Raw genomic sequence first — 57671 nt, 5'->3', positions numbered from 1 at the left:
GGTTGCATTCGACGGTGACCTCGAGGTCCGGCGAGAGCCGGCCGGCGGCCGCGGTGATCGCCGCGAGCACCCTGCCCATCTCCTCCGGCTCCCACAGGGACGGCGTCCCGCCGCCGAAGAACACGCTCCGAAGCTCGCGCTCGCCCAGCGCATCCGTCCGCCTGCGGAGCTCGGCGAGCACAGCGTCGGCATAACCCCGGTGATCGATCGCTTCCCGCGCCTTCGCGAACGAGACGAAGTCGCAGTAGGGACACTTCTTGAGGCACCAGGGGAAGTGGACGTAGGCGGTGATCGGCTCCATGGAATTCACGAAAGCGGGCAGAAACGGACAATCAGACGCGGGCAGAGGCGGGCAGACACGAGCAGACGTCAAACGCCAAACAGACGCGAACGGACCCGACCCGATGCACGCGAATGCGACCAGACGCAAGCGGGCGCGAACGGGCGCGAACGGGCGCGAACAGACGCGAGAACGGAGCCGGCGGAGCGCGCTCCCTGCACCGGGCACGCGCATGGTGACACAATTGCGGGGCCTAGATCGCGGTGTTAGCGTGCAAAAGGGAGGGGGCGCATTGCGCCCGCCGAACTCTTCATGCTGACGTTGACGGAGCTTGTCGATCGCGTTCGGACCTATCAGCCGGCTGCAGACGTCGATCTCATTGCCCGGGCCTACGCCTATAGCTCTGACGCTCACCGAGGGCAGACTCGCAAGAGCGGCGACCCGTACTTTTCTCACCCGGCGAGCGTCGCCGCGATCATCACCGAGCTCAGGCTGGACACGGCGAGCGTCTGCGCCGGGCTCCTGCACGACGTCGTCGAGGACACCCTCGCGACGACCACGGACATCGAGAACAGCTTCGGGCAGGAGGTGGCGTTCCTCGTCGACGGCGTGACGAAGCTCTCGAAGATCAACTTCGCCTCCAAGGAAGATCGGCAGGCCGAGAACTTCCGCAAGATGCTGGTGGCGATGGCGCGCGACATCCGCGTGCTCCTCGTGAAGCTGTGCGATCGCCTCGACAACATGCGGACGCTCGAGTTCATGAAGCCCGACTCGCAGGACCGGATCGCGCGGGAGACGATGGAGATCTACGCCCCGCTCGCGAACCGCCTCGGCATCGCGCGCTTCAAGAGCGAGCTCGAGGATCTGTCGTTCAGGTACATCGAGCCGGAGGCCTGGTCGGATCTCTCGCAGAAGGTCAAGACGACCGCGAAGGAGCGCGACAAGTACATCCACGAGGTCTCGAAGGTGCTCTCGGCCAAGCTCGCGGAGCAGGGCTTCGCGGTCGACGTCACCGGCCGCGCGAAGCACCTCTACTCGATCTGGCGCAAGATGCAGGCGCAGCAGTGCGACTTCGATCAGGTCTACGACGTCATCGCGTTCCGCGTGCTCGTCGAGTCGGTCGCCGACTGCTACGCGACGCTCGGCGTCATCCACTCGCAGTGGACCCCGGTCCCGGGCCGCTTCAAGGACTACGTCGCGCTGCCCAAGCCCAACATGTACCAGTCGCTGCACACGACGGTGATCGGGCCCGGGCGTGAGCGGATCGAGATCCAGATCCGCACCCACGAGATGCACCGCGTGGCGGAGCAGGGCATCGCGGCGCACTGGAAGTACAAGGAGCGCAACTCCGGCGGTATCGACCCGAAGGACGCGGCGCGGTTCGGCTGGCTCCGCCAGCTCATGGAGTTCCAGAAGGAGCTCAAGGACCCGGCCGAGTTCCTCGAGAGCGTCAAGGTCGACCTGTTCCAGGACGAGGTGTACGTCTTCACGCCGAAGGGGGACGTGCGCGTCTTCCCCCGTGGTTCGACGCCGATCGACTTCGCGTACGCGATCCACACGAAGGTCGGCGAGCACTGCTCGGGAGCGCGGGTCAACGGCGCCATCGTCCCGCTCCGCTCGAAGCTCCGGAACGGCGATGTGGTCGAGGTGATGACCAACCCGAGCCAGCAACCAACGAAGGACTGGCTCGATCACGTCACGACCAGCCGCGCGCGCGCGAAGATCCGCAACTTCCTGCGCACGGAGCAGCGGGAGAAGTCGCTCAAGCTCGGCCGCGAGCTCCTCGAAAAGGAGATGCACCAGCGGAGCATGAGCCTGAGCCGCCTCACGAAGAACGAGGCCGAGCTGCGCAAGGTGATGGATCGGTTCGGCGTCGCCTCGGCCGACGAGCTGTTCATCGCGGTCGGTTACGGCAAGGTGAGCGTCCGCGCCGTGTGCGAGTTCCTCGCGCCCACGCCCAAGGAGAACGAGACGGGCACGCCGTCGCTGCCGCCCGAGTCGATCAAGGAAGGGCGCATCGAGTCGCTCGTCCGTAAGGTCACGGGGCGCGACAGCCACGGCATCCGGCTGAACGGCATCGACGACGTCCTCGTTCGCTACACGAAGTGCTGTAACCCGCTTCCCGGCGACGAGATCGTCGGGTTCATCACGCGCGGCCGCGGCATCACGGTCCACCGCCGCAACTGCGCCAAGGCGTTCGACACGGACCCCGAGCGCCGCGTGGAGATCTCGTGGGACTCGCGCGCGAAGATCAACCGCCCCGTGCAGATCAAGGTGATGACCGCGAACCGTCCGGGCATCCTCGCGACGGTGGGCCACACGTTTCATGAGCAGGGCATCAACATCAGCGAGGCCACCTGTCGTGCGGGCGACGACGGCCGGGCGATGAACACGTTCACGTTCCTCTGCTCCGATCTCGCGCAGCTCAAGAGCGTCATCCGTCGCTTGCAGCGGATCCCCGGCGTGATGGCCGTCGAGCGGACCTGAGCTGGCCCTGCGCTCGCGGCGAGCTCAGCGCCTGCGGCGAGCTCAGCGCCCCCGGCGAGCGCGCGCCCTGGACGGCCCTCCCGCGGCGCCGGGATTGGCCTCCGCCAGCGCGCGGGTGAGGGGACGGCCGAGGTCGCCGCCCGATTCGTGACGCGTCGCGACTTCCTGCACCTTGCGGACGAGCCGGGTCACGTCGTGGTGGCGCACCGGGGATCCGGCGGAGGCGCGATCGCAGAAGAAGGTGCGGCACCCGAGCGGCCTCGCCGCGTAGATCGCGCAGCGGCCGGCGTCGGTCAGCATCGGGCACCGCCGCTCCGCGGCTTGCGGCAGCGCGCGCCGTCGGCTCGGGTCTTCGCCAGACGCCGGCGGCTCGGGCGCTCCCGTCCCGCCGGCTCGCACGATCCCCTGGAGCGCGCGAGGGCCCCCTCGGGACGCGATCGCGCGCCGTACGGCGGCGAGCTCGATGGACGTCACATACGGCTCCCGACCCGTGATTCCGAACCGACAGCACTCGGTCGAGGCCTGGCAAGTCCAGCCATGGAAGAGCTCCTCCGCCTCGCGGTACACGGCCGAGAGTTCGGCGAGCAGGTCGGCTTCACGGACGGGCGGGTCAGGGGTAGCGGTTCGGCGCATTCGTCGGGAGTCTCTCGTGCTGCCCACGGGAAGCGTGGCCGGCGCGAAGCGGCCGTGGGGCGGGGTAGGTGCGGAGCCTCGAGGGAGGGACGGTCGTCCCGCGCGCATCCGCCGCGAAGCGGCAATCCGAGATGCCGCAGCGGCATGACGCGCAGCACCGGCCGCGTCCGTTCAGGAGCGAGCTGCCCCTGGGACGCCCCTACGATGACAGAGGGAGCCTTCGCTGTCGCGGGGTCGCGCGAGGCCGCAAGGTGGGCGTCGAGCGCGTACGCGCTATCCTCGCGATGGATGTCGGTTCTGCGCCCGAAGCTTCGAGCTCTGGAGGTCGTCGTCATCCACGATGAGCGCCTCGGCCGCGCGCTGATGCTGCGCGACACCGAGGGCATCGCGCCGTCGGCCGTGGTCGTGCCCGCCGCGAGCTCCGCGGTGCTCGCGCGCTTCGACGGGCGGCGGTCGATCGACGAGATCGCGCGAGAGATCTCCCGGTCGACGGGCCAGCGCGTGGACGCCGCCGACGTGTCGCGGCTGGCGGACGAGCTGGAGCGCGCATGGATGCTCGACAGCCCGCGATTCCACGCGCGCCGCCGGACGGTCGTGCAGTCGTTCGACGCGGCGCCGATCCGGATGGCTGCCCACGCGGGCGGCGCATACCACGGCGATCGACTGAGGCTCGCCGACTTCATCGAGCGCCAGTGCCTCCGCGTCGCGCGGCCGCAGGGCGGGGCGCCTTCCGGCGCCGCGCCGCAAGACGCGCCGAAGCGCATGGTTGGCCTCTGTGCGCCGCACATGGACCTCTGGCGCGCCGCGGTCGGCTACGGGCACGCCTACGCCGCGCTGGAGCAGGCGCTGACCGGCCCGGGGCTGGAGAAGGTCGACACGTTCGTTCTGCTCGGGACGTCGCACGCCCCGATGCGCCGCCCGTACGCGGTCTGCGAGAAGACGTTCGCGACGCCGCTCGGCCCGCTCGATCCGGATCGCGAGATGATCGCGGAGCTCGCGGCGGCGAGCCGGTTCGACGTTCACGAGGATCAGTACCTGCACAAGAACGAGCACTCGATCGAGTTCCAGGCTGTGTTCGTGCGGCACCTCCTCGGCGATCGCGCGGCGACGATCGTGCCGATTCTCTGCGGTCTCTCGGATTGCCAGGCGCGGCGACGCGACCCCGCGCAGGACGACGGCGCCGAGTCGTTCCTGAAGGCGCTCGGCGACGCCCTCGCGAAGCGCCGCGATCGCGTCCTCGTGATCGCAGGCGCAGATCTCGCCCACGTCGGCCCGCGCTTCGGGGATCCCGCGCCGCTCGACGAGCGCCAGCGGAGGGCGCTGCGCGATCGCGACCTCGCCTCGATCGAGCGCGCCACGTCGATCGATCCGCCGGGCTTCTTCGCCGATGTCGCCCAGGACCTCGGCACGCGTCGCGTCTGCGGCCTAGGCCCCATCTATACGCTGCTCCGCGCGCTCCCGCCGTCGTCTCGCGGAGAGATGCTGCATTACGAGCAGTGCATCGACCCCGACGAGGGATCGATCGTCAGCCACACGTCTCTCGGATTCTACGGCTGAAGATCTGCGTCCACCGCCGGGCGCGCGATGACACGCCGCCACGAGGGGCGCTTCATCGCGAGGCTCGCGGCATCGCGATGCGCGCCTCGCTGTGGAGGCGCGCCGGGAGCTCCTCGACGCTGGCGCGCCGCGAGGCTCCCGGGAGAACGAGGAACGTTCGGCTCAGCCGCGCGGGACCCGGCGGCGCGCGATGTCGAGGCCGAGCCGGTCGGCCTCGCGGTAGATCGCCTGCCGCGACATGCCGAGGGCGCGCGCCGCCGAGGCGACGGAGCCGTTGGCCCGGGCGAGGGCGTCCTCGAGGCGAGCGCGCGCGAGCGACGGATCCGTCGCCGGCGGGAGGTTCGGCTTCACGCGCGGTCCGCGCGAGAGCGACCCAGCGATCGGCGAGACGGAGAGCGGCCCCTCCGGCGACGCCTGGGCTGCGGTCACGATGGCGGACTCGAGCTGCGGAACGCCGCCCGGCCAGCCAGCGCGGACGAGCGCCTCCAGGAGCTGCGGGGTGAAGCGATCGAGGCCGATCGCGTTGCGCTCCGCGATGTCGCGCACGATGAGCGGCACGTCCTCGCGCCGCATCTCGAGCGTCGGGATGGTGACCCGCTTGCCGGAGAAGAGCGACGCGAACCACGGCGCCACACGCCCATCGCCGGCGGCCCGATCGAGCGGCTGCCCGGTCGTGGCGATGATGCTGACGCCGCTCGAGCGGCCGACCGAGTGCGCGATCTCGAGCTGCTGCGGGCGCGGGAGGCGATCGGCCTCGAGGACGAGCCACGTCATCGGCCGCGCGCCGGGCGGGATGACCGGCTTGGTCTCCGCGCTTCCGTCGACGACCAGCGTCTCGCCCAGGCCCTCGCGCACCGCGGCGGCGAGGCGGGCCAGCGTGCGCTTGCCGACCCCGGGCGCGCCCTCGATGCAGACGCTGGAGCCCGACTGCACGAGCTTCATCACCGGGTCGATCCAGTCCTTGCGCTGCTTCGACCCGAAGACGAGCGGCCCGAGCCGCGACGGCGCGCCGTCGTACAGCGCGAGGTGCCGCTCGACGAAGACCGCGAGCTGCTGGCCGAGGCGGACCACGTCGCCGTGCATCACGCCGATGCGCCGGGCGCGGACGCCGTTCACCCACGTGCCGTCGTGGGTATCCATGTCCTCGATGTAACAACCGTCCGAGCGGACGCTGATCTTGGCGTGCTCCGGCGCGACCCCGTGCCCCTCGATGCGCCCGTCGCGCGCGGCGCTGCCGATCACAGCGCCGTCCATGAGGCTCACGATCCGCGGCGGAGCGTCGAGGCCGATCAGGACGAGCCCCCAGCCGCCATCGTCATCCTGTCGCTTGGCGTGGACTCCGGACCGGTACTCCTTCTGGAGGACCGGCGCCGCCGTCTCTGCAACGTCCACTCGCAAAGCAGTCTGTTCGTTCATGCTCCCCCCAAGTCCAAAGGACCTGCCTGGTCGACCCAGGCCAACCAAGAGCGCGCCGATCGGCGGGCACCCTTATGATGTAAGAGCCCGCCTCACGGTGCCGCTGTCACGAACGCGAAGGCTTTTCTGAGCGGCACCGAGCGCGGTGCTGCTTGGCGAGCCCCCTCGCTCGCAATGGCCACACAATACTCGACCAGAGCGGCTGCGCAACCTGCCGGCGACGGAAGATCCTCGGTTTTGTTTCTGAGTGCTTGACTCTGACGACGCCGATTGGTACTCCTCCGCCACGCATCGACGGAGGCGACCTCCAGCGATGACCTGGCGCGAATCGGGAATTCTCTGACAAGCGCCTTGAGACAGAGTTTTCGATTGATTCCCGATTCAGGTGACTGACGTCTGCGGGAGTAACTCAGTGGTAGAGTGCAACCTTGCCAAGGTTGACGTCGCGGGTTCAAATCCCGTCTCCCGCTCCACGACATAGGCTCTGCAACAGCGAGCAACCCTGAGAGGCCGGTGTGACCCACCGGCCTCTCGTGTTTTGTTCTACCGCCCGGCGCGCGGGCGCCGGGGAGCGCGCCGGGCGCCGCGGTCGCCGCCCCGGCGATCGTGACGGCGATCGATGCGCCGGATGGCGGGCCTGTGATACGAGCATTCGCCTCATGTCGGCTCCGCTCCACGAGCGCCTGCGCCTGCTTGCCCACAGCCTAGAGCGGCAGTTCCTGGGCAAGGACGAGATCATCCGCCTGCTCATGATCGCGGTCGTCGCGGGCGAGCACTGCGTGCTCCTCGGCCCGCCCGGGACCGCGAAGAGCGCGCTCATCCGCACGCTCGCGGAGCTGATGCAGGCCCAGTACTTCGAGTACCTGCTCACGCGCTTCACCGAGCCGAACGAGATCTTCGGCCCGGTCGACATCGGCGCCTTTCGCGAGGGCGTCTACCGCCGGAACACCGCGGGGATGCTGCCCGAAGCGGAGATCGTCTTCCTCGACGAGGTCTTCAAGTCGAACAGCGCCATCCTGAACGCGCTGCTCACGCTGCTGAACGAGCGCAAATTCTCGAGCGGGGGCCAGGTGATCCGCTGCCCGCTGATCAGCGTCTTCGCGGCCTCGAACGAGGTGCCGGGCGACGAGACGCTGACGGCGATCTTCGATCGCTTCCTCCTGCGGGTGCAGTCCGACAACCTCGACGCCTACCACTTCAGCGAGCTGCTCCAGCGCGGCATCCAGCAGGAGATCCGGCACATGGCCGGCGAGCCGCTCCGCCCGCTGGTCGCGGCGCGCGAGCTGGCCGAGCTCGGCCGGGGGTTCGGCGCACGGATGAACTTCGGTGACGCGTTCCTGTCGGCCTACAAGGGGCTGGTGTTCCAGATCCGCGCCGAGGGCATCTCGCTCTCGGACCGCCGGGTCGTGAAGATGCTCAAGCTCTTCGCCGCGAGCGCGTACCTGGACGGCCGTCAGGTGACGGACGCGAGCGACTTCTTCGTGCTCAAGCACATCTGGAACAACCAGGATCAGGCCGCGATCCTCGAGGGCATCGTGCAGCCGGTGCTCGAGGCGTTCTTCCGCGAGCACCCGGATCGCCGTCGCGTCGGCGCGCTCGGCGTGGGCGTGGAGGCGCTCGCCGCGGAGATCGATCGCATCCGCCAGATCCTCACGGGCGGCGCTGCCCTCGGCGACGTCCAGCTCTTCAGTCAGCTCAAGGCGCTCGGCGAGATCAAGCAGGCGCTCGCCGGCATCAATGACGCCCGGGCCCGCGAGCTCGAGGCCCGCGTGTCTCAGCTCCTCGAGGCTTCGTTTCGGAGCGGGCGTTTCGCGCAGATCTAGCCGGCCCGGGGCCGGGCGCGCCCGGGGGGGCGACGTTCGCCCTGGAGCGCGCCCGCGGCTGAGCCGTGGACGAGCCTGGCGCGCTCGGCGGGGCGATGTTCGCCCTGGAGCGCGCCCGCGGCTGAGCCGGTCCCGGACCGGGTGCGGTCGGCGGGGCGATGTTCGCCCTGGAGCGCGCCCGCGGCTGAGCCGGTCCCGGGCCGGGTGCGCCCGGGGCGTCGGCGCCCGTCCTGGCGCGGGCCCTCGACGGCGCGGGCGTCCGGCTGCGCGCGGCCGGACCGGCGGCCTCCGGCGCGGGTCGGTGCGGCGCCTTCGCGCTCGATCGGGCGGCTCCGGCGACCCGCCGATGATCGACAGGCCCGGAGGACGCGCCCATCATCGCGCCGCGGATCCGCTTGGGAACGCCGAACGCCTCGCGGATGTGGAGGAGCTCATCCACCGTCAGCGCGCGCCACTCCCCGGGCCGGAGCCCCTCCGAGGTGACGCCGGCGAACGTCGTGCGGGCCAGGCGCATGACGGGCCAGCCGGTCGCCTCGCCCATGCGCCGGATCTGCTGGTTGCGGCCCTCGCGGAGGGTGACCTCCAGCCACGTCTTGTCTCCCTCGTGGCGCAGGATCCGCGCTTCGGCCGGCAGGGTCACCCCATCCTCCAGGCGAATGCCCTCGCGCCACGGCGTGAGGTCGTCGTCGCTCATGACCCCCTGCACCTTCAGCACGTACGTCTTCGGCACGCCGCCGCGCGGATGCAGCAGCGCGTTGGCGAAGTCGCCGTCGTTCGTCATGAGCAGGATCCCGCTCGTCGCGAAGTCGAGCCGACCCACGGGGTAGAGCCGCGCGCCCGTGCCGCGCACGTGGTCGGCGACCGTCGGGCGCCCCTCGGGATCGCGCAAGGTCGAGACGACGTTCCGCGGCTTGTGCAGGGCCACGTAGACCGGCACCTCGGAGACCAGGCGCTTGCCGTCCACCTCGATCCGGTCCTTCTGCCGGTCCGCCTTCAAGCCGAGCTCGGTCACGACGCGGCCGTTCACGCGCACCCTCCCGGCCAGGATGAGCTCCTCGGAGGCCCGGCGTGAGGCGACCCCGGCGCGCGCGATGATCTTTTGCAGACGTTCTTCCATGATGTTTTCAGGACCTGTGCCGACGCTGCCGGCGGACGGCTCTGATAAGCACGCCCCCCGCGCGGCGTCGACCGACCTCGAGCGCGCGCTTCCCAGAGGCGAGGCCGAGCCCTGCGCCAGCGCGCCTGCCCCTTGCTCTGGCGAGCGCCTGTTGCGGTGGGATCACCAGGGCGCGCGCCGCGGGACGGGCAGACGAGACGGACCTCCAGACCGACGGGAGAAGGCGCGCGCTACTTCTTGTTCCCGGAGGGCTCCGCGCTCCCGCTGCCGTCCACGGCCTCGTCCGCCTTGTCCGCGGCGCTCCGGTCTTCCGCGGCCTTCTTCGCGGCCGCCTCCTCTTCCTTCCTGCGCTCGTCGTCCTCGAGGCGGCGCCGCAGCTCGTTGTCGTGGTCCCACCGATCGACCCGCTCGTCGGCGTCGATGTCCACGCCCATGCGCTCGAGCCGGCCCATCCGGTAGATCTCCCAGACGTCCGGCTTGCCGTCGCGGTTCGTGTCCCGCTTGATGCGCGCGAGCTTGCCGCCGCTGTAGTACTTCCACTCGTCGGGGTTGCCGTCGCGATCGGAGTCGATCCTCACCTCGGCCAGCCTTCCGCTGGCGAACGTGAGCCAGGTGTCGATCCGGCCGTCGTAGTTCGCGTCGGACTCCTCGTGCAGGCTCTCGCCCTTGTCGTTGTACCGGCGGACGACGTCCTTCACCCCGTCGAAGTTGGTGTCGATCTCGCGGCAGACGAGCGCCCGATGACGGTCCTCGCCGGTGCCCACGATCTGCCAGACGCGCCGCACGTTGGGCTGGATCGCGCCCGGCCCGGCGGTCTCGCTCGCCTCGCGATCGGCTCTGCCCTTCCACTCGCACATCGAGCGATCGTCGATGCTGCCGTCGGCGTTGCGAGCCGCCTCGACCTTAGGCGCCTTCGCGCCTTCGAACCCTGGATCCGAGCTGCACGCCGCGCCGAGCAGGCCGAGCGCGGTCAGCGCGATGGGCGCCTGTCTTCTCATGTCATGGTCCCTTCGTGACGGCCGGCTGGCTCGCAGCGTTGGCGGGTGTAGAGCCGGCGGGCGCGGGCGCGGCGCTCGCGGCCGGGGTCGATGCGGGCGCGGCGCTCGCGGGCGCTGCGCCTGGGGCCGCGGGCTGCCCGGCGGCGCTCGCCCCGGCCGCGGGGGGCGCCGCGCTGCTCGGCGGGGGCGCGAACGGCTTCGGCGCGCCGTACGACTCGGCGCACAGATCCACCACGCCGGCGGGATCGGGCTTGCCGTCGGCGTTCTTATCGGTCGCCACGACCGCGCACTTCTCGTCGTTCGGGTTGTTGAATTGCCACCACTGGTCGACGATCTGGTCGCCGTCAGAGTCGCGCTCGCGGCGCACGAGGCGTGTCCCCTCGTAGTAGTCCCAGGTGTCGAGCTTGTCGTCGAAGTTGGTCTCGCGCTCCTTCAGCACGACGGCGCCGCGCTCGTAATGCGCGATCTCGTCGGCGCGCCCGTCGCGGTCGAAGTCCGACTCGCGGCGGCGCTCGGCGCCCCTCGCGTCATAGTAGATGAAGGCGTCGATCGCGCCGTCCAGGTTCAGGTCGACGACCCGGCAGACCTCGCGGCCGTCCTTCTTCACGTGGATGATGTCGGGCGTCCCGTCGCCGTTCACGTCGACCTTCTCCGCCGAGGCGGAGTCCTTCTCGCAGGGCTCGTGGACGATCGCCGTGTCCCGCTCGCCGGTGGCGCTCTTCGCGCCGGAGGGCGCCGGCGTCGACGAGGCGCAGGAGGCGACAAACACGGTCATCAGGGCCACGAGCGAGCACCTGGACGACGGCCAGGTGAGCGGGAATCGCGTCATCAAGAGATGCCTCCGGCGGGCCCTGGACTTTCGGGACAGAAGCTCGACGCGCCGGGCGAGCCGTCCCGACGCGGACCAGCTTCGGCCGCAGTCTAGACCGCGGCGCGTTCGCACATCAAGAAGCCCACAGGAGGCGCCAAGGCGGCGGCGCGGTGGCGCAGTGGCGCAGTGGCAACCGACGCGCACTGGAGGCGCGTGGACCGCGACAGCGCCATTCCGATTGACAACACACGTACCGGCATCTAGGGTAACGTCTTGTCAGTCGTACCTTTCGAGACTGGCGGGTTACCCTCCCGGGCGTGACATGTCGCGGAAGAAAGTCTCGACGACCATCTACATCACGCCCGAGCAGGCCGAGCGGCTGAAGATCCTGCACGAACGCACCAAGGTCCCGATCGCCGTGTACATCCGCGAGGGGATAGACTTGGTCCTCAAGCACTACGAGCACGTGCTGCCAGGGCAGATGTCGCTGGAAAGCACGCCGGCCCCTCCGCCGCCGACCCCGAAGAAATGAGCCCTGGCCGGCGCCCGAGCCGGCGCCCACGCCGCCCGTCCCGACGGAGACCCGGCGGGCTCCCGGGCCCGAGCCCGGCGGGAGGCACGGGCGCCTGGACGCCGCGCGCTGTCCGGGCGGATAGCTTCGCGGCGCGGGTCGCGCTAGGAGCAAGCGCGCCGCGGTCCCACCACGTCCCCGCGGCGCTCGCAGGGCCGCGCGCCGCGGCTCGTTCCCCAGAGGGGGCGCGGACGTGTGGTCCGCTCCTTCGCATCTCGGTCGAGGCCGCGCGCTGCGGCCGCTAACGCTGGTCAGGGTCGCGCCCCGAAGCTCGCTATGCCTGTCGATTCCAAGCTCATCCGCAACTTCTCCATCATCGCTCACATCGATCACGGCAAGTCCACGCTCGCCGACCGCATCCTCGACGCGACCGGGGCGCTCACCGCCCGCGAGCAGAAGGAGCAGTTCCTCGACAAGATGGATATCGAGCGCGAGCGCGGGATCACCATCAAGGCCCAGACCGTGCGGCTCGACTACGCCGCGAAGGACGGGCAGACGTACCGGCTGCACCTCATCGATACGCCCGGGCACGTCGACTTCAACTACGAGGTCTCGCGCAGCCTCCAGGCGTGCGAGGGCGCGCTGCTCGTCGTCGACGCCACCCAGGGCGTCGAGGCGCAGACCCTCGCGAACGTCTTCCTCGCGCTCGACAACAACCTCGCGATCATCCCCGTCCTCAACAAGATCGACCTCCCCTCGGCCGATACCGAGCGGACCACGCGCGAGATCGAGGACGTCATCGGCCTCGACTGCTCCGGCGCCATCCCCGCCAGCGCCAAGACGGGGATCGGCATCGCGGAGATCCTCGAGGCGGTTGTCTCTCGGGTCCCGGCGCCCAAGGGCGACCTGGACGCGGCGCCGCGCGCGCTCATCTTCGATAGCTGGTACGACAGCTACCGCGGCGCGGTCGTGATGGTGCGCGTCGTCGACGGCGTCCTCCGGAAGGGGCAGAAGGTCCGCTTCATGGCGACCGGCCGCGACTACGAGGTCACGGAGATGGGCGTGTTCACGCCCCACGCGACCGCCATCACCGAGCTCGGGCCGGGGGAGGTCGGCTTCCTCGTCGGCAACATCAAGAGCGTGGTCGACACGAAGATCGGCGACACGGTGACGGACGCCGTCCACCCGGCCACCACGCCGCTGCCCGGCTTCAAGGAGGTCAAGCCGATGGTCTTCGCCGGGATCTTCCCGACGGACTCGGCCCAGTACGAGGACCTGCGCGACGCGCTGTCCAAGCTCCACATGAACGACGCCGCGTTCGTCTTCGAGCCCGACACGTCCGAGGCGCTCGGGTTCGGCTTCCGGTGCGGCTTCCTCGGCCTGCTCCACATGGAGATCATCCAGGAGCGGCTCGAGCGCGAGTACAACCTCGACCTCATCACGACCGCGCCGAGCGTCGTCTATCACTGCTTCCTGAACGACGGCTCGATGAAGTCGATCGAGAACCCGGCGAAGCTCCCGCCGCCGAACCTCATCGATCGCATCGAGGAGCCGATCTTCCGGATGACCGTCCACGTGCCGTCGACGTACGTCGGCGCGGTCCTCGCCCTGTGCCAGGAGCGGCGCGGGGAGCAGAAGTCCATCCAGTACGCCTCGTCCGACCGCGTGATCATCACGTACGACATGCCCCTCAGCGAGGTGCTCTTCGACTTCCACGACAAGCTGAAGAGCGTGTCGCGCGGCTACGCGTCGATGGATTACGAGCTCGTCGGGTACCGGGCCGATGACCTCATCAAGCTGGACATGCTGGTGAACGGCGATCCGCTCGACGCGCTGAGCATCATCGTGCACCGGGACAAGGCGTACGCCCGGGGCCGGGACCTCGCCGTGAAGCTCAAGGACATCGTGCCGCGCCAGCAGTACGAGGTCGCCATCCAGGCGGCGATCGGGTCGAAGGTCATCGCGCGGACGACCGTGAAGGCGATGCGCAAGGACGTGACCGCCAAGTGCTACGGCGGCGACATCAGCCGCAAGCGCAAGCTCCTCGAGAAGCAGAAAGAGGGCAAGAAGCGGATGAAGATGGTCGGGAGCGTCGAGATCCCGCAGGAGGCGTTCCTCGCCATCCTGAAGATCGACTGAGGCGCGGGGACCCGGTCCCGGGCGGGGACCCGCGGGCGCGGGGGCGCGGCCACGCGAGCGTGGCGGCGCGCGTTCACCGCTCGTATAAGCCGCCCATGCAGCCCGCCCCCGTCCGCCCGCGCGCCCTCCGCGCGGCGCCCCCTGTCCTTGCCCTCGGCCTCGCCGTCCTCGCGTGCGACGACCCGCGCGCCCCGGCGCCGGGGGCGTCCACTTCTTCTACTTCTACCGCTTCCGCCGCGCCCGCCGCGCCATCGGCGAGCGCCGCGGCGACCCCCACCGCGACGGGGGCCCCCAGGCGCGAGATGCCGCCGCGACCCGTGCCGATCGGGTCGAGCGGGCCGATCCAGCCGAGCGCCCCGCCGGAGCAGCAGATGATGGCGATCCAGTACACGCTCGCCATGGTGTCACCGCAGCCGACGGATCCGCTCGTCGACAAGGCCTACCTCGACGCCATCGTGCCCAAGCTCGCCGTCGCGGTGCGCACCGCGGACAAGGGCAAGACCCCTCCGAACCCGGTGAAGGCCACGAAGGGGAACAGGAAGATCGAGATCGACATGGGCAAGGGATGCACCGAGCGCACCCCGTCGAACCTGGTCGCGCAGCGGGCAGGCTCGTCCCTCCGGGAGGCGTACGACGCGGGCATCCTCGTCGTCTCCTGCCACGACGTCCTCTGGGAGTGCCACCAGTCGACACGGGATCCGAGCGATGTCCTGTGTCACGCAGCGCCGCGGCGCTGAGCGTGGTATGGGCAGCGTCTGCCATGCAGGAGACGCTTGCCTACTCGCTCCCCGGCGCCGCCGACGCGCTCCCCCGAACGGATCCGCTCGCCGCGCTGGTCGCCGACCTGAACCGCGATCGCCCGCCGCTCGCCCGGCTGCGCCATGACGCCACCGTCGCGTTCGGCCCCGCCATGCGCGTCGAGCGCTTCGTCCTCGGCAACGGGCTCAAGGTGCTCGTGCTCGTCGACCCCTCGGCGCCCGTGGTCTGCCTGCAGACCTGGTTCGGCGTCGGCTCGCGCCACGAGCGCATCGGGAAGACCGGCATCGCCCACCTCTTCGAGCACCTCATGTTCGGCGAGACGGAGAGCGTCGCCCACGGCGCGTTCGACCGGATGCTCGAGGAGGCCGGCGCCGAGACCAACGCGGCGACGTTCCTCGACTGGACCTACTACCACACGAACCTGCCGAAGGACGCGCTCGAGCTGACCCTGCGCCTCGAGGCCGAGCGCATGGCGCGGCTCGTCCTCCGCGACCCCCAGGTGTCGAGCGAGAAGGAGGTCGTCGCCAACGAGCGGCGGCAGCGCGTCGATGACGACGTCGACGGGGCGGTGAGCGAGCTGCTCTACAAGGAGGCGTTCAGGAAGCACGCCTACGGGTGGCCGACCATCGGCTGGATGGAGGACATCAAGGGCTTCACGACCGAGGACTGCGTCGAGTTCTACCGGACGTACTACGCACCCAACAACGCGGCGCTCGTCCTCGTGGGCGACGTCGCGCTCGATCAGGCGCTGCGCGGCGTGCAGGACCACTACGGCTCCCAGGAGCCGTCGAGGATCCCGGTCGAGGACGTGTCCCCGGAGCCGCCGCAGACCGAGGAGCGCCGCGCCGAGGTGACGAAGCCGACCGCCACGCACAAGGTCGCGATCGGCTACCACTCGCCGGCGCTCGGGGATTTCGACCACGCGCCGCTCGTGCTGCTGAACGAGATCCTCTTCGCCGGCCGGTCGTCGCGCGTGCACCGCGCGCTCGTGCAGGAGCAGGAGATCGCGAGCGAGGTCCGCGGCTGGGTCGGCTCGTTCCGCGACCCCGCGCTGTACGACATCTACCTCTCGGCCCGCGGCGATCACACAGGCGACGCGCTGCTCGCGGCCCTCGAGCCGCTCCTGGAGGCGGTGCGCCGCGCCCCCGTCACCGAGGCGGAGCTCGACCGGGCCAAGGCGCGCGTCGAGCTCTCCGTGCTGCAAGGGCTCGAGACCGTCGCCGGCAAGGCCGAGCAGATCGGCTTCTACGAGACGGTGCTCGGCGACCCCGCGGCCCTGTTCGAGCGGCTCGCCGCCTACCGGCGGGCGACCGTGGGGGACCTGCTGCGCGTGGCGCGGCGTTACCTGGTGAGCTCGGCGCGGACCGTGATCCACGTGATCCCGGACGGATCGAGCGACGACGACGACGGGGACGAGGCGGGCGAGGAGAGCGAGGAGGCATCGTGAGCCAGAGCGTGAAGAGCGGCCTCGCCTGGGGCGCCGAGGGGCAGGGCAGGGGAGCGCCGGGCGGGCGCGTGGCGCCGCGGGACGGCGCGGTGCTCGTGGAGACGAGCCACGCGCTGCCCATCGTCAGCATCGTGGTCGCGTTCCGCTCCGGGTCGGCGTACGACCCGGTCGGGCGCGAGGGGCTCGCCCGGATCACGGCGCGCATGCTCCGCCGCGGCGCCGAGGGCTACAGCGCGAACGAGATCGAGGAGACGATCGACGCGCTCGGCGGGGAGTTCGGCGCCGACGTGGCGACGAGCGCGACGACGGTGCACTTCGAGGTGATCAAGCGATCGCTCGACCGGTTCATCGAGCTCGGGGCGACGCTCCTCGCGCGCCCGACGTTCTCGCCGCCCGAGCTCGCGCGGCTCCTGCGCGAGGCCGAGGCCGAGCTCATCGAGGCGCGCGACAGCGACCGCGCGCTGTGCAGCCGCGCCTTCCGGCGGTGCCTGTTCGCGGGGCACCCCTACGGCCGCCGCATCGCCGGCACCATCCCGACGCTGCGGGAGATCACGCGCGACGACGTCGCGGCCTTCTACGCGCGGCACTACACCCGGCGCAACGCGATCGTGGCCATCTCGGGCGACGTCGAGCCCGCCGAGGCGCACGCGGTCGCGGAGCGCCTCCTGTCCGGTCTGCCCGAGGGCGAGCTGGTCCCCGACCCGGTGAACGAGCCCGAGGGCCGGCGGGGGCGGTGCCTCGTGTTCGTCGACAAGCCCGAGCGGACCCAGACGCAGATGGTCATCGGCGGTCTCGGCACCGACGCCCACGATCCCGACCACATGGCGCTCCTCGTCGCGAACACCGCGTTCGGGGGCACGTTCTCGTCGCGGCTGATGCAGGAGGTGCGGGCGAAGCGCGGCTGGTCGTACGGCGCCTCGTCGCGGGCGGGCTTCGATCGGCATCGCGACGCCTTCACGATGTGGACGGCGCCCGCGGCGCAGGACGCCGCCGCTTGCCTCTCGCTGCAGCTCGGGCTGCTCGAGGCGCTGCGGCGCGAAGGGGTCACGGAGGACGAGCTCACGTTCGTGAAGCGCTACCTCGTCCGCTCCCACGCGTTCGAGATCGACACCGCCAGGAAGCGCGTCCACCAGCGGCTCGAGGAGATCCTGTACGACCTGCCCGAGGGCTATCACGACACCTACGTGCAGCGGGTCGAGGCGGTCACGCTCGAGGAGGCGAACGCCGCCGTGCGGCGCCGGATCCCGGAGGACGATCTCGTGATCGGCGTCGTCGGGACCCACGAGGAGATCGGCGAGACCGTCGCCGCGTCGATCCCGAAGCTCGCCGAGGTGAAGGTCGAGCCGTACGATCTCGAGTAGGCAGGGCGCCGCGCGCTCTCGCGTCGCAGCAGCGCGAGAGCGTCCGTGACGCCGGGGAGCGCTCGCCGTCGTCGACGGTCTCGCGGCGCGGCCGTGCTGCCGCGGCGCTGCCCGCCAGGTCGAGCGGCCTGATCGACCGGGCGGCGGGAAGATCGCGGGCGCGACCGCAACCGGCGTCGAGGCGCGGCATCCAAGGCCGCTGCTTCTTCGCGAGAGCGGGGCAGGGCCCGCGCTGCGCTTCCTGACTTCCGGCGCGATCGGCGGCGATCGCTCCGCAGGCGACGTGCGGCTTCCGTCCCGGCGATCCCGGGCGCCGGCTCGCGAGGGCGAACGACGGGAGCTTGCGATGAAGGCACGAACGATCAACGCGCCGGTCCTTGCCGTGGTGACCGCGCTGGCCGGGCCCGCCGCCGCGGCCGTCCCAAGCACGATCACGCACCAGGGGCGCCTGTTCGACGCGGCAGGCCAGCCCATCGACGACACGCTCGACGTGGTGTTCGCGCTGTACGACGCGGTCGACGCGCCCGTGCCGATCTGGAGCGAGGTCCACACGATCACGTTCGACCACGGGTATTTCTCGGTGGACCTCGGCGAGCTCACGCCCGTCGACAAGCCCGTCCTCAAGGGCACGGCGCGCTACCTGGGGATCACCGTCGGGAACGATCCAGAGATGGTCCCGCGCGCCAGGGTCGCGAGCGTTCCGTACGCGCTCCAGGCCAGCAATGTGTCCGGCGACATCACGCCGAACTCGATCTCGATCGGCGGTCAGCTCGTCATCGACAGCAGCGGCCTCTGGGTCGGCGAGCCGGCCGGCCTGCAGGGCGCGCCGGGGCCGTCGGGTCCGCCCGGACCGGCCGGTCCGGTGGGCCCCGCCGGCCCGCCCGGCGAGGCGGGGCCGCCCGGGGCGCAGGGGGCGGCCGGTCCCCCTGGGCCGCCCGGTGTGGTCTCGAGCACCTCCGTCTCCGGCGCGGGCCTCGATCCACGGTCGTCGCTTCAGTTCCTCGCGGCGCCGGCGACGGTGAGCGTGACCGCTCCGGGGCAGCGCATCGTGGTCGTGTCCAACAAGGCGCTCGGCACCGACGAGACCCCCGCGGACCACCTCCTCCTCTGGATCTGCTCGCAGCAGATCGCCCCGCTGAAGGAGATCACCCCCGAGGGGACCGGCGTCTATTCGCTGCGGCTCCCGGCGAACACCAGCATCAGCATGGGGTTGAGCGCCGTGCTCTTGCTGCCACCCGGTCAGTACAACGTGGGTCTCTGCGGGAAGACCGACAGCCTCTACTGGACCAACAACGACTATTCCTACACCTCCGCTGTCGTCACCATGGAGTAAGGTCGGGCCGGGCGGGTGACCTCGCGCGCGGCGATCTGCGCGGCGTGTGCCCCGGCGATCCCACCATGCAGAAGGAGCTGATGACCCCCGCGGCGATCCTGCTCGGCAGCGTCTTCATCGCGGCGGGTCTCTACTTCGGGCTTCAGCGAGAGGCGCCTCCCGCCGCTTTCAATCCGGCAAGCGCGCAAGCCGCGGTTGCCTCCGCGAAGATGCCAGCGTCGGCCGCGCCATCGCCGGCCGAGGCGCCCGCTCCGTCGCAGCCGGCGCCGCGCGCCGCGGATGTCACCGCCGCCTCGCCGGGCGAGCTCTACAAGCGCGTCGAGGCGGACGCCGTCAAGGCTCTCGAGGCGCGGCGGTCGCTCTTCGTGAAGCAGTGCTGGGAGCCCTCGTTCAAGAAGAGCCCCACGCCCGCGCGCGCCAAGTACCTCTTCAACATGACCTTCGACGCGTCCGGAAAGGAGATCGCCCGCGGCATCAGCGAGGTGCGAGGGATGGACCGCCCGGACGCAGCGCAATGCCTCCGGATGATCCCGCTGGGGATCGGCGTGCCGCCGCCCGGAGCCCGCATCGCCGTCGAGGTCGAGATGATCCTGCCGTGAGCGCGCGATCGCTGCGGCGCCGCGGTACGGCCGCATCCGTCGCGCCGCCGTTTGGTGCGCGATGGGCGCTGGGCTAAGGTCACGCCGTGCCTTGGCTTGCTGAGCTCGCCCTGCACCTGTTCCGCGCGCTGCACCTCCTCGTGCTCGCGGTCTCACCCACGTGGCTCTCGCCGGAGCCGATGCCGCCGCGCGCGCTCGCCCTCGCGGGAGCGCTCTCGGCAGCCGCGCTCGCGGCGGCGCTCGGCCTGTCGGCCTGGTTCGCCGCGCGGCTGGAGACGCGGCTCGCCAGGAACGGGGCCGCGCTGCTGTGGCTCGCGATTGCCACGGCGCTCGCGGCGACGCTCTACTTCCGCGGGCCGCGCGCGCCGCTCGCGCAGGGGGTCTTCGTCGTCGCCGCGCCGCTCTGGGCGGCGCTCGCGACGCTCGCCGCGGCCGCCGCGGAGCACTGGCTCGGATCGAGCTTCAAGCACCGGCGGATGGGCGCCGCGATCGCCCTGATCGGCCTCGGCGCCGTCCAGGTGCTCGGGGCGTCGTCGCTGCTCGGATCGCCCGAGCGGATGTGGTGGGCGGCGCTGCGCCGCGACGGCGCGCACCTGCGCGCCGTCGACGAGCTCACGAGGCCGCTCCTCGAGAAGCGCAAGCTCGACGATCTCGAGGGCATCGCCGGGCGCTGCCTGAAGATGCACCCCGCCTCCGCGGCGAGCGCCGCGCCGGCGACGTGCGCCTGCCTCGCGTTGCGCGCCGAGGCGAGGCTCCACGCCCGCAACGCCGGCGCCGCCCTCCGCGATGCGGAGGCCGCGCGCGAACGATGCCCGGAGCAGCGGGGCGCGCGCGCCGTCCTGGCCGAGGCGCTCGCCGTCGCCGGCCGCCCCGAGCGCGCGGCCGCCGAGGCGCGGGCCGCGCTCGAGGAGGGCGGCGACCCGTCGCGGCTGCGGTACGCGCTCGCGCTCGCGCACGAGCGCTCGGGTCGCCTCGCGGAGGCGAGGGCGGAGGCGGAGCGCGCGATCGAGGCGGGCGCCGGCCGGAAGGCGCAGCTCCTCGCGGGAGCGCTCGCGATCCTGGCCGGGGATCTCGACGGAGCCACGGCGCGCCTCGCGCCGCTCGCCCAGCAGGACCCCTCCGACGCCGAGGTGCTCTACAACCTCGCGCTCATCGCCGACAAGCGCGGCGACTACAACGGCGCGCGCCAGGGCTACCTCGCCGCCCTGAAGGCCGATCCCAGGAACGCCGACGCGCGGTACAACCTCGCGCTCCTGACGTTCCGCGCCGGCATCGTCGAGGAGTCCCGCCACCACGCGCGCAAGTTCATCGAGGCGTTCCCGGAAGATCCGCGCGGCGGCCAGCTCGCGCGCACGACGGGCACGCCGCTCGGCGCCGCGGGCGACGACGGCTCCCCGCCGGCGCGGCCCGGCGCGCGCCGGCCTCCGCAAGAGCCCGCCGCGAGCTCGGGCCCTCGCTGAGCTTCGCGCGTCGGCGATCTCGCCCACCAGGGATCCCTGACGCACGCACACCCGCTCGGGCCCGGCGCCGCCGTGCCGCGCGGCAGACGCAGCAGGCGGCGCCGAGGCGCGCGCCCAGGCCGAATTGCGCTGGCAGTTCATTCATTTTTGCACGGCGCAAACGTGACCCTGGACGGCCACCTGTGGTATTCCGAAGGTCTGGGAGGCTGCGTGACACCCGCCGCGGGGACCACCGTTGCCGATCGCTTTCGCCTGGTGCGTCCGCTAAGGCAAGGCGGGATGGGCTCGGTGTGGCTCGCCCAGCACATCGGCCTCGACATCCCGTGCGCGATCAAGTTCATGCACGCGCAGGGGGTCTCGAAGGAGGTGCGGCACCGCTTCGAGCGGGAGGCCAAGGTCGCGGCGCAGATCCGCAGCCCTCACGTGGTGCAGATCCTCGACCACGGCGTGTGGAAGGGCACGCCGTACATCGCGATGGAGTACCTCGAGGGGGAGGACCTCGACACCCGCATCCAGCGCGTCGGGCGGCTCGACCCGCACGACACGATGGCGATCACGGCGCAGGTGGCGCGCGCCCTCACGAAGGCCCACGCGGCCGGCCTGGTCCATCGCGACCTCAAGCCGGCGAACATCTTCCTCGTCCGGGACGACGACCGGGAGATCGCGAAGGTGCTCGACTTCGGTATCGCGAAGGACAGCACGCCGAAGGTCACCTCCAACACGAAGACCGGTTCGCTGCTCGGGACGCCCGCGTACATGAGCCCGGAGCAGGCGCAGGGGACCAAGAGCATCGATCATCGCTCGGACCTCTGGTCGCTCGCCGTCGTCGTGTTCGAGTGCCTGACCGGAAAGCTCCCGTTCGACAGCCAGGCGTTCGGCGATCTGCTCCTCAAGATCATGGTCCGGCCGCTGCCCGTGCCGTCGCAGCTCGCCCCGGTGCCGCCCGGCTTCGACGCCTGGTGGGCCCGCGCCGCGTCGCGCGAGCCGGAGGCCCGCTTCCAGAGCGCGAGGGAGTTCTGCGACGCGCTCGCGATCGCCCTCGACATCGCGAGCGAGAGCATCGAGCCGAGGACGAGCCTCACCGGCATGTTCCGCGCGCCCGGCGATCGCGTGTCGGTGGAGGTCGGCTTCACCCCGCGGTCGCAGGAGGGCGCGACGCTCCTCGACGCGGGCCCTGACAGCGCGGTGCCGTCGCTCGGCGACGCGGCCACGCTGGTCGCGTCGTCGGAAGCCGAGGTCGATCGGCTCTCGCCGAACCCCGGCCTGACGGTGGCCTCGCCCGGTGACATCGCGGGCGCGGCCGGGATGTCGGGCCGCCACATGCGCTCGCAGACCGCCAGCGCCCTGGTCTCGGTCGTGACGCCGCCGACCCGGCGGCCCGTCGTGGTGCGCGTCATCGCCGCCGTCACGGCCGCCGCGGCCGTCCTCGTCGGCGTCGGGATCTTCGTTCTGCGCGGCGCGGGCCCTGCCGCCCCGGCGCAGCCGCTCGCGCAGCCGGAGACCACGGCGTCGGCGTCCGACGCGCCGCGGAGCCCCGAGGTCGTGGCGCCGGCCGTCGCTCCGGTGAAGGAGCCCGAGCCGCCGACCTCTGCGGGATCTGCCGCCGCGCCGGCGCCCGGGGTCTCGGCGACGGCGGCGCCGACCGGCCCGCGCCCGCCCTCGGCGCAGCCCGCTCAGGTGAAGCCGCGTTCCCCCGCGCCATCGGGTACCGTGCGCCGCAAGCCGAAGCCGACCGACTTCGGCATCTGACGTTCACCGCAGCACCTCGCTCAGACCTCGCTCGTATGGCTCGTCGACCAGGAATCGCTGCCTTGCTGCTCGCACTGACCTGCGCGCCCGCCGCCCTCGCACAGGTCTCCGATGCCGATCGCGCCACGGCGCGCTCGCTCGCCGTGGAGGGGCAGGAGTCCCTCGACCGGAAGGACCACGCCGCCGCGCTCGATCGGTTCCGCCGCGCGGACGCCATCATTCACGCGCCGACGCTGCTGCTCGGCGTCGCCCGCGCCCAGGTGGGCCTGGGCCAGTGGATCGCGGCGCAGGAGTCGTATAGCCGCATCCTCCGCGAAGGGGCGCCGGAGGGGTCGCCCGAGCCGTTCTTCGAGGCGATCGCGGCTGCTCAGCGGGAGCTCGACGCGCTCGCCCCGCGCATCCCGCAGGTGCTCCTGTCGGTGCGCGGGCCGGACGCCGCCGACGTCACGATCGACGGCGAGCCCGTGCCGCGCGCCGCGCTCGGGGTCCGGCGGCCGGTCGATCCGGGCGAGCGCACCGTCCGCGCGACGGCGGCGGGGTTCGCCCCGGTCGAGGTGAAGGTGACCCTCGCGGAGGGCGCCCGCGAGACCGTCGCGCTGGAGCTCACGCCGCTCGCGCCGCCGCCCAGCGCGTCGCCTCCGCCGCTCGCGCGGGCGCCCGGTGCGGGGCCTGTCGCCTCCGGTGGCGGCACCCGCACGACGCTGGGCATCGCGGCGCTGGGGCTCGGCGGCGTCGGCCTCGCGGCCGGGGCGGTGGGCGGGCTGCTCGCGATCGGCAAGCACAGCGACCTGTCGGAGCGCTGCCCCGGAAACCGCTGCGACCCCTCGCTGCAGGGCGACGTCGACACCTACCACGCGATGGGCACCCTCTCGACGATCGGGTTCGTGGTCGGCGCCGTGGGCGCCGGCGCGGGGGCGTTCCTGCTCCTCACTGCGCCGAGGTCACCGCAGCGCGCCGGGATATCGATCACGCCGGTGATCGGGCTCGGCTCCGCAGGAGCGAAGGGGAGTTTCTGATGCGCCAGGCGTTCAGGATCGGCGTGATGCTCGGCGTTGCCTCCGTCGCGGCGGCATGCACGAGCGTGCTCGGGGACTTCGAGGTGGGCGGGGCCGGTACGGGCTCGGCTGGCGGGTCCTCGGGTTGCGCTGCCGGCACGGCCGACTGCGACGGCAACCCCGCCGACTGCGAGGTCATCGTGAGCGACGACCCGCAGAACTGCGGCGCTTGCGGCGCGCAGTGCCTGGACGACGGGACGTGCAGCGCGAGCGTCTGCAGCGGGGTCACGGAGATCGCGCGCGGTTTCCCGACGCCGCAGTCTGCGAACGCCAAGTTCCTCGTCATCCACGGCGACGCGGTCTACTGGACGGCCGGCGAGGGCGAGGGCGGCAGCGTGCAGAAGGTGTCGGTCCTCGGCGGGCCGGTCACGCCCATCGCCGGCGGGCAGAACGCTCCGTACGGGATCGCTGTGAACCAGGAGGGTGTCTTCTGGTCGAACCTCAACGACACGAACCTCCTGTGGGTGGACCACAACGGAGCGGGCACGCCGAAGGTGGTCTTCGACTCGGACTACGCGACCCTCGGCGTGGCGGCGGACGAGAACGACGTGTTCTGGGCGCAGCGCGCCGGCGGCATCGGCGCGCCCGGCAACGGGAGCCTCATCGGTCGGATCCCGATGGCCGACGGCCTGGCCGACGACGAGTTCCACGAGGACAACAACACGTCGCCGCACCTCATCGCGCTCGACAGGGAGCACGTGTACTGGGTCGACCGCAGCGAGCGCGGCTCGGTGAACAGGACGCCGCGGGGCCCCGGCGAGACGGCCAGGCTGACCGAGGATGCGCAGGCGTACCCGTACGCGATCGCCGTGGACCGGGACCACGTCTACTGGACCAACAGCCCGCGCGAGCGGGACAACGACGATCGGGGTGCCGTGATGAGGGCGCCAAAGCGGGGCGCGCGGAATGCGACCGTCCTGTGGACGTCCGACGAAGACGACGACGTGGCGAACCCGACCCCCGACTGCATCGCCGTCGATGACAACGACGATTACGTCTACTGGACCGATCAGGGATCGAGCCGCGTCCTGCGCAAGCGCAAGGACGGCAGCGGTCGCCAGCAGGTGCTGTACGAGGGCGGCACGCCGCGCGGCATCGCGCTCGACGCCGATTACGTGTACTGGGCGGACGAGAAAAACGGGGCCGTGCGCAAGATCCACCGCTGATCGGGGGCGCGGCGAGCGCGCGGCGTGAACGCGCGCCCGCTCGTCGCGGTCGAGCGCGCGCTCAGCCCGCCGCGTCGCGCAGCCGGTCGACGTCGACGCCCAGCCGGCCCGACGTGTCGTCGGCGGCCGAGACCACGCGCGCCCCCTGGATGATGTCGCGCGCCATGAGCTGCGTGGAGAGGATCGCGCAGAACGCCATGTCGTCGGTGTTGCTCATCGATTTGCCGCCCGTCCTGCGGCACTTCGCGACGAGCGACGCGACGGGCTGCGCCTGCCAGATGCCCGCCTCCTTGATGGCGTCCGGCGACAGGCACGCCTCCACGTAGTCCGGCGTCTCGCTCCCGAAGAACGGCTGCACCACGGGGGCGCGGTACGGCTGCTTCTTCCGCTCGAGGACGCCCGGCGGCAGGAGGTCGCCCAAGGCGCGCTTCAGCACGTGCTTCTCGTCGAGCGTGCGCAGCTTCAGCGCGTCCGGCAGCGCGTCCGCCACGTCCATCACGTCGGGGTCGAGGAACGGGAAGCGCCCCTCGACCGAATTCGCCATCATCATGCGCTCGCCCTGCGACGAGAGCAGGTATCCGGAGAGCAGCGTCGTGATCTCCAGGTACTGCGCGCGCGCGAGCGGCGTCCAGCGCATGAAGTCGCCGGGGAGCTGCTCCTTCAGGCGATCGGCCGCCGCGGTCTCGCCGACGCCCTCGCGCATCGCGGGATCGAGCATCAGCTTGATGCGGCTGGTCGCGTCCCACCGCGGGCGGTGGGAGTAGAACGGGTCGTCCGTCTGCGCGAGGTTCCGCCCGAAGAAGGCCTTGGCCATCTCGACCTGCGCGACCGGCGACCGCTGGAGGTAAGGGTAGAGCCGGAGCAGGAGCTGGGGCCGGAGCTTGCTGTCCGGGTGGCGCGCCCAGAAGCGGCGGACCCGGTCCTCGCGGAAGATGTCGTAGCCGGCGAAGAACTCGTCGGCGCCCTCGCCGGTCAGCACCACGCGGTAGCCGCTCTGCCGCACGAGGCGCGCCAGGATGTAGAGCGGCGCCGGGGCGGTGCGCAGGAGCGGGGCCTCGGCGTGGTAGACGACATCGGGGAAGACGCGCGCGATGTCGGCGTCGCCGCACTGGATCGAGGCGTGGGAGGTGCCGAGGTGCGCGACGGCGGCGCGCTGGTACTCGGCCTCGTCGAACTCGCGCTCGGCGAACTCGACCGAGAACGTGCGCAGCGGCACGTCGCGGTTCGAGGCGATCAGCGCCGCGACGATGGTGGAGTCGAGCCCGCCGCTCAGGTAGCTGCCGACGGGGACGTCGGCGCGCAGGCGGATCGTCGAGCCGCCGCGGACCGCCTCGCGCACGCCGGAGACGAGCGGCGCCTCGTCCGCGACCGGCGCGCGTCCCACGGGGAACTCGGGGCGGAAGCGCACCGAGACGCGCGGCGCCACGTCGCGGTCGAGATCGAGCGTCGCCACCGCGCCCGGCGGGATCTGCTGGACGGCCTCGTACGGCGTGAGCGGGGCGACCGGCGCCCAGAAGGTCAGCGCCTCGTCGAGCCCGTCGCGCGAGATCGCGCGGGGAATGGTGGGGTCCTGGAAGAGCGACTTCACCTCGCTGGCGAACCGGAGGACGCCGCGGTGGACCGTCCAGAAGAGCGGGTTGATGCCGACGCGGTCGCGCGAGAAGAACGCGCGCCGCCGCTTGACGTCCCAGAGGACGAACGCCCACTGGCCGTTCAGGCGGTCGACCATGGCCTCGCCGTACTCGGCGTAGGCGTGGATGAGCGCCTCGGTGTCGCTCTTCGTCCGGAAGTGGTGGCCCTTCGCCGTGAGCTCCTCGCGCAGCTCGATGTAGTTGAAGATCTCGCCGTTGAAGCAGACCCAGAGCGTCTCCTTGGCGTTGGCCATCGGCTGCCAGCCGCCGTCGAGGTCGATGATCGACAGGCGGGCGTGGGCCAGCGCGACGTGGCGATCGCGGTAGATGCCGAAGCCGTCAGGGCCTCGGTGACGGAGCGCCCGAGCCATCCGGAGGGCCAGATCGCGGTCGGGGTTCGGCGCGTCGGTGCGTAGGTTGATCAGGCCGGCGATACCGCACATATCAGATGAGCTCGCTCTTCTTGACTTTGCCGCTCGCCGTCTTGGGGAGCGCGTCCATGAACTCGACGAACTTGGGCACGGCGACCTCGTCGAGCTCGGACCGCACCTTCTTGCGGACATCGTCCGCCGTCACCGCGGCGTCGGCGGCCCTCACGACCGCGGCCTTCACCGCGACCCCGAGCACCTGGTCCGGCACGCCGACCACCGCCGCCTCCACGACGCCGGGGACCTTGCAGATCACGGACTCGACCTCCAGCGGGCTCACCTTCTCGCCGCGGGTCTTGATGATGTCGTCCTTGCGCGCGACGAAGTAGAGGTACCGGTCCTCATCCAGCTTGAAGAGGTCCCCGGTGTGCAGCACCACCTCGCCGGGGAAGGGCCCCGGCCGGAGCGCGCGCGCGGTCGCATCTGGATTCTTCCAGTAGCCGCGCATCACGTTCGGCCCTCGGACGACGAGCTCGCCCACCTCGCCCGGCTCGGCCCGCGTGCCGTCTTCGCGCTCGATCCAGAGCTCCTCGTTCGGCATGGCGATGCCCACGGACGCCGGCCGCTCGAGCGCGAGGGACGGCGGCAGGTAGCAGACGCGCGTGCACTCGGTCTGGCCATACATCGCGAAGAAGGCGACGTTGGGCAGGAGCTCGCGGAGCCGCAGGAGCTGCGGCGCCGGGAGCCCGTACGCGGCGTTGGTCATGTACCGGAGCGCGGAGAGATCGGCCTTCGCGAAGTTCTTGAGCGAGAGCATCGAGGCGAAGATCGTCGGCACGCCCGCGAAGCCGGTGGCGCGCTCCTCGGCCATCTTCTGGACGATGGGCCACGGCATGGAGAAGCCCTTCTCGAGCACGACGGTCCCGCCGAACGCGTGGGTCACGAGTAGCTGGAAGAGCCCGTAGGTGTGCGACAGCGGCAGCACGCAGAGGATCACGTCGTCCGCCGTGTGCTCGAGGTACGCGCCGATCGCCGCGGTGCTGTTGCGGAGGTTCTGGTGCGTCAGCATCACGCCCTTCGACTCGCCCGTGCTGCCGCTCGTCCAGCAGATCGTCGCGAGATCGAGCTCGATAGCGCGGCGCTCCGGTGCTTCTCCCGGCGCGCCGGCCAGCGCCTCCTGGAAGTCGCGGCCGTCGGGCGGGGCGGCGGCGGCCGCCGCCGCCGGGGGCGCGGCGCCGCTCAGGAACGTCGCCGCCGGCCTCGCGCCGGGCGGGAGCTCGGCCACGGCGGCGAGCGTGTCGCGCATGCCGCGCGCCGCCACCAGCACGCGGGGCCCGGCGAGCTCCATCACCTGGCCGAAGCGCCGCGGCCGCATGGCGGTGCCGAGCAGCGACGGCACCCCGTCGGCCCGCAGCGCGCCGTAGTAGGCGACGACCGCGTCCACGCCGTTGTCGAGCGCGATCATGACGCGGTCGCCGCGATGCACGCTCGCCTCACGGAAGAGTGCGGCGCAGCGGTCGGCGAGCGCGTCGAGCTCGCGGTACGTGATCCGCCGCCCTTCCGAGACCAGCGCGACGTGGTCGGGGCGCGAAGCGGCGAACGATCGCAGCGCCGAGTCGATGAGGAAGCGATCCGAGCGCGGATCGCGGCGAGCGGTGTGCTGCGTGCTCATGCGCCCCCCGGGGTGTTCGGGCTAGTTGCTGCTCTTCTTGCTGTTCACGTAGGTCACGAGCCGGGCGATCGAGCCGAAATTCTCCGGCACCATCTCCTCGTCGGCGACCTGGATGCCGAGGTCCTGCTCGAGGAACTGGACGATCTCGAGGACGGCCGTCGAATCCAGGATTCCCTGATCGAGCAAAGGGACCTCGGCCCCGAGATCGGCGGTGGCGCCCCGATAGCCGAACGAGGTGACCAGGAAGTTGCGAATCGTCGATTCGATGCTGGAAGTGCTCATGGAGTTAGTTTTTACGTCTATCACCCTCCCGGCTTTCCTGTCGAGAGTGCTCGGCGGAGCGCGCGGCGGTGCTCGGAATGCAGCGGAACGGCGCGAGGCGCGCCCTATGCCGCGGTGATGTCGGGCAGCGGTGTCGCGCGACATCACCGCGTGGCATCACCACGCGCGCCGCCGCAGGGGAGATCGCGACTCGCGATCTCGTCGCGACCCCGAGCTCGTCAGGCGTGGCCCTGGTCGCGGACGAGCAGCGGCTGGGCGTGGAGGTACTGCGCCACGCGGCGCTTTGCCTCGATGTCCTTGAACACGCGCTCCACCTGCTCCGGCGTGATGCCGACGGCGGGCGCCGCCTCCGCGGCGGAAACCTTGTTGTTGTAGGCGTAGAGGCAGAGGTCCATCTTGTCGTAGGGGAGCGCGAAGTAGAACTCGTCCTGCCCCTGCGGCATCGAGAACGTGTCGGTCGTCGGCGCGCGCCCGCGGATGTCGGCGGGGACGCCGATGTACTCGGCGAGCGCGTAGACCTGGCTCTTGTACAGGTGCGCGATCGGCTTGAAATCCGCGGCGCCGTCGCCCTGCTTCACGAAGAAGCCCTGATCGTACTCGAGCAGGTTCGGCGTGCCGGCGACCGCGTAGTTGAGCCTGTCGCCGTGGTAGTACTCCATCATTTTGCGGATGCGCTGCTTGAAGTTCGTCGCGGCGACGAGCTGCAGGTAGGCGTTCAGGGGCATCCGCTTCACGCGCGGCTCCTCGCCGGGCGGCTGCGCCGTGAGCTGCGAGACGTTGAGCCTGTCGCTCTCGAGGATCGACGGCAGCGTGATCTTGAACTTCCAGCTCTCGTTGTAGTCCGGGTAGACCATCCGGATCGCCTCGTCCTGCCGCTCGTAGCAGCGGAGGCCGCTCAGCGCTGGCTTGATGTTCTCGATGACCGCCTCGATGCCGAGCTGCTCGGCGAGCATCTTGCCGAGCCGGAGCGCGTCGTCCGAGGTGTCGCGCTCGGGCATGAAGATGCCGAGCACCTTGTCCTTGCCGAGCGCGCGGACGCACAGCGTCGAGACGACGGAGCTGTCGATCCCGCCCGAGATCCCCACCACGGCCCCGCGCTTCCGCAGCGTGCCGAACACCTGGTCCCGGATGGCCTTCTCGATCTCTTGCGCTATCGCCGGGGCATCGATCCTGAGGACGTCTCGCGAAAACATGGTTGGCATCCACCCTTTCAAAAAGATGGACCAGACTATTAAAACGGAGCGCGGCAGGGAACCCCGTTCGCCGTGGGCCGCCGCGAGGCCGGGTAGCTCGCGGAAACAGCGCCTCGCTCCGCGAGCGGCGAGGGCCGGAGCGAGGTGGTCCGCCCGCGCTGTCCGGGGGGCGCTGCGCCGCTGTGGGGTTCTCGCTGTGGGGTGTTCCGCTGCAGGGCCGCGTCCGGGATAGCGCGCCGGCGCGGCCGCGGCGTCAGATGGAGGGCCGCGGCTCGCCGGTCGCGGAGAACTCGTTGGACTCCGCGGCCAGGACCCAGAGCACGGCCATGCGGACCGCGACGCCGGCCTCGACCTGGTCGAGGATCACGCTCTGCTTGCCGTCGGCCACGCGCGGATCGATCTCCACGCCGCGGTTCATCGGCCCAGGGTGCATCACGATCGCGTCCGGCTTGGCGAGCGCGAGCCGGGCCGGGTTGAGCCCGAAGGTGCGGCTGTACTCGCGCATGCTGGGGAGGAAGCTGCCGCTCAGGCGCTCGCGCTGGACCCGCAGCATCATCACCACGTCGGCCCCCTCGAGGGCCGGCTCGATCCGGTCGTAGAGGGTCGCGCCGAGCGACTCGCCCGCGACCGGCAGGAGCGTGCGCGGGCCGGCGAAGCGGACCCGGGCGCCCATCGTGGTGAGCAGGTGCGCGTTCGAGCGGGCCACGCGGCTGTGGACGATGTCGCCGCAGATCGCGACCTCCAGCCCCTCGAGCCGGCCCTTGGCGCGCCGGATCGTGAACGCGTCGAGCAGCGCCTGGGTCGGGTGCTCGTGCGTGCCGTCGCCCGCGTTGACCACCGCGGCGCGCGTGCGCGCGGCGACGTGGTGCGGCGCGCCCGACGCGCTGTGCCGGATGACCAGCACGTCCGGCTGCATCGCCTGGAGGTTCTGCACCGTGTCGAGCAGCGACTCCCCCTTGACGGCGCTCGAGGTGGAGACGCTGATGTTGATGACGTCGGCGCTGAGCCGCTTGCCGGCGAGCTCGAACGACGTCCGCGTGCGCGTCGAGGGCTCATAGAACAGGTTCACGACGGTCTTGCCGCGGAGCGTGGGCACCTTGCGCACGCTCCGCCGGGAGACGTCGAAGAGCGACTCGGCCGCGTCCAGGAGCGACACGATCTCGGGTTGAGAGAGCCCCTCGATGCCGAGCAGGTGTCGGTGCGGGTAAATCCTCCTCATGGGCTGGCTCACGTCCCTTCCGGGGGAGAGGGGGGCTCGGAGAGCTTCGCGTCGGCGGCGGCGACGAGAGCCCAGAGCTCGCCGGCGCGCTCCACCACGTCGACGCGCTGCCCGGGGGCGAGCTCGACCGCACGGACGACGTAATCCGGGTGGATCGGCAGCTCCCGGCCGCCGCGATCGACAAGCGCGACGAGCTCGATCCGCTGGGGTCGCCCGTAGTCGAGCACCGCGTCGACCGCCGCGCGGATGGTGCGGCCGGTGTAGATCACGTCGTCGATCAGCACGATGCGCCGGCCGTCGACGGGGAAGGAGATGTGGCTGGGGCCGATGCGCGGGTTCGGCAGGGCGGTCGCGGCGTCGTCGCGGTACAGCGTGATGTCGACGGCGCCGACGGGCGGCGCGTGGCCCTCGATCTCGAGGAGCAGGGCGGCCAGCCGCTTGGCCAGCGGCTCGCCCCCCCGTCGAATGCCGATCAGCGCCAGATCCTCCACGCCGCGGCCGCGCTCGGCGATCTGGAGAGCGACGCGCCGCAGGCCGCGCCCGATGGCGGCCGGGTCGAGCAGAGCTTCCATGGCGCGGCGAGGGCTACCACAGCGGGCCCCGTGCACCCAAGGGCCGTGTGCGCCGTCCGCCGGATCGCCCGTCCGCCCGCGGCAGAGCGCGGGCATCCGGCCGCGCCGCGCTGCGCGCCGCTGCGGAGGGCGCGCGGCGCCGCGCCGTTGCGGCAGCCGAGCGGCGATGCTGGCGCGCTCAGTCGGGCTGGTGCAGGACGCGCTGGGTGCGCTCGAGGAAATAGAACCGCTCGAACCCCGCGCGCTGAAAGGTGAGCGCGCCGAACGCGTTCACCGCGATCGCGGCCGCGCCGAGGGCGTAGAACGGCACGCCGAACCGGCGGCCCCCCACGGCGATCATGGCGAAGAGGAACGGGGCGAAGTCGTTGGAGAAGCGGTAACCGAACTGGATCCAGCCGCTGTTCTGGTAGAAGAGGCTCGGCAGCGCGACCGCGGCCGCCGTGGCGGCGAGCGCCCAGAACACGGGCGGCGTGCGCCGGGGCCAGATCGCCCACGCGTAGAGGGGCGTGGTCACCCAGAGCGCGAGCCCGTGCGCGTTGATCTGGAACGGCGCGCCCTGCACGTGGGAGTACGGCAGGCTGGTGAGCACCACCGCGAGGTTGCGCGGCAGGTAGTGGTACGAGAAGAGCCCCCATTTCTCGATCCGGGCGCGCCAGGCGATGTGGAGGTAGCGGTGCCCGAACTCGGTCGCGTCGCCGAACCGCGCGTGGTTGTGCCAGAGCAGGGCCGAGAGCACGAGCGCGGCCGGCGCGGCGAACAGCGCGAGCCGGCGCAGGACGGCGCGCGGATCCGAGCGGCCCGCGCGGAGCGCCTCGTAGAGGAACAGCGGCGCGGCGAAGCCGAGCGGCGTGCGCGTCGCGAACCCGAGGCCGAGGGCGAGGCCCGCCGCGAGCGGGTGGGCCGCGTCGAGCGCGCAGTAGAGGTAGACGCAGGCGAGCGCGACGCCGACCACGTGCGCCGCGAACCACACCGTCCCTTGCACGGCGCTGAACCAGTAGACGCTCCCGAGCGCGAAGAGCAGCGCGAGCGCGATGTTCTCGGCCTGCGTGCGGCGGCTGCGCCGCGACGCCGAGAGCTTCTCCAGGGCGAGGAAGAGGACGGCCGGGCCGACGCCGGCGAACGCCAGGAAGAACTGCCCGTCGCGCACGCGCTCGGCGCTGCCGGCGAGCTGGACGAGGGGCGCGATGAGGACCGCGGGGAAGGGGGGGAAGCTGACGTAGTAGCGGTCGCCGAGCACGGCGAAGTCGTTGCCGCCCGCGTAGGCCGGCGGCGGTCCGCCGAGGTCGAGGCGGCCGCGCAGCCACGCCTCGGCGAGCAGGGCGTAGTGGTTGTAGGGCGTGTGGGCGGCGAAGATCTCGCGGGAGGAGCTGACCGCGTACACGAGCGTCGCGAGCGCGTAGATCGCGAGCGCGATCACCTCGCGCCGGCCCGCTCGCCGTGCTTCTCCCGAAGGTTCCGTTCGCTGCTCGGCGGCGCCCGCGGCAGGGGCCTCGGGCCTGGCGCTACGGTCCATGCACCGGCGACGCTACCACGCGGCCCCGAACGGACGGCGGCGCCGAGCGAGGAAGAGAGGGAGAGAGGAAAAGCAGCCGAGGCGGTCGTCGCTCGGTCTTGCGAGCCAACGCACCCCGCGCTAAACGCTCCGCTTTCACTGGCCCGGAACCCATGTCCCAGATCGCCGTCTCCGCCAATGACATCGACATTTCCGGCATCTCGCTGGACATGCCGCTGCCGACCGACTGGTTGAACGCAGAGCTCGCCGACGCCGACGTCAGCGGGCGCGCGCCAGGCCATCTCTCTGCCCGCCTCTCCCGGACGGGGAACGAAATCGTCGTGCGCGGCCGCGTCAAGGCGCCCGTCGCCACGCCGTGCGCGAGATGCCTCTCTCCGGCCCCGCTCGACATCGACGCCGAGCTCTCTCTCCTGCTACGCCCGGCCCCCAAGGCGGAGAGCCACGGGCCGGGGCACCGGCATCGCCGCGACGACGCGGCGGGCCGTAACGGGTCGGCAAAGGCCGAGGCCAAGACCAAGGAGCCCGAGTACGAGTTCACGGCCGAGGAGGCCGACGTCGACACGTACGACGGCGAGACGGTGGTGCTCGATCCCTTCATCCGGGAGGCCATTCTCCTCGAGATGCCGAACTTCCCCTTGTGCTCGGAAGCTTGCCCGGGTATCGGTCCTGCCGCGTCCCGAGAGGACCGCGAAGGCGGCTCCTCGACCCTCGTCGCGGGGGCGGGGGAGGAGGACGGGGCCGCTCCGGGCCTCGACCCGCGGCTCGCGCCGCTCAGCGCGCTCCGAGACAAGCTCGGACAGAAGCCCAGCGCCTCTGACAAGCGCGCGCAACCTGCCTCGACCTCCCCGGCCAGCGCCGGGACATCGAAGAAGAAGACCAAGAAGGAGTAGCTCCGTGGCCGTCCCCAAGAGGAAAACCACCCCCAGCAAGCGCGACATGCGGCGCGCCAACCACGACAAGGTGACCCCCGTCCAGCTCGTCTCTTGCGAGAACTGCGGGGAAGCCCGGCTCCCGCACCGCGCGTGCGGCGCCTGCGGGCACTACAACGGGCGCAAGGCGAAGGCGACCAAGGCGACCGCGGCCACATGACCAGGGCGGGTGCGCGGACGCCGGCGCGTGAGAACGCTGCGCCCGCGCACCCGGGCGCGGCGAGGGCGCGCGAGAGCGCCGACGCGCGAGGGCCCGTCGCATGAGCGCCGCGCGGCCGAGGAGTCGCATCCTCGGGACGGGCAGCTACGCGCCCGCCCGGGTCCTTCACAACACCGATCTCGAGAAGATCGTCGACACCTCCGACAGCTGGATCAGCGAGCGGACGGGGATCCGTCGGCGCCACGTCGCCGCCGACGGCGAGCTCACGAGCGACATGGCGTCCGCCGCCGGCCGCTCGGCCCTCGCGGCCGCGGGCCTCACCGCGGCTGACCTCGACATGATCATCGTCGGGACGATCAGCGGCGACCACCCGATGCCCGCCTGCGCGGTCTACGTGCAGCAGAAGCTCGGCGCCGAGGAGATCCCCGCGTTCGACATCTCGGCGGCCTGCGCGGGCTTCGTCTACGGGCTCACGATCGCCGATCAGTTCATCTCGAACGGCGTGGCCCGGAACGTCCTCGTGATCGGCGTCGAGCTGCTCTCGCGCATCCTGAACTGGAAGGATCGCACGACGTGCGTCCTGTTCGGCGACGGCGCTGGCGCGGTCGTGCTCGGGCCTGCGTCCGACGACGGCCGGGGCATCGTCTCGACGCGGATCTTCAGCGACGGCGCGCTCGCGAACTCGCTGGTCATCCCGGGCGGCGGCACGGCCGAGCCGCTCACCGCCGAGGGCATCGAGCAGAACCGCAACAAGGTCCACATGGTGGGCCAGGACATCTTCAAGGTCGCCGTGAAGAACCTCTCCAGCGCGTCGTTGATCGCGCTCGAGACGGCGGGCATGGCGGCCTCCGAGCTCGACTGGGTCGTCGCCCACCAGGCGAACCTGCGGATCATCAGCCAGGTCGCCGCGCGGCTGAACCTCCCCCTCGATCGGTTCGTGCTCAACATCGAGGAGTACGGCAACACCTCGAGCGCCTCCATCCCCATCGCCCTCGACGAGGCGGTGCGCGACGGGCGCATCAAGCCGGGTCACAACGTCCTGTTCTGCGCGCTCGGCGCCGGCATCTCCTGGGGCGCATCCGTCGTCCGGATGTGAGCGGGCGATGCGGGCGCGCCGGCGTTGGGGTCGAGATCTGCGCGTCGCGGCGGCTGAGCTCGCCCGGCGCGCCTGCATGAGCGGGGCTCGGCGGGCGCCGGCCTCGTGACGTGGCTCGGGGACGGACGTCGTCCGCCTCCTCTGCTTGGACGTGAGGACAAACGTGAAAATCGCTTGGCTATTTCCAGGGCAAGGGGCGCAAGAGGTAGGGATGGGCAAGGCCCTCGCCGAGGTCTCGGCGGCGGCGCGCGGCGCGTTCGCGCGGGCTGACGCCGCGCTCGGCGAGCCGATCTCGCGGCTCTGCTTCGAGGGGCCGATCGAGGAGCTGACGAAGACGAGCAACACCCAGCCCGCCATCGTCGCCACGAGCTGCGCCGTGGCCGCGGCGCTCATCGAGCACCTGCCCAACCTCGAGCCGCCGCTCTACGCGGCCGGCCACTCGCTCGGCGAGTACAGCGCGCTGGTCGCCGCCGGCGCGCTCGAGATCGAGGAGGCCGTGCGGCTCTGCCGGATCCGCGGCAGCGCGATGCAGGAGGCCGTGCCGGCGGGCGAGGGGGCCATGGCGGCGCTCATCGGGCTCGAACAGGACGTGGTGCTCGCCCTCTGCGCCGAGGCGGCGCAAGGCCAGGTGGTCGCGCCGGCGAACTACAACGGGCCGGGGCAGATCGTGATCGCCGGCCACAGCGGGGCGGTCGCGCGGGCGGGCGAGCTCGCCGTGGCCCGCGGCGGCAAGTCCATCCCGCTCAAGGTGAGCGCCCCCTTCCACTGTGCGCTGATGCGGCCCGCGGCCGAGCGCCTGCGCCCCGAGCTCGACCGCACGCAGCTCAGGCCGCTCGCCTTCCCGGTCGTCGCGAACGTCGACGCCACGCCGAACTCCGATCCGGAGCGGGTGCGCTCTCTCCTCCTGCGCCAGGTCGACGGGACCGTGCAGTGGATGCGGACGATCGAGCGCATGGCGGAGGACGGCGTCACGCACGCCCTCGAGATCGGCCCTGGCAAGGTGCTCGCCGGGCTTGTCAAGCGGATCACGAAGCAGATCAAGGTGCTCAGCGTGAGCGACATGGCGGGGATTGAGCGCGTGAGCGCGTTCCTTTCGGAGGCATAGGCATCGATGTTCGACCTTACGGGCAAAGTTGCGATCGTCACGGGCGGATCGCGGGGAATTGGGCGGGCTGCGTCCGAGGCGCTGGCGGCGCAGGGCGCGCACGTGATCGTCAACTACGTGCGCGGTGAGGCCGAGGCGCGCGCGGTCGTCGAGGCGATCACCGCGCGAGGCGGCAAGGCCGAGGCGCTCGGCTTCGACGTCGCGAACCTGCAGGCGACCGAGGCCGCCATCGCGGAGGCGGCGAAGCGGCTCGGCCGGCTCGACATCCTCGTCGCGAACGCAGGGATCGCCATCGACGGCCTGCTCCTGCGGATCAAGGAGGAGGACCTCGACCGCCTCTTCGCCGTGAACGTGAAGGGCGCGATCGCGTGCGCCCGCGCCGCGACCAAGGTCATGATGCGCGCGCGCACGGGCCGTATCGTCTTCCTCTCCAGCGTCGTGGCCGAGATGGGCAACGTGGGCCAGACGGCCTATGCCGCGACCAAGGCGGCCCTGCTCGGCGTGACGAAGTCGCTCGCCCGCGAGTACGCGGGGCGCGGCATCACCGTCAACGCCGTGGCGCCCGGCTACATCGACACCGACATGACCACGACGATCAGCGCCGAGATGAAAGAGGGCCTGACCAAGATGGTGCCGCTCGGGCGTACGGGGCGAGCCGAGGAGGTCGCCGCGGCGATCGCATTCCTGTGCTCCGACGAGGCGAGCTACGTGACGGGCGAGACGCTCCGCGTCAACGGCGGAATGTACGTCTGAGCGCGACAGCCCGCGCACCTCGGAAGGCGCGCGTCTCGCTCGGAAGCAAGCGGCAAACGAGGCGCACACGAAAAAAGCGGCCGCAGGTAATTCGATGATGCAACGCTGAGGGCGATGGGCTACTAGGGGGTCCGTTTTCCCGGGAGGAATACCATGGCTGAAGGTCGCGACATCACGGCCGAAGTAAAGCGGATCATCAAGGAGCAGCTCGACGTCGAGGAGTCTCACATCAAGCCTGAAGCGTCGTTCATCGACGATCTGGGCGCCGATTCGCTGGGCCTGGTGGAGCTTGTCCTGGCGTTCGAGGAGGCGTTCGAGATCGACATTCCGGACGAGGACACGGAGAAGATCCGGACTGTCCAGGATGCGATCAACTACATCGAAGGGCACACCAAGAAGTAGCGTCCTCACCGCCCTACCGGACGCGGCGTCACCATGGAGGGTTGACGGCCACGTGGGCCAGCGAAGGGCCTGCCTCTTCGCCGAAGCACGTGTTCGCACCTCCGTGGTGGCGCTAGGGCAAAAAAAGCCATGGAACGCGTTGTCATCACCGGCATCGGGCTCGTCACGCCCAACGGCATCGGGACGCAGGCCACCTGGCAATCTTTGCTGGCTGGTCAGTCCGGTATCGGACCCATCACCCTCTTCGACGCGAGCACCTATCCGAGCCGCTTCGCCGGCGAGGTGAAGGGCTTCGTCCCGGAGGAGTACATCCCCAAGAAGAAGGTGAAGGAGATGGGGCGCTTCGCCCAGCTCTCCATCGCCGCCTCGCAGATGTGCATGCAGGACGCGGGGATCGAGCTCACCGAGGAAGACCGCGATCAGTGCGGCACGTTCATCGGCGTCGGCCTGGGTGGCCTCGAGTACCTGTACCAGCACTCGATCACCCTGCACGAGAAGGGCCCCCAGAAGGTCAGCCCCTACTTCATTCCGACGGTCATCGCCAACCTCGCCGCCGGGCAGGTGGCGATGGCGCTCAACCTGCGCGGCGCGAGCTACTGCAACACGAGCGCGTGCTCGTCGAGCGCGCACTCGCTCGGCGAGGCGTTCGAGTGGATCCGCCGGGGCCGCTCCCACATCATGCTCACGGGCGGCGCGGAGGCGACGATCACCGGCCTCGGCATCGGCGGCTTCTGCGCGATGTTCGCCCTCTCGCGGCGCAACGAGGAGCCGCAGCGGGCGAGCCGCCCCTGGGACAAGGGGCGCGACGGCTTCGTCTGCGCCGAGGGCGCCGGGTCGCTGCTGCTCGAGTCGCTCTCGCACGCGAAGCAGCGCGGCGCGAAGATCTACGCGGAGGTCGTGGGGTACGGCGCCTCGTGCGACGCGTACCACATCACGAAGCCGGCGCCTGACGGCGCCGGGGCGCAGCGCGCGATGAAGATGGCGCTCGATGACGCGCGGCTCGCGCCGGACGCGATCGACTACATCAACGCGCACGGCACCTCGACGCCGCAGGGCGACATCGAGGAGACCCGGGCGATCCTCAAGACCTTCGGCGATCACGCGGCGTCGAAGCGACTCTGGGTGAGCTCCACCAAGTCGGCGATGGGCCACCTGCTCGGCGGCGCCGGCGGCGTCGAGGCGGCGGTCTGCGCGCTCGCGCTGCGCGACGGCAAGGTGCCGCCGACGCTCAACCTGGACGATCCCGATCCCGAGTGCACGCTGGACTACGTGCCGTTCACCTCCCGCGATCGCCGCCTGAAGCACGTGATGTCGAACTCCTTCGGCTTCGGCGGGACGAACGTCTCGCTCGTGCTCTCCCAGTTCGAAGGCTGACCGCGCGCCGCGCTGGATGGCTCGATGAAGTGCCCATTTTGCGGCCACCTCGAGGACCGGGTCATCGACTCCCGCGCCGGCGGCGCGGGCGAGGTGATCCGCAGGCGGCGCGAGTGCGCCTCGTGCGAGCGGAGGTTCACGACGTACGAGCGCGTCGAGGACATCCTGCCGACCGTCGTCAAGAAGGACGGCCGGCGCGAGCCGTTCGATCGCCAGAAGCTCGTGCGTGGGCTCCGGATCGCCTGCAACAAGCGGCCCGTTTCCACCGACCAGATCGAGACTATCGCCGACGCGATCGAGCGCGAGGCGCAGGAGTCCGAGCGGCGGGAGATCTCGTCGACCGAGCTCGGCGAGCGCGTGATGAACCACCTGCGCACCCTGGATGAGGTCGCCTATGTCCGGTTCGCAAGCGTCTATCGCTCCTTTCGAGACATCGACCAGTTCATGGTCGAGCTTGGCAAGCTTGTGAAGGCCAAGGCGCCCTAGTAGATCCGGCACTTCGATGCCAGCGAAGCTCCCCAGCCCCGATCCCGACTTCGACGCCGCGATGATGCGCCTCGCCATCGAGGAGGCGCACAAGGCGATGCCGTCGCCGAATCCCCCGGTCGGCGCGGTGGTGGTGAACACGGCGGGGGAGGTCGTCGCCGTCGCGCACCACGCGCGCGCCGGCGAGGAGCACGCGGAGGGGCTGGCCCTCGCGACCGCCGGAGACGCGGCGCGCGGCGGGACGCTCTACGTGACGCTCGAGCCCTGCAACCACGAGGGGCGCACGCCGCCGTGCGTGGACGCGGTGCTGAGCGCCGGCATCAAGCGGGTCGTCGTCGGCGCGCCCGACCCGAACCCGGCGGTGGTCGGCGGCGGGGCGCAGCGGCTCAGCGACGCCGGGCTCGCCGTCGAGCTCGGCGTCGCCGGCGCCGAGGCCCGCGCGCTGATCGCGCCCTGGACCAAGTTCGTCACGACGGGGATCCCCCACATCGCGCTCAAGCTCGCCCTGTCGCTCGACGGCCGCATCGCGACCCGCACCGGGGCGTCGAAGTGGGTCACTGGCCCGGAGGCGCGCGCGAAGGTGCAGGAGCTGCGCTCGCGGCACGACGCGGTGGCGATCGGCATCGGGACCGCGCTCGCCGACGACCCCCGGCTCACGCTGCGCGAGCCCGGGCTCGCGCCGGGGGGGAAGAGCCCCATCCGGCTCGTCTTCGACACGCGGCTCCGGCTTCCGCTCCACACGCGGCTGGCGCAGACGGCGCGGGAGGTGCCGACCTGGGTGCTCACGGGCGCCGACGCGCCGGAGGCGGCCGAGCAGGTGCTCGTCGACGCCGGCTGCGTCGTCCTGCGCGCGCCGACCTCCGCCGAGGGCCGGGTCGACGTGACCGCCGCGATGCGCCTCTGCGCATCGCAGGGGATCGTCTCCATCCTCGTGGAGGGCGGCGCCGAGCTCGCCGGCAGCCTGCTCGCGTCGCGCCTGCCGGACGAGCTGCACGCCTTCGTCGCCCCGATCCTGCTCGGCCCGCGCGGCCGGCCGGGCGCGGTCGACTGGGCCGGCCCGGACACGCCGGGGGACGCCCCTCGGATCGTCGATCCGCGTTGGGAGCTCTGCGGCCGCGACGCGTACGTCAGCGGCCCGCTCGCCTTCCCCGCGCGGAGCTGACTGGCCCGCCCTGCGGAGCGGACCTGCCCGCCCCGTGCGGAGCGGCTCGGCCCGCCCCGTGCGGAGCGGCTCGGCCCGCCCCGCGCGGAGCGGCTCGGCCCGCCCCGCGCGGAGCGGCTCGGAATGCCCTCGCGGCTCAGCCCGCCGCTTCGGCGCCGCGCTTCTGCATCTTCCGCTGGACGATGCGCTTCTTGAGCGTGCCCATCCGGTCGATCATCAGCACGCCGTCGAGGTGATCGAGCTCGTGCTGGATGGCGACGGCGAGCAGGCCGTCGGCCGCGATCTCGAACGCCGCCCCGTCTCGCCCGCGGGCACGGACCCGGACGCGCTCGGCGCGCTTGATGTCCTCGCTGATGCCGGGGAACGACAGGCACCCTTCGGGGCCGGTCTGCTGCCCCTCCTGGCGCACGATCTCCGGGTTGATGAACACGAGGAGGTTGCTCGGCTCGTTGTCGGCGGCGACGTCAACGAGGAAGATTCGGTGTGGCTCCCCGATCTGCGTGGCCGCCAGGCCGACGCCGGGCGCGGCGTACATGGTCTCGGCCATGTCGTCGATAAGCTTCACGATCTCGGGGGTGACGTCCCCGACCGGCTGCGCCTTCTGTCGCAGGCGCGGATCGGGATAGTGGAGGATGGTGCGGATGGCCATGGCTGCTCAACAGCATAACCTCCGTTTCAAGCGGGCGCCCGTCAAGACGATCTAGCGGTTCCTCCGGAACGAGGTCGACGTGTCGACGGTGACCCCGCGGGACTGAAGATCTTCCACGATGTCCGGCACCAGCCCGGAAGGGTGGAACGTCCCCTCGAGCGCGCCGCCCGCGGCCGTCCGCTCGACCACGAACGTGAAGACGTCGCGAATCGCGATCTGCCCGTTCTCGATGGCGAGCTCCGCGATGCGGAGCACCCGGTGGCGGCCGTCCCGGAGCAGCGCGATCTCGATCGCGAGGTCGAACGACGACGCCAGCCACTCGCGCGCCGTCTCCGGCGCGATCCCCGGGCGGGTCGCGGCGATGTCGGCGGGGAGGCGCGTCACCGCCTGCCGCAGCGTCGGAGCGCGCGCCGCGGCGAGCACGCCGTCCATGCCGCAGCCGATGGCATCCACGAGCTCGGCCGCGACGTGGCCCGAGAACGAGCTCACGACGAGCCGCTCCGGCCGGATGCGCGCGGCCGACTGCACCGCCCGCGTCCGCTCGGCGGCCGTGCTACCGAGCGCGATCGACAGCGTGTTGGGCTGGTCGAGCACGAGCTCGTCCTCGTCCTGGAGCACGACGAACCGGTCGTCGGGCTGCGCCGCGGCCGCGAGCGCGCCGAGCAGCCAGCTCGTCCCCGCGTCGCGCGTCCCCGTGACGAGGAGGTTGCCGCGCCCGAGCACGCACTGGGAGAGCAGCCCGGCCATGGCGCGCGAGATCGTCCCGTTGCGCACCAGGTCTTCCAGCGTGACGTCGGGGCGCTGCGGCTTCCGGATCACCAGCGTGGCGGCCGCGGCCGGCGGGAGCACGGCGAAGAGCCGCCGCCCCTTCGGCAGGATCCGCTCGACGAAGCGCGCGCCCTCCTCGAGCGGCTGCCCGGCCATCCTGCACAGGCGGCGGATCACCCGCTCGACCGCGCGCTCGCTGCTGAACCCGACCTCTGCGATGACGCGCCGGCGCCCGTGCATCGCGATCACGAGGTCGTGGCGGAACACCTGGATCTCGCTCACCTCGGCGTCCTCGAGCAGGCGATCGAGCGGGCCCAGCGAGAGCAGCTCCCGCTGCGCGTCGGCGAGGAGCGCCTCGGCGTCGACCTCGGGCGGGAGCTCGCCCGCCGCGCGCGTCGCCTCCGCGCTCTCGGCGACGGCGCGCTCGAACCGCTGGGCGAGCGCGGCGTCCGGCGGCGCCCCGCCGTCGAGCGGCCCGAGGTCGATCGCGTCGGCGAGCCGATCCATGAGGCGCCCGAGCGCCCTGCGGTGCGCCACCGCCTGCGCCGAGTCGCCCTGGCCGCGGTCGACCCGGTCCGAGACGGGCGGGATGGCGCGCCGGCTGGGGATGGGGACCACGCTCGGGTGGACGGCGACGTTCGCGGCGCCCTGCGGCGGCACCGCGACGGTGTTCGCGGCGCCCTGTCCCGGCAGCGGCGTCGCGGTCGGCGACGGGCGCGCCATCTGCGCGGTCGGGTTGCCGGGGTAGACGCCGCGGCCGTCGCGCGCCGCCGGTACGTTGGGCGTCGCCGGCGGGACCGGCAGCGGCGGGACGGACGCGCCGCCCGGCGATCCGGGCCCGATGGGCGGGCGGGGCGAGGGGATGCGCGGCGGACCGGGGACGGGCGCCGCCGCATCGACGGACTCGTCCGGATCGTTCTCGAGCGGGAAGTGGCTGATCACGCCCTGGCCGGTGCGCGACGGCTCGCCCTTCTCGTTGATCAGCGGCAGCGGCGCCGACCGGTGCAGCCCCTTCTCGGCCGACGGCGGCGCGCGATCGGGCAGGTGCGCCGGATCGCCCGGGCCCATCTCCTCCGGCACGCGCGCCGGAGGCGCCGTGCTGTCCGGAGGCGCCGTGCCGGCGGCGGCCGTCTCGATCCTCAGCACGAAGTCGCCGATGTAGATCTTGTCGCCCTCGCGGACGATCGTCGCCTGGGCGATCTTCCGGCCGTTGACGTACGTGCCGTTCGTGCTCTTGAGATCGGTGACGATGAAGCGCCCGTCGCGGAACAGGAGTCGGGCGTGCCGCTTCGACACGTTGCCCTTCGGCAGCATCAGGTCGTTGCCCTGCACGCGACCGACGTTGATCTCTGTCCGGTCGAAGGTTTCGCGGCGCTCCGCGCCCCCTTTCTCGCTGATGATCACCGAGAACATCTCGTCGCCTCGCGGGGCCAGGGCGGAGGTGAGACCCGATGCCCTCGCCACGCCATACGAGCAAGCTCGAACAGACATGTCAACGAGATGCCTGCGATTCCTGCCGCCGGGCGCCGAGCGGGCGGAGCCGAGGCCCGCGTCGAGCGCGCGCGAGGGGGCGGCCGGTCGAGCGCGCGCGAGGGGGCGGCGCGGTCGAGCGCGCGCGAGGGGGCGGCGCGGGCGCTGCGCGCCGGGCGGCCGTGGCATCGGGGCGGGCGCGACGGCATCGCGCGTCCGGAGCGCGATGGCCGTCGCGTGACGTCGCAAGACCACGATGGAGAGGGCGACGCCACGCACGGCCGACGTACAAGGCTCTTCGATAAGAGCGCAAATCTTGACGGCCGCGCGAATTGCGCTTCGCGGCGAGCCCGTCATCGATGGTGCTCGCGTGCTCGCTGTCAGGAGTTGCTGTACGGCGGAGCATTCTCGTCCGGATCTGCTGCAAGGCGGGACTGCCGGTGAGGCGGCCACTGCCTCGCGCGCGCGCGGATCGAGCCATCATCGCTTGACCTTGGCGCGTCGAGCCGTTTACGTTGGCGCCCGCTCGGACCGGGGAGAATCGTCGAAGTTACCGCGCACGCACAGAAACCAGCGTCTGGGCAGCCGCCCTGCGCAAGTTAATTCGTCCTCAGAGGGGGGTTTGCTGGAACCAGCCAAGCCCGCATCGGGAAACAGGGACCGCAGCCCGCGGTCTACTCCCGACTCCCAGCCTGCGCGCCTCGGGTAGCGACGAGCTCTGAAGTGGAGGAAATATGGCAGTTGGCAAGGTAAAGTGGTTCAACGATGAGAAGGGTTGGGGCTTCATCAAGCAGGAGACTGGCCCCGATGTCTTCGTTCACTATTCGCAGATCAACGGGGAGGGTCGCCGCCGTCTGTTCGAGGACGAGACCGTTGAATTTGAGATCAAAGAAGGTCCCAAAGGTCTCCAGGCGGTCAACGTGATGCGCGCCACCGCCTGATTCGCCTCCTGACCAGCGCCCCACCGGACTGCCCGCGCAGCGCTCCGCTGCGCTCGATCCACCTTACCTCCGAGCCCGAACATCGCGCGCCCGCAAGGCGGGTTTCTGCGCGTGGCGGATGATCCGCGCGCCGCTCCGGTGGGGCGCTCGGCAGAGCGCCCCAGGCGCGCTCATCGCTGGGGGACCGCGACCTCGCGAAACGTCTCTTGACCAGGGACGAAGCGGTGAGAGCTGATTCCCTTGATCGCCCCTGCGTCGTCGACCTCGTAGAGGTTGAACCCGGCCATCCGCTCGTCGCTGTCGTGGAGGAGCGAGGCGCTGGCGGCGCCCACGGCGTCGATGTGACCCCGCTCGGTGTGCAGCTTGCGGTGGATCCGCCGGTGCAAGTGCCCGTGCAGCAACAGGCCGCGGCTGACCTGCCGGAGCAGCCGCCCCTCCGCCGCGGCGTCCCCCAGGCCTTCGAGCAGCGTCTTCGCCCGGCTCGTCGGGTTGTGGAACGGGTGGTGCTGAAGCACGATCGGCGTTCGCCGCCGCACCTCCGGGTGCGCGAGCACGCGCTCCAGCGCGCGTAGCTGGACGGCGCCGAGCCGCCCCGAGGCCACCAGCGGAGGACGGGGCCACGCGGTCGAGAGGCCGATGAACGCCACGGGGCCGCGCAGGTGCACGAAGGGGAACACCGAGCCTCCGCCATCGCGGGCGGCCCCGCCTGCGTCGCTCTCGCCCGGCGGATCGAGGGGGAGATCGGAGCGCAGGTACGGCGCGAAGTACTGCGAGAACCGCTGCGAGCGGTGCGCGCCCTTCGTGTACGCGTCGTGGTTCCCGGGGACGATGCTCACCCGCTCGGGAGGAAGCCCGAGCTCGCCCTGCAAGAAGTTACGGACGAGGACGAACTCCCGCTCGAGCGCGAGGTTCGAGACGTCGCCGGTGATGACGACGTGGTCCACGCCGAGCCGCCGGATCTCCTTCGCCGCCGCGTGCACGGCGTGCGGCTTGTGGATGGCGCGGCGCCGGAAGCGGAGGTTGATGTAGCCCGTGAGCCGCTTGTTCAGGAGGCGGAACGGGATGGCCCCCTCGAGGGACAGGAGGTGCAGGTCAGAGAGGTGCGCGATCCTCACGGGCGCCAGTATGGGCCCTTCCCGCGCCGCGGCCAATCGCCGTGCGGGCTCATCGCGCGCCGCGCATCACCCGCGCGCCCCGAGCGCCCGTCGCCCGCGCGCGGCATCACCTACGCGTCGGCTCAGGCGTCTCGCGCGCAGCGGAAGCCGCGCCACGCGCGGCGGCTGGTCGGCAGATCGTGTCCCCGCGCCGCGCCGCGCAGCCAGGGTCGACCCTGGATGTAGCTGCCGCCCCGCAGCACGCGCTCCTCCCCCATGTCGGGACCTCGCGGGTCCTTCGCGCTGCCGGCTGGATACTCGGGATGGTAGTAATCCGCGACCCACTCCTCGACGTTGCCGGAGAGATCGTCGATGCCGTCGGGGGTCCGCCCGGCGACGAGCGCGCCCACGGGAGCGAGCTCGAGGAAGCCGTCGCCGTCGTCGAGCTCATCGAACGACAGCCGACCGTGGTTCGCATGGAAGGGGTTGTAGACGTGCCCCCAGGGATAGCGACGACCGGTGACGCCGCGCGCCGCCCGCTCCCATTCGGCCTCGGTCGGAAGGCGACCGCCGGCCCAGGCGCAGTAGCGCTGCGCGTCGCTCCACGAGACGAGCACCACCGGGTACTCCGGTCGATCGAAGCGCCGCCCGCCGGAGGCGTAGGGCGGCTCGGTGCAGAGTCCGGCCGAGACGCACCGGCGGTAGCTGGCGACGGTCACCTCGGTGCGGTCGATCCAGAAGTCCGACAGGTACACCTCGTGCGGCACGAGCTCGTTCGCGAAGCTCGCCTCGGTCTCCTCGACGCACAGCTCTCCGGCCGGCTCGAGCTTGCAGAGCGTCACCGCGTGCGCGATCTCGACCTCGCTCGAGCCCATCGTGAAGCTGCCCGCGCGCACGAGGACGGCAGGTGGGCCGGGCGCGCGCAGCGCGACGACGCTCGCGGGCGAGCGCGCGCGCTGACCGCCGGCGCCCGCCGAGAGCGCGGCCTCCGAGGCCGCCGGGAGGCGCGGGGCGCGCCGCGCGCGGGGAGGAGGCGCAGCCACGCCGACCATGGAGACCGCGAAAAGCGAGGCCAGCGTGGCCAGCGTGAGGAGAGCCGCCGGACGCATGTCGGAGGCGTAGCATGGTCCAGGCTCGCAGACTGTTTCCGCCTCTTCCGAGCTCGTCGAGGCGCCGGAGGGCAGTCGTCTGGGACGTCGTGAGCGCGGGGAGCCGGCCGCCGGACGCTCGATCCGGCGTCGCGCGCCGCCCGTGGAGGCGGCGCGCGACGCGCCGCAAAAGTGCGCCGGGCGCCGAGGAGCGATAGACTCGAGGGGCTCGATGTCAACCCTGATGGACAACGCGAACACGACGAGCGCGGAGGTCGACGCCGCGGTGATCGAAGAGCTCCACGAGGCGTTCGAGAGCGGAGAGCTCGTGCTCTTCGTGGGGGGAGGCATCTCGGCCGCGGCCGGGCTGCCGACGTGGCGCCAGCTCGTCGACCTGCTCGTCGAGCGGGTGCGCGAGCAGGTCGGCGACGACGTCGTGACCGCCGAGGTCGCGGCGCTCGCGCGATCACAGCGCTACAGCGAGGCGCTCGGCGCGGCGGAGCACGCGCTCGGCGCGGCGGAGTTCAACGCCTTCGTCGAGGATGCGCTGGACGACGAGGGGCTCGAGCCGCCGCGCATCGCGCTCGCGATCGCGGCGCTGCGCGGCAAGCTGCGCGCGGTGCTCACGACGAACCTCAACCACCTGCTCGAGCGCGCCTTCGGCCACGAGTGGGAGACCATGTGGCGCGTCACCGACGACGTCGCGTGGCGCCGGCGCTTCATCCTCAAGCTGCACGGCACGCTGAAGGAGCCGGGGAGCTGGGTGTTCGCGCGAGAGCGCTTCCTCGCGTCCATCGCGGCCCCCGACGTGCGCAGGTCGCTCACGGCCGTGCTCTCGAACTGCCCCGTGCTTTTCATCGGCTTTGGGCGCGCTGACGGCAACTTCGACGAGATGCTGTCGGACATCCACGCGCTCTCCGGCAGCTCGCCGCCGCCCCGCTTCGTCATCGTCCCGAGCGCGAGCCTGACGCCCTACCGCCGCACGATGCTCGGGGACATGGGGTTCCTGCTCCTGCCTTACGAGACGCCGGACGGCAGCCACGACAGGGCCCTCGAGATCCTCGAGCGCATGAGCGAGCCCCGCGCGCGCGCGGCGACGACGTCCCGCCCGTCGCGCTCGATCCTGCCGCCCCCGATCCCCGACCTGGAGCTGCCGCCGTCGTCGTCGCCGCTCGGCTTCCCGGCCTACGAGCTCCCGCCCGACTCGGCCGGCTACGACGACACGGTCACGATGCCGGGGGCGCTGGGCGCGCCGCGGCGCGATCGCGCGTCCGAGCCGCCGGCGAGCCCGATCGAGGTGTTCTTCTCGTACTCGGAGAGCAACCGCGAGCTGCGCGACAAGCTCGAGACGCACCTCGCCATCCTCAAGCGCAAGGGCGTCATCCGCGGCTGGCACGACGGCGAGATCGGCGCCGGCGAGGAGCGCGACAGGGCGCTCGCCGAGCACCTCGAGACGGCGAAGGTCATCCTCCTGCTCATCAGCGCGGATTTCCTCGCGTCGGACTTCTGTTACGACGTCGAGATGCAGAAGGCGATCGAGCGCCACGAGCGGGGTGAGGCGCGCGTCATCCCCGTCATCCTCGACGCCTGCGACTGGGAGGGCGCGCCGTTCGGCAGGCTGGCGAGCCTGCCGCGGGGCGGGCGCCCGGTGACGAGCTGGGTCAACCAGAGCGAGGCCTTCACCGACATCGCCAAGGGCATCCGAAAGCAGGTCGAGCAGCTCACCCAAAACCCCCCGTAGGCTCACCGACGCCCGGCGCCCAGCCGGTGAGCCAATCCGAGGTGCCACCGCCGCCCGGGATCTTCAGCGTCCCGGCGTGGAGCAGCCGAAACCTGGCTGCGCGCGAGGATCTGCTCGCCGAGATCGGCGCCACGCTCGCGAAGCGCGGCGTCGCGCCGCTCTGCGGGCTCGGCGGCACCGGCAAGACCAAGCTGGCGATCGAGCATGCGTACCGCAACGCCGCGGCTTACGACATCGTCTTCATGATCGACGGCCAGAGCCCCGCGACGATGGACGCCGCGTTCATCGCGCTCGCCGCCGAGATGCGGCTGCCCGATCACGAGCTCCTGGATGCGGCCCGCGCCGTCGCTGCGGTGCGCAGCAGGCTCGGCCGCCGCGGGCGCTGGCTCCTCCTGTTCGACGGCGTGCGCGATCCGATCGAGGTCGAGCCCTACCTCCCGAGCATCTCGCACGGCGGCCACGTGATCGCGACGTCGCAGAACCCGATCTGGCGCGGGCTCACGACGGTGAACGTCCGCGGCATCGAGCGCGCCGAGTCGGTGAGCTTCCTGCTCCGGCGCACGGGCGAGGCCGACGCAGAGGCGGCCGACGCGCTCGCGGAAGAGCTCGGCGATCTGCCGCTCGCGCTGGCGCAGGCCGGCGCGTACATCGAGGAGACGGGGCGCCCGCTCTCGGAGTACCTCGCGCTGTTCCGCCAGCGCCCGGCCGCGCTCCTGGAGCGGCCGGTCAGCTTCCCGGTGACGGTGGCGACCGCGTGGGAGAGCGCGCTCGCCGCCGTGTTCAGCCACCAGGCCGCGGCGGAGCTCCTCAGCCTGTGCTCGTTCCTGCCGATGGACGCGATCCCGCGGCGGGCCCTGAGCGAGTACGACCCGCTCGCGCTCGACGACGCGATCGCGGTGCTGCGGCTGCACTCGCTGATCGAGGTGCGGCTGCAGACGCTCAGCGTCCACCGCCTCGTGAAGATCGTGGTCCGCAACCAGCTACGACGGGACGACCGTCGGCAATGGATGGAGGCGGCGCGCCGCATCGTCCAGGCTTCCGGCAGGTTCTTCCCCAGCACGGAAGAGGAACGCGAAGGTAGGACGGAGCCGGATTCGGGGTAGGGCACACCCCCGGAAGAAGATGGAGGTTCGACCCACATGTATCCGCCGAGAGCGTCATATACCGTCTCTTCCTGGGTCTTTCCCGACCGCGTATTCTCGTTGCGCTTCAGGTCCGTCGTGAGACCTTAAGGCCCGCGAGAGGAACTATGGTTGCCTTGGCGACGAGCCCCGCCGACGTGTTCTTCTCCTACTCCCCGAGGGACGAGGACCTACGGCCCAAGCTCGAGACCCACCTCGACGCGCTCAAGCGGCAAGGGGTCATCCGGACGTATCAAGGCTTCGCGCTCGGCGGAGGGAAGGAGCGGCGCGAGGTGATCGCCGCGCGGCTGCGCGAGGCCCGGGTGGTGTTGCTGCTCGTGAGCGCGGATTTCCTCTCCGCCGATGGGTGGCTCACGCCGGAGATCCGGGACGCGCTCGCCCGGCACGACGCGGGCGAGTGCCGGGTCATCCCCGTCATCCTGCGCCCCTGTGCCTGGGAGAAGACGCTGCTCGGCAGGCTGCAGCCGCTCCCGAACCGCGCGCGGCCGGTGACGAGCTACCCCAACCAGAGCGAGGCGTTCACCGAGATCGCGAAGGGGATCCGGAGCGCCGTCCGCGAGACGGAGCCGCCGACGCTGAGGCCGGTCACCCGGCGGCCGTCCAGCTCGCCCGACGCGGAGCCGCACATCAAGAAGCTGCCGCCGCGCAACCCGGGCTTCACCGGGCGCGACCGGCTCCTCGACGAGCTGCGGAGCGCGCTCACCACGGGGGGACCGGCGGCGCTCACGCAGGCGATCAGCGGCCTCGGCGGTATCGGCAAGACGCAGCTCGCCGCGGAGTACGCGCACCGGTACGCGAGCCAGTACAACGTCGTCTGGTGGGTCCGCGCCGAGGAGCCGGCGACGGCGGCCGAGGACTTCGCCCGCCTCGCCGCGGCGCTCGACCTGCCGGAGCAGAACGAGGCCGACCAGCGGATCGCGATCGAGGCGGTCCGCTCCTGGCTGTCGCGCAACGACAGGTGGCTGCTCGTCTTCGACAACGTCAACGACCCGAAGGATGTGGCGCCGTACCTCCCGCACCCGCGCACCGGCCACATCCTGATCACCTCGCGCAACCCGAGCTTCCGCGGCATCGCCACGCCGCTCACCGTGCCGGCGCTCGATCGCGCCGACTCGGTGAAGTTCCTGCTCGGCCGGACGGGGCAGAGCGACGAGCGGGCCGCGGAGAAGCTCGCCGAGACGCTCGGCGATCTGCCGCTCGCGCTGGTGCAGGCGGCCGCGACCATCAAGGAGACGAGGTCGTCGATCGCGACGTACCACGCTGTCTTCGGCGACCACCAGCGCGAGCTGTTGCTCCGCGGCGTGCCGATGGACTACCCGACGCCGGTCGCCACCACCTGGGGCCTCGCGTTCCAGGAGGCGCAGCGCTTCTCCCCCGTCGCCGTCGATCTCCTCAGCCTGTGCGCGTTCCTCGCGCCCGACGACATCCCGCGCGAGGGCCTCGCCGATGCCGCGCCGCACCTGCCGCCCGCGCTCGCGGAGGCGCTGAGCGATCCGCTGATGCTCGACGAGGCGGTCGCCGCGCTCCGCCGCTATTCGTTCATCGACGTCCACGAGGGCGCGCTGTCGGTGCACCGGCTCGTCCAGGCGGTGGTCCGCGATCGCCTCGCGCCCGAGGACCGGCGGATGTGGGCCGAGGCGGCGGTGCGCCTCGTGGACCACGCGTTCCCCGAGAGCAGCGACGACGTGGAGACGTGGCCGTTCTGCGCCCGCTGGCTGCCGCACGCGCTCGCCGCGGCGAGCCAGGCCGAGGCCCACGACGTCGCGAAGGAGGTGCGCGGGCGGCTGCTCGCCAGGTTCGCGGTCTACCTGCAGGGGCGAGCGGCGTACGCGGAGGCGAAGGGGTACCTGGAGCGGGCGCTCGCGCTGCACGAGGCGGTGTTCGGCCCTGACGAGCCGAAGGTCGCGGCCGTGCTGCGCAGCCTCGGCAGCGTCCTCCACGACCTCGGCGATCTCGGCGGCGCGCGCGCCCACCTGGAGCGCGCGCTGGCGATCGACATCGCGAGCGTCGGCCCCGATCACCCGGACGTCGCGCGCGACGTGAACGACCTCGGCAGCGTGCTCATGGATCAGGGCGACCTGCCCGGCGCGCGCAAGCACCTGGAGCGCGCCCTCGCCATCGACGAGGCGACGTACGGCCCCGACGACCCGAGCGTCGCGATACGGCTGAACAACCTCGGCGCGCTGTTCCGCGATCTCGGCGACTTCGCGGGCGCGCGCGTGCACCTCGAGCGCGCGCTCGCGATCGACATCCGCGCTTACGGACCGGACCACCCGACGGTCGCGATCGGCCGCACGAACCTCGGGCGGCTGCTCCACGATCTCGGCGACCTGAAGGGCGCGCGCGAGCAGTTCGAGGAAGCGCTCAAGATCGATGAGCACAGCTACGGCTGCTACCACCCGCGCTTCGCCCTGGCGCTGAACAACCGCGGGCGCGTGCTGCGCGATCTCGGCGACCTGGCCGGAGCGCGCGCCGACTTCGAGCGCGCGCTCGCGATCGTCGAGGACACGTACGGCCCGGATCACCCGGACGTCGCGCGGGACATCAACAACCTCGGCAGCGTGCTGCGCGATCTCGGCGACCTCGAGGGCGCGCGGGCGAACTTCGCGCGCGTGCTGAAGATCGCCGAGGCGACCTACGGCCCGGATCACCCCGCGGTGGCGATCGGCTGCAACAACCTCGGCAGCGTGCTGCAGGCGCTCGGCGAGCTGCCCGGCGCGCGCGAGCAGCTCGAGCGGGCGCTCGGCATCGCGCAGGCCACGTACGGGCCGGATCACCCGGTCGTGGCGAGCATCGTGAACAACCTCGGCCGCGTGCTGCAGGCGCTCGGCGACTTATCGGGCGCATGGCAGCAGATAGAGCGCGCCGTGGCGATCGCGACGAAGGCGCTCGGGCCGACGCACCCGTCCGTGCAGATCTTCTCGCGAAACCTGGCGCGCCTCGGCGACGCGCTCGGCGGCGGCGTCGAGGCGACCTGAGCGCCCGCGTGGCGAGCGCGCGCCGCTCGCGATCGAGGCGGTTCAGCGGCGCGCGGCGCGCGAGGACGCCGGGGGAGGGAGCCCGGCGTCCTCTGCGTGTTGGCTTTCCTTGCGCGGAGTGACGAGCTAGCCGACCAGGATCTGCGTCGGGTGCTCGAGGAGCTGGCGCAGGACCTTGAGGAAGGTCGCGCCGACCGCGCCGTCGACGACGCGGTGATCGCAGGAGAGCGTCATGCTCAGGCGCCGGCCCGGCACGATCTGCTCACCGCGCACGACGGGCTCGCGGCGGACCTGGCCCACGGCGAGGATCGCGCCCTCCGGGGGGTTGATGACCGCCCCGAAGTTGTCGATCCCGTACATGCCGAGGTTCGAGATCGAGAACGTGCCGTTCGCCATCTCCTCGGGCCGCAGCTTCTTCGCCTTGGCCCGCCCTGCGAGCTCGCGCACCTCGGCGGCGATCTCGAGCACCTGCTTGCGGTCCACGTTGCGCACCACCGGCGTGACGAGACCCTCGGGGACGGCGACCGCCACCGAGATGTCGACGCGCCGGTGAACGAGGATCGCGTCCGAGGTGAACTGCGCGTTGCACTCCGGCACGCGCACGAGCGCGATCGCGCACGCCTTCACGAGCAGGTCGTTGAAGCTGACCTTCGCCGGCTTCTCGCCCTCGGCGGCCGTCGCCGCGAGGTCCGCGTTGATCTGCTCGCGCAGCGCGTTCAGCGGATCGGCGTCGACGTCGATCGAGAGGTAGAAGTGCGGGACCGTCTGCTTGGACTCGGTGAGGCGCCGGGCGATCGCCTTGCGCATCATGCTGAGCGGTCGCACCTCCGGCGCGGCGAGCTCGCCCGGCGTGGCCGGCGCGGGCGCCGCCGCGGCCGGCGCCGCCTTCAGCCCCTCGAGGTCGCGGGCGACGATGCGCCCGCCGGGCCCCGTGCCAGCGACGTTGCTCAGGTCGAGCCCGCGCTCGCGGCCGAGCTTGCGCACGTAGGGCGACGCCTTCACGCGTCCCCCGGAGGACGGCTGCGGCGCTGCCGGCTGCGTGGGCGGCGAGACCGCCTCGCCGCGCGCCGCGGGCGGCGGGGCCGTCACGGGCACGTCGCCGCTCGACGCCGCGGCCGCCGGCTCCGGGGCGCGCTCCCCCTTCGGTTGAGGCTCCGGCGCGCTCTGCTTCTGCGCCGGAGCACCGCCGCCGGCGAGGCCGCTTATGTCCTCGCCCGGGGCGCCGAGGATCGCGACGGGCTGGCCGAGCTGAACCACGCTGCCCGCAGGCACGAGGATCTTGAGCAACGTCCCTCGATCGAAGGACTTGTACTCCATGGTCGCCTTGTCGGTCTCGACCTCTGCGAGCAGATCGTCGATGTCGATCGCGTCGCCTTCCTTCTTGTGCCAGGCACTGATCTGCCCCTCCTCCATGGTCGGGGACAGCTTCGGCAGTTCCAGAACCTTCGCCATGGGTCTATCAACCTTGATCGGGGATGTGCGTCCGCTCAGTCAGCTTTTGTAGAGAACGCGGTGAACGTTTTCGATGATCCGCGCCGCCTGCGGGATCACGTACTGCTCCAGCCGTGCGTTGTAGGGCATCGGGACGTCGAGCGTCGTCGCGCGCAGCACGGGCGCGTCGAGCTCGTCGAACGCGAGCCGCTGGATGCGATCGGCGACCTCCGCGCCGACGCCGCCGTACGGCCAGCCTTCGTGCGCCACGACCGCGCGGTGGGTCTTGACGACGCTCCGCACGATGGTCTCCTCGTCGAGCGGGCGCAGCGATCGCAGGTCCACGATCTCGGCGCTGATCCCCTGCTTCTCGAGCTCGGCGGCCGCCTCGAGCGCCACGTGCACCATCCGGCTCCACGCGATGATCGAGACGTCCGTCCCCTCGCGCACGATCGAGGCGACCCCGAGCGGCACGACGAAGTCCGGGTCATCGGGCACCTCGCCCTTCACGCCGTAGAGCGTCTCGCTCTCCATGAAGAGCACCGGGTTATCGTCCCGGATCGCCGACTTGAGGAGCCCCTTCGCGTCGGCCGGCATCGCCGGCGCGAGCACCTTGAGGCCGGGGACGTGCGCGTAGAAGTGCTCCATCGAGTGCGAGTGCTGCGACCCGACCTGGCGCGCGGAGCCGTTCGGCGCCCGCAGCACGAGCGGGATGGTGAGCTGCCCGCCGGACATCTGCCGGAGCTTCGCCGCGTTGTTGAGGATCTGATCGAACGCAACGGCGGAGAAGTTCCACGTCATGTACTCGACGATCGGCCGGAGCCCGACCATCGCGGCGCCGATCGAGATGCCGGTGAACCCGCTCTCGGTGATCGGCGCGTCGATGACGCGCTTCGGGCCGAACTTGTCGAGCATCCCCTCGGTCACCTTGTAGGCGCCCTGGTAGTGCCCGACCTCCTCGCCGACGAGGTACACCCGCTCGTCGCGCTCCATCTCCTCGATCATGGCGGCGCGAACCGCCTCACGGAATCTTAGGACGGTCATCGCGCAAAAGGTCCTGCATAGGTTGTGGGCTCGAGCACCTCGGGCCCGGGTTCGGGGCTCTCCTCGGCGAAGCGGACCGCATCGGCGATCTCGTCTTCCACCTCTCTCTCGATCGCCTCGAGGGCCGCCTTGTGCCCCTTCTCCTCGAGCTCGACGCGCGAGCGCAGGAGCACGTCCTTCTTCTTTCGCTCCTCGAGCTCCTCCTTCGTCCGGTACTTGCCGGGATCGCTCATCGAGTGGCCGCGGAAGCGGTACGTCCTGATCTCGACCAGCGTCGGCTCCGAGTGCGTGCGGGCCCGCGCGATCGCCTCGCCGAGGCGGTCGCGCACCTGGAGCACGTGCTCCGAGTTGAAGCGGTCGCGCTCCATCCCGTAGGCGAGCGCCTTCTGCGAGACGTCCTCGACCGAGAGCGTCCGCGAGAGCGGCGTCCCCATCGCGTACTCGTTGTTCTCGCAGACGAAGACGATCGGCAGCTTCCAGAGCGCCGCGAGCGACATCCCTTCGTGGAAGTCGCCGATGCTCACCGCGCCCTCGCCGAAGAACACCATCGAGACCCGGTCCTCGCCGCGGTACTTCGACGCGAACGCCGTCCCGACGGCGATCGGGATGTGGCCGCCGACGATGCCGTAGCCGCCGAGCATGTTGTGCTCTTTGTCGAAGAAGTGCATCGAGCCGCCGAGCCCCTTCGAGCACCCGGTGACCTTGCCGTAGAGCTCGGCCATCGCGGCGCGCGCGCTCATGCCGCGTGCGAGCGCGAGGCCGTGATCGCGGTAGGTCGTCATCACGTAGTCATCGGGGCGGAGCGCCGCGGTCGCGCCGACGGCGATGGGCTCCTGACCGATGTAGAGATGAAGGAACCCACCGATCTTGCTCTGCGCATAGGCGCGGGCCGCTTCTTCCTCGAAGCGGCGTATCTGGAACATCTTTCGGTAGAGCGACAGATGGAGATCGTCGCCGTTTGTCTGGGTAGTCATCGCGGAGATCTCAGGGGGCAAGGCAGCAATTCAGACAGTCGCCAGCGCGGCGATCGGCGTGATGGGGGTGCGTCGTCGGGCCCGCGAGGGACCCGGCGAGGCGGTTGACATCCGCCGTTCCGGACAGCGACGCCGCTTACCCGGGGTCCTTTAGGAGAGTTTTTCCCGCGTGACAACGCATCTGCGCTCTCTGCCGTTCAACGCGCGGCAGCATCGGCCGCCCCGGCGTCCGGTGCGCCCGGCTCGTTGGTCTCCGGCGCGCCGATGTCGTCGGTCTCCGGCGTCCCCGCGTCCGCGGCCTCCTCGTGCTCCTCGTCCTCGGGGACGGCGACCGACGCCGGCCGGCTCGGGGCGCTGCCCGTCGCGCTCGCGCTCGGCTCCGCGCTGCCCGACGCGCGTGGCGCGTGCGCGGCGGTGTCCCCCGGCTCGTGCTTCGGCCGCGCGGGCCGCGCCGACGGCGCGACGCGCGGCCGCGGCGCCTCGGGCTCCGCCGTGGCCGAGGACGACGCGGCCGGCGCCGGCTCCGCGGGGGGCGCTTCGACCGGCGTGTCTGTCGAGCGCATCGCCGTGCGGACGAGCAGCATCGCCGTCGCCACGACCACGGCCGCGCCGAGCACGATCTGCCCCGTCTTCCGCTCGCGGGGCGGGAAGTCGTTGTCGAGCGGGTCCGCGCGCAGCGCGCCCGGATCCGTGGCCAGCGCCGCGCTCGCGGCGACGGGCGGCTCCAGCGTGCGCCTCGGCATCTGGCTGGAGGCGGCCCACTCGAGGCTGTCGGCGAACGCGGCGCCGAACGCGTCGCAGCTCGGGTATCTCTCCTCGGGTCGCTTCGACAGGCCGCGCGCGAGCACCTGATCGAGCGACGGCGGTACGCCGATCTCCCGCGCGATCGGCGACGGCTCGTCGCTCGCGATCTTCGACGCGACCGAGACCGCGTCGTCGCCCGGGAACGCGCGCTTGCCGGAGATCGCCTCGTACATGACGGCGGCGAGCGAGAACTGATCGCTCTCGGGCGAGAACTTCCCGGCGCGGAACGTCTCCGGAGCGCTGTACGCGGGCGTCCCCATGAGCCCTCCCTGGTGGGTCAGCGTCGAGTCCGGGATGCGGGCGATGCCGAAGTCCGCGATCTTGCCGCCCTTCGCGGAGAGGATGATGTTCTCGGGCTTGATGTCGCGGTGAACGATGCCGGCCCGGTGCGCGATCGTGAGCGCCTCGCCGAGCTCGCGCGCGAGGCGCGCCGCCTGCGCCGCCGAGAGCGGGCGATCGAGGAGCTGCTGCTTCAGCGTCGGCCCCTCGACATATTCGAAGACGAGGTAGAGCCCGAAGTCCGGATCCTCGCCGACGTCGTGGAGCGTGACGAGGTTCGGGTGCGTCACGCGGGCGGCGGCGCGCGCCTCGTGGCGCATCCTCACGACGAGCTGCTCGCGGACGTCGCGCGGGATGCGGAGATCGTCGCGCAGGTGCTTCAGCGCGACGTCGCGATCGAGCACCGGATCGTGCGCGAGCAGCACGCGCCCCATCGCCCCCTCGCCGAGCAGGCGCTGCACATGGTAGCGGCCGAGGGCGGCGGGCAGCGCGGCGCAGTCGCTCGGCGGTCCGAGCGCGCCGCGGCCGTCATCGGGGGACGAGGATCCAGGCACGTCGCGTCGTTTCTATCCGTCCGGCGGCCCCGGCGGAAGGCCTGGCCGGCGTCCAGCTTCCGGTTATGCTCTGCCGCAGCGCGCTCCGGGTCGACG

General features: G+C 71.6%; 48 protein-coding genes and 1 tRNA gene (1 of these 49 running past the window's edge). 28 read left to right on the top strand and 21 right to left on the bottom strand.

Annotation, left to right across the window (positions count from 1 at the left end):
• Positions 1 to 301: the 5' portion of a radical SAM family heme chaperone HemW gene (gene hemW, locus WME96_RS19780; RefSeq protein ID WP_437291650.1), read on the bottom strand. It extends 935 nt beyond the left edge of the window; the window shows 301 of its 1236 coding nt (coding positions 1-301); it begins with the start codon at positions 299 to 301; its stop codon lies off the left edge, out of view.
• Positions 302 to 592: 291 nt separating this feature from the next.
• Between hemW and WME96_RS19775 the strand changes: the two genes are divergently transcribed.
• A complete protein-coding gene (locus WME96_RS19775) occupies positions 593 to 2767 on the top strand; it encodes a RelA/SpoT family protein (RefSeq protein WP_437291649.1) in 2175 nt (724 codons plus the stop codon).
• Positions 2768 to 2809: 42 nt separating this feature from the next.
• Here the strand turns inward: WME96_RS19775 and WME96_RS19770 are convergent, their stop codons facing one another.
• Positions 2810 to 3400, bottom strand: coding sequence for a YkgJ family cysteine cluster protein (locus tag WME96_RS19770; RefSeq protein ID WP_437291648.1), 591 nt, complete (start codon positions 3398 to 3400; stop codon positions 2810 to 2812).
• A gap of 288 nt (positions 3401 to 3688) precedes the next feature.
• On the opposite strand from WME96_RS19770, the gene amrB reads away from it, so the two are divergent.
• A complete protein-coding gene (gene amrB, locus WME96_RS19765; protein WP_437291647.1) occupies positions 3689 to 4957 on the top strand; it encodes an AmmeMemoRadiSam system protein B in 1269 nt (422 codons plus the stop codon).
• A 162-nt stretch (positions 4958 to 5119) separates the two neighbouring features.
• Here amrB and WME96_RS19760 read toward each other — a convergent pair whose 3' ends face one another.
• Positions 5120 to 6349 (bottom strand): FHA domain-containing protein, encoded by a 1230-nt coding sequence (locus WME96_RS19760; protein WP_433937050.1) that lies wholly within the window; start codon positions 6347 to 6349, stop codon positions 5120 to 5122.
• Positions 6350 to 6771: 422 nt separating this feature from the next.
• Between WME96_RS19760 and WME96_RS19755 the strand changes: the two genes are divergently transcribed.
• Positions 6772 to 6846 (top strand) — tRNA-Gly (locus WME96_RS19755).
• A gap of 186 nt (positions 6847 to 7032) precedes the next feature.
• The gene (locus WME96_RS19750; protein ID WP_061614937.1) at positions 7033 to 8196 is read left to right on the top strand and encodes an AAA family ATPase; all 1164 of its coding nucleotides are present in this window, start codon (positions 7033 to 7035) and stop codon (positions 8194 to 8196) included.
• Here the strand turns inward: WME96_RS19750 and WME96_RS19745 are convergent.
• The 3 genes from WME96_RS19745 to WME96_RS19735 all read right to left on the bottom strand — a co-directional run bounded on the left by WME96_RS19745 (position 8108) and on the right by WME96_RS19735 (position 11140).
• Positions 8108 to 9313: a pseudouridine synthase gene (locus WME96_RS19745; RefSeq protein ID WP_437291646.1), complete on the bottom strand. Its 1206-nt coding sequence runs from the start codon at positions 9311 to 9313 to the stop codon at positions 8108 to 8110. The two genes, WME96_RS19750 and WME96_RS19745, sit on opposite strands and share 89 nt — an antisense overlap.
• A gap of 230 nt (positions 9314 to 9543) precedes the next feature.
• Positions 9544 to 10311: a hypothetical protein gene (locus WME96_RS19740; protein ID WP_437291645.1), complete on the bottom strand. Its 768-nt coding sequence runs from the start codon at positions 10309 to 10311 to the stop codon at positions 9544 to 9546.
• A 1-nt stretch (position 10312) separates the two neighbouring features.
• Positions 10313 to 11140 (bottom strand): hypothetical protein, encoded by an 828-nt coding sequence (locus WME96_RS19735; RefSeq protein WP_437291644.1) that lies wholly within the window; start codon positions 11138 to 11140, stop codon positions 10313 to 10315.
• A gap of 304 nt (positions 11141 to 11444) precedes the next feature.
• Here WME96_RS19735 and WME96_RS19730 point away from each other — a divergent pair, with 304 nt between their 5' ends.
• From WME96_RS19730 to WME96_RS19680, 11 genes are all read left to right on the top strand, one after another.
• On the top strand, positions 11445 to 11654 hold the full coding sequence (locus tag WME96_RS19730; RefSeq protein WP_061619353.1) for a ribbon-helix-helix domain-containing protein: 210 nt from the start codon (positions 11445 to 11447) through the stop codon (positions 11652 to 11654).
• A gap of 315 nt (positions 11655 to 11969) precedes the next feature.
• A complete protein-coding gene (gene lepA, locus WME96_RS19725; protein ID WP_061619354.1) occupies positions 11970 to 13772 on the top strand; it encodes a translation elongation factor 4 in 1803 nt (600 codons plus the stop codon).
• Between the two features lie 302 nt (positions 13773 to 14074).
• Complete coding sequence (locus tag WME96_RS19720; protein ID WP_437291643.1) at positions 14075 to 14509, top strand: hypothetical protein; 435 nt, start codon at positions 14075 to 14077, stop codon at positions 14507 to 14509.
• A gap of 23 nt (positions 14510 to 14532) precedes the next feature.
• A complete protein-coding gene (locus WME96_RS19715; RefSeq protein WP_437291642.1) occupies positions 14533 to 15978 on the top strand; it encodes a M16 family metallopeptidase in 1446 nt (481 codons plus the stop codon).
• The gene (locus WME96_RS19710; protein WP_437291641.1) at positions 15975 to 17339 is read left to right on the top strand and encodes a M16 family metallopeptidase; all 1365 of its coding nucleotides are present in this window, start codon (positions 15975 to 15977) and stop codon (positions 17337 to 17339) included. The genes WME96_RS19715 and WME96_RS19710 overlap by 4 nt, the downstream gene beginning before the upstream one ends.
• Positions 17340 to 17685: 346 nt before the next feature.
• On the top strand, positions 17686 to 18672 hold the full coding sequence (locus WME96_RS19705; RefSeq protein ID WP_437291640.1) for a collagen-like protein: 987 nt from the start codon (positions 17686 to 17688) through the stop codon (positions 18670 to 18672).
• A gap of 65 nt (positions 18673 to 18737) precedes the next feature.
• Positions 18738 to 19271, top strand: a complete 534-nt coding sequence (locus WME96_RS19700; protein WP_437291639.1) for a hypothetical protein — start codon at positions 18738 to 18740, stop codon at positions 19269 to 19271.
• Between the two features lie 86 nt (positions 19272 to 19357).
• Complete coding sequence (locus tag WME96_RS19695) at positions 19358 to 20731, top strand: tetratricopeptide repeat protein (protein WP_437291638.1); 1374 nt, start codon at positions 19358 to 19360, stop codon at positions 20729 to 20731.
• Positions 20732 to 20893: 162 nt separating this feature from the next.
• Complete coding sequence (locus tag WME96_RS19690; protein WP_437291637.1) at positions 20894 to 22480, top strand: protein kinase domain-containing protein; 1587 nt, start codon at positions 20894 to 20896, stop codon at positions 22478 to 22480.
• Between the two features lie 62 nt (positions 22481 to 22542).
• Positions 22543 to 23496, top strand: a complete 954-nt coding sequence (locus WME96_RS19685) for a hypothetical protein (protein WP_437291636.1) — start codon at positions 22543 to 22545, stop codon at positions 23494 to 23496.
• Positions 23496 to 24701: a lipoprotein receptor gene (locus tag WME96_RS19680; protein WP_437291635.1), complete on the top strand. Its 1206-nt coding sequence runs from the start codon at positions 23496 to 23498 to the stop codon at positions 24699 to 24701. Before WME96_RS19685 ends, WME96_RS19680 begins: the two co-directional genes overlap by 1 nt.
• Positions 24702 to 24762: 61 nt before the next feature.
• Here the strand turns inward: WME96_RS19680 and asnB are convergent, their stop codons facing one another.
• From asnB to WME96_RS19645, 7 genes are all read right to left on the bottom strand, one after another.
• Entirely contained in the window at positions 24763 to 26775 is a 2013-nt protein-coding gene (gene asnB, locus WME96_RS19675; protein ID WP_437291634.1) for an asparagine synthase (glutamine-hydrolyzing), read from the bottom strand.
• 1 nt (position 26776) lies between these two features.
• The gene (locus tag WME96_RS19670; RefSeq protein ID WP_437291633.1) at positions 26777 to 28372 is read right to left on the bottom strand and encodes a class I adenylate-forming enzyme family protein; all 1596 of its coding nucleotides are present in this window, start codon (positions 28370 to 28372) and stop codon (positions 26777 to 26779) included.
• 21 nt (positions 28373 to 28393) lie between these two features.
• The gene (locus WME96_RS19665; protein WP_061618211.1) at positions 28394 to 28654 is read right to left on the bottom strand and encodes an acyl carrier protein; all 261 of its coding nucleotides are present in this window, start codon (positions 28652 to 28654) and stop codon (positions 28394 to 28396) included.
• A gap of 218 nt (positions 28655 to 28872) precedes the next feature.
• Complete coding sequence (nadE, locus tag WME96_RS19660) at positions 28873 to 29847, bottom strand: NAD(+) synthase (RefSeq protein ID WP_437291632.1); 975 nt, start codon at positions 29845 to 29847, stop codon at positions 28873 to 28875.
• A 253-nt stretch (positions 29848 to 30100) separates the two neighbouring features.
• Positions 30101 to 31066, bottom strand: a complete 966-nt coding sequence (locus tag WME96_RS19655) for an aspartate carbamoyltransferase catalytic subunit (protein ID WP_061618214.1) — start codon at positions 31064 to 31066, stop codon at positions 30101 to 30103.
• Positions 31067 to 31074: 8 nt separating this feature from the next.
• Positions 31075 to 31638 (bottom strand): bifunctional pyr operon transcriptional regulator/uracil phosphoribosyltransferase PyrR, encoded by a 564-nt coding sequence (pyrR, locus tag WME96_RS19650; protein ID WP_437291631.1) that lies wholly within the window; start codon positions 31636 to 31638, stop codon positions 31075 to 31077.
• A 178-nt stretch (positions 31639 to 31816) separates the two neighbouring features.
• Entirely contained in the window at positions 31817 to 33151 is a 1335-nt protein-coding gene (locus tag WME96_RS19645) for a hypothetical protein (RefSeq protein WP_437291630.1), read from the bottom strand.
• A 98-nt stretch (positions 33152 to 33249) separates the two neighbouring features.
• Here WME96_RS19645 and WME96_RS19640 point away from each other — a divergent pair, with 98 nt between their 5' ends.
• The 9 genes from WME96_RS19640 (at position 33250) to ribD (ending at position 40618) form a co-directional block, all read left to right on the top strand.
• Positions 33250 to 34041: a YceD family protein gene (locus tag WME96_RS19640; RefSeq protein WP_437291629.1), complete on the top strand. Its 792-nt coding sequence runs from the start codon at positions 33250 to 33252 to the stop codon at positions 34039 to 34041.
• A 4-nt stretch (positions 34042 to 34045) separates the two neighbouring features.
• Positions 34046 to 34240 carry a 50S ribosomal protein L32 gene (gene rpmF / locus WME96_RS19635; protein ID WP_020736516.1) on the top strand — a complete coding sequence of 65 codons (195 nt, stop codon included), beginning with the start codon at positions 34046 to 34048 and terminating at the stop codon, positions 34238 to 34240.
• 100 nt (positions 34241 to 34340) lie between these two features.
• On the top strand, positions 34341 to 35336 hold the full coding sequence (locus WME96_RS19630) for a beta-ketoacyl-ACP synthase III (protein ID WP_437291628.1): 996 nt from the start codon (positions 34341 to 34343) through the stop codon (positions 35334 to 35336).
• Between the two features lie 163 nt (positions 35337 to 35499).
• Positions 35500 to 36441, top strand: coding sequence for an ACP S-malonyltransferase (fabD, locus tag WME96_RS19625; RefSeq protein ID WP_437291627.1), 942 nt, complete (start codon positions 35500 to 35502; stop codon positions 36439 to 36441).
• Positions 36442 to 36447: 6 nt separating this feature from the next.
• Entirely contained in the window at positions 36448 to 37194 is a 747-nt protein-coding gene (gene fabG / locus WME96_RS19620; RefSeq protein WP_433937025.1) for a 3-oxoacyl-ACP reductase FabG, read from the top strand.
• 153 nt (positions 37195 to 37347) lie between these two features.
• Positions 37348 to 37596 (top strand): acyl carrier protein, encoded by a 249-nt coding sequence (gene acpP, locus WME96_RS19615; protein ID WP_061612542.1) that lies wholly within the window; start codon positions 37348 to 37350, stop codon positions 37594 to 37596.
• A gap of 129 nt (positions 37597 to 37725) precedes the next feature.
• Positions 37726 to 38970, top strand: coding sequence for a beta-ketoacyl-ACP synthase II (gene fabF, locus WME96_RS19610; protein ID WP_437291626.1), 1245 nt, complete (start codon positions 37726 to 37728; stop codon positions 38968 to 38970).
• A gap of 24 nt (positions 38971 to 38994) precedes the next feature.
• Positions 38995 to 39456, top strand: coding sequence for a transcriptional regulator NrdR (gene nrdR, locus WME96_RS19605; RefSeq protein WP_061615006.1), 462 nt, complete (start codon positions 38995 to 38997; stop codon positions 39454 to 39456).
• A 16-nt stretch (positions 39457 to 39472) separates the two neighbouring features.
• A complete protein-coding gene (ribD, locus tag WME96_RS19600; protein WP_437291625.1) occupies positions 39473 to 40618 on the top strand; it encodes a bifunctional diaminohydroxyphosphoribosylaminopyrimidine deaminase/5-amino-6-(5-phosphoribosylamino)uracil reductase RibD in 1146 nt (381 codons plus the stop codon).
• A gap of 136 nt (positions 40619 to 40754) precedes the next feature.
• Here the strand turns inward: ribD and def are convergent, their stop codons facing one another.
• Both def and WME96_RS19590 read right to left on the bottom strand, forming a co-directional pair.
• A complete protein-coding gene (gene def / locus WME96_RS19595; RefSeq protein ID WP_437291624.1) occupies positions 40755 to 41267 on the bottom strand; it encodes a peptide deformylase in 513 nt (170 codons plus the stop codon).
• Positions 41268 to 41318: 51 nt separating this feature from the next.
• On the bottom strand, positions 41319 to 43448 hold the full coding sequence (locus tag WME96_RS19590; protein WP_437291623.1) for an ATPase, T2SS/T4P/T4SS family: 2130 nt from the start codon (positions 43446 to 43448) through the stop codon (positions 41319 to 41321).
• 791 nt (positions 43449 to 44239) lie between these two features.
• Between WME96_RS19590 and WME96_RS19585 the strand changes: the two genes are divergently transcribed.
• The gene (locus tag WME96_RS19585; protein ID WP_061613859.1) at positions 44240 to 44446 is read left to right on the top strand and encodes a cold-shock protein; all 207 of its coding nucleotides are present in this window, start codon (positions 44240 to 44242) and stop codon (positions 44444 to 44446) included.
• A 170-nt stretch (positions 44447 to 44616) separates the two neighbouring features.
• Here WME96_RS19585 and WME96_RS19580 read toward each other — a convergent pair whose 3' ends face one another.
• A complete protein-coding gene (locus WME96_RS19580; protein ID WP_437291622.1) occupies positions 44617 to 45561 on the bottom strand; it encodes a metallophosphoesterase family protein in 945 nt (314 codons plus the stop codon).
• Positions 45562 to 45683: 122 nt separating this feature from the next.
• On the bottom strand, positions 45684 to 46649 hold the full coding sequence (locus WME96_RS19575; RefSeq protein ID WP_437291621.1) for a formylglycine-generating enzyme family protein: 966 nt from the start codon (positions 46647 to 46649) through the stop codon (positions 45684 to 45686).
• Positions 46650 to 46860: 211 nt separating this feature from the next.
• On the opposite strand from WME96_RS19575, the gene WME96_RS19570 reads away from it, so the two are divergent.
• From WME96_RS19570 to fxsT, 3 genes are all read left to right on the top strand, one after another.
• A complete protein-coding gene (locus WME96_RS19570) occupies positions 46861 to 48369 on the top strand; it encodes an SIR2 family protein (protein WP_437291620.1) in 1509 nt (502 codons plus the stop codon).
• Positions 48370 to 48395: 26 nt separating this feature from the next.
• Positions 48396 to 49472, top strand: a complete 1077-nt coding sequence (locus tag WME96_RS19565; protein WP_437291619.1) for an ATP/GTP-binding protein — start codon at positions 48396 to 48398, stop codon at positions 49470 to 49472.
• Between the two features lie 146 nt (positions 49473 to 49618).
• Positions 49619 to 52489 (top strand): FxSxx-COOH system tetratricopeptide repeat protein, encoded by a 2871-nt coding sequence (gene fxsT / locus WME96_RS19560; RefSeq protein ID WP_437291618.1) that lies wholly within the window; start codon positions 49619 to 49621, stop codon positions 52487 to 52489.
• A gap of 126 nt (positions 52490 to 52615) precedes the next feature.
• On the opposite strand, the gene WME96_RS19555 is transcribed toward fxsT, so the two are convergent.
• The 4 genes from WME96_RS19555 to WME96_RS19540 form a co-directional block, all read right to left on the bottom strand.
• Positions 52616 to 53941 (bottom strand): pyruvate dehydrogenase complex dihydrolipoamide acetyltransferase, encoded by a 1326-nt coding sequence (locus tag WME96_RS19555; RefSeq protein WP_437291617.1) that lies wholly within the window; start codon positions 53939 to 53941, stop codon positions 52616 to 52618.
• 39 nt (positions 53942 to 53980) lie between these two features.
• Complete coding sequence (locus WME96_RS19550) at positions 53981 to 54964, bottom strand: pyruvate dehydrogenase complex E1 component subunit beta (RefSeq protein WP_437291616.1); 984 nt, start codon at positions 54962 to 54964, stop codon at positions 53981 to 53983.
• Entirely contained in the window at positions 54961 to 55938 is a 978-nt protein-coding gene (gene pdhA, locus WME96_RS19545; protein ID WP_061613850.1) for a pyruvate dehydrogenase (acetyl-transferring) E1 component subunit alpha, read from the bottom strand. The genes WME96_RS19550 and pdhA overlap by 4 nt, the downstream gene beginning before the upstream one ends.
• Before the next feature lie 197 nt (positions 55939 to 56135).
• Positions 56136 to 57575 (bottom strand): serine/threonine-protein kinase, encoded by a 1440-nt coding sequence (locus WME96_RS19540; RefSeq protein ID WP_437291615.1) that lies wholly within the window; start codon positions 57573 to 57575, stop codon positions 56136 to 56138.
• Between the last annotated feature and the right edge of the window lie 96 nt (positions 57576 to 57671).

Source organism: Sorangium sp. So ce406 (genome assembly GCF_051474675.1).
Lineage (GTDB): Bacteria > Myxococcota_A > Polyangia > Polyangiales > Polyangiaceae > Sorangium > Sorangium cellulosum_G.
This window is presented reverse-complemented; position numbering and strand designations above follow the sequence as displayed.

Bases quoted from the DNA above. Each gene is read 5' to 3' on its own strand.
- WME96_RS19705 (WP_437291640.1), top strand. From the start codon at position 17,686: ATGAAGGCACGAACGATCAACGCGCCGGTCCTTGCCGTGGTGACCGCG.
- WME96_RS19770 (WP_437291648.1), bottom strand. From the start codon at position 3,400: ATGCGCCGAACCGCTACCCCTGACCCGCCCGTCCGTGAAGCCGACCTG.
- WME96_RS19750 (WP_061614937.1), top strand. From the start codon at position 7,033: ATGTCGGCTCCGCTCCACGAGCGCCTGCGCCTGCTTGCCCACAGCCTA.
- WME96_RS19720 (WP_437291643.1), top strand. From the start codon at position 14,075: ATGCCGCCGCGACCCGTGCCGATCGGGTCGAGCGGGCCGATCCAGCCG.
- WME96_RS19715 (WP_437291642.1), top strand. From the start codon at position 14,533: ATGCAGGAGACGCTTGCCTACTCGCTCCCCGGCGCCGCCGACGCGCTC.
- ribD (WP_437291625.1), top strand. From the start codon at position 39,473: ATGCCAGCGAAGCTCCCCAGCCCCGATCCCGACTTCGACGCCGCGATG.
- amrB (WP_437291647.1), top strand. From the start codon at position 3,689: ATGTCGGTTCTGCGCCCGAAGCTTCGAGCTCTGGAGGTCGTCGTCATC.
- WME96_RS19665 (WP_061618211.1), bottom strand. From the start codon at position 28,654: ATGAGCACTTCCAGCATCGAATCGACGATTCGCAACTTCCTGGTCACC.
- WME96_RS19550 (WP_437291616.1), bottom strand. From the start codon at position 54,964: ATGACCGTCCTAAGATTCCGTGAGGCGGTTCGCGCCGCCATGATCGAG.
- asnB (WP_437291634.1), bottom strand. From the start codon at position 26,775: ATGTGCGGTATCGCCGGCCTGATCAACCTACGCACCGACGCGCCGAAC.
- WME96_RS19655 (WP_061618214.1), bottom strand. From the start codon at position 31,066: ATGAGGAGGATTTACCCGCACCGACACCTGCTCGGCATCGAGGGGCTC.
- nadE (WP_437291632.1), bottom strand. From the start codon at position 29,847: ATGTTTTCGCGAGACGTCCTCAGGATCGATGCCCCGGCGATAGCGCAA.
- WME96_RS19575 (WP_437291621.1), bottom strand. From the start codon at position 46,649: ATGCGTCCGGCGGCTCTCCTCACGCTGGCCACGCTGGCCTCGCTTTTC.
- acpP (WP_061612542.1), top strand. From the start codon at position 37,348: ATGGCTGAAGGTCGCGACATCACGGCCGAAGTAAAGCGGATCATCAAG.
- nrdR (WP_061615006.1), top strand. From the start codon at position 38,995: ATGAAGTGCCCATTTTGCGGCCACCTCGAGGACCGGGTCATCGACTCC.
- WME96_RS19700 (WP_437291639.1), top strand. From the start codon at position 18,738: ATGCAGAAGGAGCTGATGACCCCCGCGGCGATCCTGCTCGGCAGCGTC.
- WME96_RS19570 (WP_437291620.1), top strand. From the start codon at position 46,861: ATGTCAACCCTGATGGACAACGCGAACACGACGAGCGCGGAGGTCGAC.
- pyrR (WP_437291631.1), bottom strand. From the start codon at position 31,638: ATGGAAGCTCTGCTCGACCCGGCCGCCATCGGGCGCGGCCTGCGGCGC.
- WME96_RS19645 (WP_437291630.1), bottom strand. From the start codon at position 33,151: ATGGACCGTAGCGCCAGGCCCGAGGCCCCTGCCGCGGGCGCCGCCGAG.
- WME96_RS19680 (WP_437291635.1), top strand. From the start codon at position 23,496: ATGCGCCAGGCGTTCAGGATCGGCGTGATGCTCGGCGTTGCCTCCGTC.
- def (WP_437291624.1), bottom strand. From the start codon at position 41,267: ATGGCCATCCGCACCATCCTCCACTATCCCGATCCGCGCCTGCGACAG.
- WME96_RS19740 (WP_437291645.1), bottom strand. From the start codon at position 10,311: ATGAGAAGACAGGCGCCCATCGCGCTGACCGCGCTCGGCCTGCTCGGC.
- WME96_RS19585 (WP_061613859.1), top strand. From the start codon at position 44,240: ATGGCAGTTGGCAAGGTAAAGTGGTTCAACGATGAGAAGGGTTGGGGC.
- WME96_RS19745 (WP_437291646.1), bottom strand. From the start codon at position 9,313: ATGGAAGAACGTCTGCAAAAGATCATCGCGCGCGCCGGGGTCGCCTCA.
- WME96_RS19735 (WP_437291644.1), bottom strand. From the start codon at position 11,140: ATGACGCGATTCCCGCTCACCTGGCCGTCGTCCAGGTGCTCGCTCGTG.
- pdhA (WP_061613850.1), bottom strand. From the start codon at position 55,938: ATGACTACCCAGACAAACGGCGACGATCTCCATCTGTCGCTCTACCGA.
- WME96_RS19555 (WP_437291617.1), bottom strand. From the start codon at position 53,941: ATGGCGAAGGTTCTGGAACTGCCGAAGCTGTCCCCGACCATGGAGGAG.
- WME96_RS19730 (WP_061619353.1), top strand. From the start codon at position 11,445: ATGTCGCGGAAGAAAGTCTCGACGACCATCTACATCACGCCCGAGCAG.
- WME96_RS19590 (WP_437291623.1), bottom strand. From the start codon at position 43,448: ATGTTCTCGGTGATCATCAGCGAGAAAGGGGGCGCGGAGCGCCGCGAA.
- lepA (WP_061619354.1), top strand. From the start codon at position 11,970: ATGCCTGTCGATTCCAAGCTCATCCGCAACTTCTCCATCATCGCTCAC.
- fabG (WP_433937025.1), top strand. From the start codon at position 36,448: ATGTTCGACCTTACGGGCAAAGTTGCGATCGTCACGGGCGGATCGCGG.
- WME96_RS19775 (WP_437291649.1), top strand. From the start codon at position 593: ATGCTGACGTTGACGGAGCTTGTCGATCGCGTTCGGACCTATCAGCCG.
- WME96_RS19630 (WP_437291628.1), top strand. From the start codon at position 34,341: ATGAGCGCCGCGCGGCCGAGGAGTCGCATCCTCGGGACGGGCAGCTAC.
- fxsT (WP_437291618.1), top strand. From the start codon at position 49,619: ATGGTTGCCTTGGCGACGAGCCCCGCCGACGTGTTCTTCTCCTACTCC.
- WME96_RS19670 (WP_437291633.1), bottom strand. From the start codon at position 28,372: ATGAGCACGCAGCACACCGCTCGCCGCGATCCGCGCTCGGATCGCTTC.
- fabF (WP_437291626.1), top strand. From the start codon at position 37,726: ATGGAACGCGTTGTCATCACCGGCATCGGGCTCGTCACGCCCAACGGC.